This window comes from Pseudomonas sp. GW456-L13 (genome assembly GCF_017350115.1).
In the GTDB taxonomy this organism is placed as follows: domain Bacteria; phylum Pseudomonadota; class Gammaproteobacteria; order Pseudomonadales; family Pseudomonadaceae; genus Aquipseudomonas; species Aquipseudomonas jessenii.
In genome coordinates, this window is record NZ_JACNAS010000001.1 from 227355 (window position 1) to 285025 (window position 57671).

Genomic DNA, 57671 nt, shown 5'->3' on the forward strand with positions numbered 1-57671 from the left:
GCGCTTGAGCGAAGAGGACGAAACCCTGTGGCTACAATTGCAGCCGCTATTCGAACAGGCCGGATTCGACCCGCCCTGGGTGCGCAACCTGGGACATGACGAAGCCAGCGTCCGCGCATTGCTACGCAAGATGGCGCGCCTGGGCTTGTTGCATCAGGTGGTACGCGACCTGTTTTACACCGACAGCATGATTCGCCGATTGGCGGCTATGCTGTTGCAACTGGCGGACGCCAACCCGGTGATTCAGGTGACGGCGTTTCGTGATGCGGTGGGCCTGGGGCGCAAGCGCAGCATTCAGATACTGGAGTATTTTGACCGTGTCGGCCTGACCCGGCGCTTTGGCGATCGTCGGCAGATTTGCCTGGACAGTGCGCTGGCCCAGCGAAATGAGCTTTGATTCAGAGGCAATCATTCAAGGAAGGCAATCGCGCCCGGTGGCGCGGCCGGGCTTCAAACCCGGTTGGGGACGGCATCCGTTCCCGGGCAGGTTCGACTCCGGCTGCCTTCCGCCACTTTCCGCTCAGAACGGCCCGAAGTTCAACGGGTACTGGATGACCACGTACACCCGGTCGATGTCATCGCCGGCCTGGGCCGCGTTCGCCCGGTGCGACACATGGGACAGTTGCAGCGACAAACCCTTGGCCGTCCCGGCCTGCACGACGTAGTGCAGGTCGATGTCGCGCTCCCAGTGTCTGCCCCCGGCACCTTGTTGCGGCACGTAGGCACCGGTCGCCGGGTCGAACGGGTTGTAGGCCCCGCCTTGTGGTGCATGGGTGCCGTCGATCTGGTCGCCGGTGACGTAGCGGGTCATGAACTTCAGGCCGGGTATCCCGAAGGCAGTCAGGTCCAGGTCATAACGAACCTGCCAGGAGCGTTCGTGGGCGCCGTTGAAGTCGGCGTACTTGATCGAGTTGGCCAGGTAGATGGAATCGCCACCGACGAAATCGAATGGCGTATCACCGTCGACTTTCTGATAGGCCAGGGTGAAACCATGGGCGCCCAGCGCGTATTTACCGGACAGGCTGTACGCCGTGTTGTCGATGGCACCGGCCAGCGCCTGACCACTGTCCCTGGTGCGATAGAGGTTGGCGTCGAGGAACATCCCGGACTGTTTGAAGTGCAGGTTGCCGTAGTACTGATGCCAGGTGTCGGTCAGATCCGAGGCATACAGGGCGCCGCCAACCGGGCTTTGGGTAAACAGATCGGCGCCGACAAACGAAATGCCGCCGGCCTCGGTATTGGCGCCATAACCGAAAAAGTTGCCCTTGCCTGAAGCACTGTCCTGATTCTTGAATGCCGTGAAGTGACCGGCTTGCAGGTTCATGCCGTCGATTTCGCGGCTGTTGAGCAGAAAACCTGTGGCGTACTCCGGTTGCAGGCGTTTGTCCGCGGTATCGAACACCGGGGATTCGACCTCCATTTCGCCAAACGCCAGGGTGGTGTTCGATGCCTTGAGCTTGATCGCGCCGCCACCGCTGGAGTAATTGCTTTCGCTACGACCGTCACTGCCCACGGGCAGCAGACCGGTTCCGGAATGGCCTTTGCCACCGTCGAGTTTCAATCCAGCAAAGGCATGGGCATCGAGACCGAAACCAACTGTCCCCGGCGTGAAACCGGATTCAAAAGCGCTGATAAAACCTTGAGCCCATTCGGCTTTGTAGTTTTTTCCGGTCGGTGAGGGGGATCGATAGTCGCTGTTCAGATAAAAGTTTCGACTGAGCACGCCAAGGGTCGAGCCCTCGAAAAATCCTTCTGCGCCTTGCACCGATTCCTCGGCCGGTGCGTGGTTGGCCAGCAGGCAGAAAAACAGGGCAACAGGCGCCCTGAAGTCTTGCAGGGAAAGGATCATCAATGGGTCACCAAAGCGGCAGGGTTATGCCAGGTTCTGCCTTTGCAATGGCCATGACACTGTCCTTACGGAGGGGAGTGAGGTGGTCATGATTACGTAGATCGGGTCGGGAATATTGAATCGGTGTGCTGTCTTTGATGCCTGGTGCGCAAAGTGCGCTAGAACCCCAATTGGGCTGTCCATCGGCACGGCCCTGCAAGCGGCCGGCTATCGATTATTCTGGTAAGAGGCAAGCGCTGCCGGCCGAGGAGGGGACGCAATCATGTCTGCACAGGATCGAGAACTGCTGGACCAGGTGCTTGCCGCCCATGGCGGCCTGGTGCGCTGGAACAGTTTCAATAAGGTCTGCGCCACGATCGTCACCGGCGGCTCGCTCTGGGGCATGAAAGGGTTGACCCAGGACAGCGCTCCACGCCAGATGACCGCGTGGCTGCATGAACAAAGAGCCTCGGTGAAACCCTTCGGTGCACCGGAGCAATTCACGGCCTATACGCCGAACCGAATCGCCATCGAGAATACCGCGGGCAAGGTGATTGCCGAGCGCCATGCGCCCCGGGCATCCTTCAAGGGCCATGGGGAACACACGGCGTGGGACCCGTTGCACCGGGCCTACTTCAACGGCTATGCGATGTGGTCCTACCTGACCATGCCCTTCCTGTTCACCTTGCCGGGCGTAACCTGCGAGGAAATCGAGCCCCTGCAAGAGGGGGCCGAACTCTGGCGGCATTTGCGGGTGCACTTTCCCGACAGCATCGCAACCCACAGCACCATCCAGGACTTCTATTTCGGCGATGACTTTCTGCTGCGCCGCCACGACTACAGCGTCGATGTGAGCGGCGGCATGCCCGCTACGCAACTGGTTGGTGACTACGTCGAAGCCGACGGATTGCGCATGCCGGGCAAGCGGCGAGCCTATCGACGCAAGATCGATGGGCAGGTCAACATGGAGGCGTTGCTGGTGTCGATCGACTTGAGTGAGATCCATTACTCGTAGCAAAAGTCGTGTTTTGGCGTATACCGGCGGAGCGCGAAGCCAGCCGTCGTGTCTCCTGTGGGAGCGAGCTTGCTCGCGATGAGACCGGCACATCCAGCATTGATGCCGGCTGACACCCCGCCATCGCGAGCAAGCTCGCTCCCACCTTGTTTTGTGGTGTGACAAGCATTTGTGGGCGTCACTGAAACCTGTGGGAGCGAGCTTGCTCGCGATAAGGCCGGCACATCCAGCATTGATACCGGCTGACACTCCGCCATCGCGAGCAAGCTCGCTCCCACCTTTGTTTTGTGGTGTGACAAGCATTTGTGGGCGCCACTGAAACCTGTGGGAGCGAGCTTGCTCGCGATAAGGTCGGCACATCCAGCATTGATGCCGGCTGATACTCCACCATCGCGAGCAAGCTCGCTCCCACCTTGTTTTGTGGTGTGACAAGCATTCGATAAGGCCGGCACATCCAGCATTGATGCCGGCTGACACTCTGCCATCGCGAGCAGGCTCGCTCCAACAGGGTTTAGGGGGTTTCCATACCGCCAAAATGAAATGAGCGCCACCCGGGCGCTCATTTTTTCAGATCCTGTTCATTTGGTTTTCACCACCGCCGGTGGGGTCCAGTCACCGTCGAGGACATCGGCTTGCGGCCAGTAGGCGCGGATGTACAGCGAGAATTCGGCACCTTTGGGCGAGGGCAGCCAGTTGCTTTCCTTGTCCTTGCCCGGTGATTCACTTTGCACGTAAATGGTCAGCGAGCCGTCAGGATTGGTTTGCAGGGATTTGTTCTTGGTGCCGATGGAGTAACGCTTGAGCTCATTAGGCGAGAAGAAGTGCTGTTCGTTGTACAGCGTCAACGACCAGAACCCCCTGACTGGTGGCAGCTTGCCTTTGGCGAACGTGACGCTGTAGCCGTACCGGCCGTTGAGGCGCAGGCCGTTCTCATCCAGGTCCTGGTAGAAGTATTTGGTCTCTTTCTGCTGGTTCACGAATATGTTCGAACGCGCGACGGCGGTACGGGTGAAATAGTCGGTGCCGAACGCTGCACCGTTGCTCACGGTGCTCCAGTGATTGGGCAATTGCAGACCGTAGTTGCGGAACTGCAACAGCGGGTCGATCACTTCGCTGTCGGCCTTTTTCGCCTCGTCGATCATCGCAGCGCGAAGTTGCGGGTCGGCCTTGGCGATGGCCGCAAGGGTGGCCATTTGCGCGTAGCGGGCTTCTTCCCCCGGCAATGGCTTGGCGTCCTTGAGCAGGACCGGCAGTTCATCGAAGAACTTCTCCGGCACCACCCACCTGGTTTCGGCATTGCCTTCAGAAGCCTGGGCCGGGAATTTCGGCAGCCTGGCCCAGTTGCGCTTTTTCATCTTGCCGTCGTATTGCGACAGCGGGTACATGTCGATGCCCGACAATGCCGGTTGCACAGCCTGGCGGTCGGCGGCGGTGTCGTCCTGGAATACCCGAGGGATCACGAACCCGGTGTTCGTACGCGCCCGGTACACCCGCTTGATGCCGGGCGGCACCTTGCCGTTCCAGTCCGGGCCGACCAACAGGTAGAAACCCGGTTGGGTGTTATACATTTTGCCCATCTCGGCGAAGCTGTCCGAACGCAGGTCCACCACCTGATACACCCAGAAACGGCCGTCGAAGTCCGGCACTTGCAGCACCACCGGCTCGATGTCCAGGGCGATGCTGCCGGCGCCGTACACCACGTCCTGGTTCGGACAGGCCACCAGCCGCTCGGCCGGGTCGATGTAGTCGCTGAGCATAGACAGCCGATTGATCGGGGCCACGGGTACGATGCCGCCCATCAAGCCGGGTTCCGGCAAGTTCTTGAAGGCCTGGCGACGATTGAAGATGTTGGCCATCGGCCAGGCCCAGAAATACGCCTCGCGCGCCATCATGCGCACATACGGTTCGGTTACTTTGGTGCCAGCGACAGGGCCTGAGACAGGGCTGGCGACCGGAGCGGTAACAGTGGCTTGCGCTGCGTAACCCGGCGTACTTAACAGGGCTGCGGCTGTGACCGTACTGGCGAAAGTCAAGGCGAGGAGGGCATGGCACCGGGGCAAACGATTCATGAAGCGTCCTTACTTGTCGGCAGTCACCGAATGCAGGTGATTCGCTCTCAAGATAGCTCATCCTTTACCCCGGTGCTGTTCAGCGCAGGCGCGAGGGCCTCAGATCGACCTCAAAGATGATCGGCATCAATCACCGCCTTGGCGAACGCCTGCGGATCTTCCTGCGGCAGATTGTGGCCGATGCCACCATTGATCAACCGGAACTCGTATTTGCCGGTGAAACGCTTGGCATAGTCTTCAGCCGCCGGGTGCGGTGCGCCGTTGGCATCGCCTTCAAGGGTGATGGTCGGCACGCTGATGGACGGCGCCGTGGCCAGTTTCTGCTCCAACGCTTCGTATCGACTCTCGCCCTGGACCAGGCCCAGGCGCCAGCGGTAGTTGAACACGGTGATGTCGACATGGTCGGGGTTGTCCAGCGCCTTGGCACTGCGATCGAAGGTAGCGTCATCGAACGCCCATTTCGGCGAGGCCAGTTGCCAGATCAGCTTGGCGAAGTCATGGGTGTTCTTCTCGTAACCGGCGCGACCACGATCAGTGGCGAAGTAGAACTGATACCACCACTGCAATTCCGCCTTGGGTGGCAGCGGGTTCTTGCCGGCCGCCTGGTTGCCGATCAGATAACCGCTGACCGAAACCAGCGCCTTGACCCGTTCCGGCCACAGTGCCGAGACAATGCCGGCCGAACGCGCACCCCAGTCGTAGCCACCGAGCACCGCTTGCTTGATCTTCAGGGCATCCATGAAGTCGATGACATCACTGGCCAGTGCAGCCGGTTGGCCATTGCGCAGGGTTTTGTCGGACAGGAAATGCGTATCACCATAACCCCGGGCATAGGGCATCAGCACCCGATAACCCTTGGCGGCCAGCAACGGCGCAACCTCATCATAGCTATGAATGTCGTACGGCCAGCCGTGCAGCAGGATCACCACCGGCCCGTTGGCCGGGCCTGTTTCTGCGTACGCCACGTCCAGCAGCCCGGCGTTGACATGCTTGAGCGGGCCGAAGGGCGAGGGCGCCGCCTGGGTGGTACCGGCAGGGGCCACGGCTGGCTGCGCGGTGGCGGCCGTTTGCGCGTGGGCCGCACCGAGCACGCCGAACAGCGTCAGCGCGAGGATCGAAGGGCCGACCAGGTGGCGGCGAGTCTTGCCGGATTTGCTGTTGCGCAGTGCCATCTTCATGGGATGTCTCCATTACCAGCCGTGGGTCAGGGGTTCCGTCCGAACCCCTTCAAACCTTACAAGCATTCAAGCGCGACAACGTATCTGGCCTGTGTCCAATTGCAGGCCGGATGAAAGTCTGTGTATCAAGGTGTCACGCCGATACACTGTGATACACAACAGGTCAGACACTGGAGGGGGGCAGGATCAGTATGAAGACTAACTCGACTAAAGCACTATTTAGTCGAGTTATGTTGGCAAATGCTTCGATTATGCCAATAAAGTTGCGATTTAAAGGCAGGGAGACAAAATGAATCAAAGCACCACGAAAATTGCAAAGCTGATCAAAACCCTGGCCCTTGAGCCCCATATCGAAGGTGGTTTCTTTCGCAGAACCTACCAGTCGGACGACCAGAACATGATTCTGACGTCCACTGGCCAACGGCATTGCATGACGTCGATTTTCTATCTGCTGACCCGGGACGCTCCAATAGGTCATTTCCATCTGAACCGGTCAGACATCGTTCATTACTATCATCTGGGCGATCCGATTCAGTACACGCTGATTTTTCCGGACGGCACATTGAAAACCATTGTGATGGGTCACGACGTTCTCGCCGGACAATGCTTGCAACTGCATGTGCCCGGTGGCATCTGGAAAGCTTCGCAGGTGATGCACGGCGCAGCTGGATTCGGCTTGATCAGTGAAGCGGTTACGCCAGGCTTTGATTTCGCAGATATGGAAATGGGTGACCGGCAAAAGCTCGGTCAGCAGTTTCCTGAGCATTGGGCGTTGATCGAAAGGCTGACGCGAGGATGAGGTGGTTCCTTGCTTCAAGATCTGTGTGAGTCTGGGCCAATCTGGCCATATCGTATTACGTGTAATGTATATTATGTTAAGTGAGTGCCGTTTCAAGGGTGTTGCAGATTAGGACGTCGGCAACGGTATGCATTCCCTCAGATCCTTAATTTAAGGCTTGCCAGCGCTAGGTCTACGTCTCTAGCATCGCTGTCCTATGACATGCATCAAGCTTCGTAATCCGTCTATTCCCAAGTCGACCAAGGGTTGGCTTCTGGTTGACGATCTGGGCCTCCCCAGGTTTTGGGCGACTGTGTGGGCAGACGTCCTCAAAAACAACATGGGACTCACAACGCGGGGTCACCATCTTTATGCTGTTGAGAGGTTCTACCAGGTGACGGACCGACAATTTGGGCCGGGAGCTCTAGATCGAATGCTCTCCGAGCTGAATATGGCATCCCTGGAATCCGCCCTGGGTAGTTTCCTAGCTAACCTCAGGAATGATGGCAGCCTGCGTGGCATCAATAACAACCAGGCATGGGGATCAGCGAAATCATTCGTCGCAGACACTGTCAGTCACCTTAGCGCTTCATCTGCCAATGATTACGGCAAGATCCATAGTCGGCTTATGAGGCTTGATCGCCTGTACTCCCAAGTTTCACCAGCAAGGCCAAAACCTCCAGCCGCTATACGAGCATTACCTGCAACAGTTGTCGAAGACATCTACGAAATTCTCTCGCCAACATCGCCACGAAATCCCTTTCGGACTAAAGCACTGCAGTGGCGGAATTACCTGATCTTTCTCCTGATGCTTCACCTCGGGCTGAGGCGTGGGGAGGTCGCTATTCTGCCGGCGGACGCAATCAAGTCTGACTTTGACATAACGACTGGAGGCGAAAAATTCTGGCTAAACGTAGTCGAAAGCCCTTACGAAGATGAGGATAGCCGTTTCAATGCTCCAAGCCTGAAGACCGCTCACTCCCGACGGCAGCTGCCACTAACAGAGGAAATCGTTTCAGTTTCGGACATATTGCTGGGTAATTATCGTCACGGGGCGCTTCATAGCTATTTGTTCGGGTCCCAGCACGGTAAAGCTCTCTCTCTCCGGTCAATTCATCGTGTCTTTGAAGTGGTCAATGAAAATTTGTCATCTTCAGCAAAGAAAGCATTGGCCGCACGTAACAAATCAGGCATCACGGCACATGACCTTCGGCATACATGTGCTGTATATCGACTTGGGAGATACGTTTCGCTGGGCGATGAACTTGATATTGCAACCGAGAAGCTTCGCATCTTCTTTGGATGGTCACCCTCCTCACCCATGCCACGGCATTACGCAAGAGCATACTTTGAGTCGAACTCCGCAGATATGTGGGACGAAACCTATGATCGCGTACTCACAACACTCAGATCGCTTTCCGGAAAAGAACAATGATTCACGCGGAATCAGAGTTATCCAGCAAGATTACAGTCATCGCTGCTGAGCTGACACAGCTTCCAAGCGTCATCCGCTATTACGATGATTTTGATGAAAAGCGCCATTCGATTCGTGAACCGGAGAGCTCGGATCTCTGGAAAATATGTTTTGATGGAGAAAGTACTAGCATTGATTTTTCAACCCTTAAGCATGATATAAAATCTATCTTCAAGCACGTCGCCGCAGACCTTTTTTCTAGGTTGGACCCTTCAGGGGCGACAAGTATTTGCAAGGGTATTTTAGGTAGGACCGAGCATTTTATTCAGGCTCTGATTTTACGGCCCGAAGAATTTCGCGATCTTTGGGTGGCTGAGGTTCAAGCATTCCAGACGTGGGCTTACGCGCTTAACCTTCGAACAGTGATCCACTCACTCTGCAATCTGTCCATCGGATTGTGGCGGCCCGAAATGCGTCCATATGTAAGCCAGTTAGAATCGCCAATCCGGGATATCTATAAAACCGTTCGAACTGGAGAGTGCTTTTTGCCTCTGGATCACCAGTCATTGCTTATCGACTACTTGGATGAGCTTTCCGATTCTGTCAGCAGGCGCCCCGAGGCCCAACCAACTACCCAGCTTCGAGATGCATGTATTTTGGTCCTATCTCATCAATATGGATGCAGGCCAGGTCAAATCGCCCGTATCAAAACAATTGATGTCCGCTGTTACGAAAATGGCGCGGTACATTTGGCAATTCCCTTACTCAAACAGCGAGACAACGAAGCACAGCGCAGGGTCACCCGGCGAATGAAACACGAATGGTGCTCGATCTTCATCGAATACACTGCTAGACGACTTCAGGCGACTGTTGACAACGGCACCCCGCCAGACAAATATTTCAATCTGTCTCCCCAGAGGCTGTCGATTGCTGTCAGAGATCTCATTGAGGAAATCACTGGTACGCGCTGGTCCCCCACGGACCTCCGGCATACCGCAGCCCAACGCTTGGCAGATGCCGGTACATCCCACATAGCGCTGTCCGAGTTTATGGGACATGCAACCACCCTGACGGCCAACGTCTATTTCGATGCATCTCCAACTCAGGCGCAGCGGATCAACCAAGCGCTCGCGATTTCCACTGTATATTCCAGTGTGGCCGAAGTAGCCAGGACACGGACTATCGACAAGAATGCCCTCCTTCGCCTTCCCCCTGATCAGCAGATTGGTGGGGTCCCACACGGTATACCGATTTCTGGCATTGGCGGTTGTTCGGCAGGGCAGTCACTATGCTCGAAAAATCCGGTTCTGAGTTGCTACACCTGCCGAAAATTCTTGCCATTGTCAGATGCCACTGTTCATGAAGCCGTAGTCGAGAGCCTGCGGCCGGTCGTTACTGAATTTGCCAACGCATCTCGTTTCAATGAGGAAAGCCCTGCTTACACTCAGCTTCGCCGAATGTTTCGGGCGGCATTACAGGTCGCGGAAGAAGTCCGCTTGAAGCCCGCCAAGGAAGGAAGCGAGTCGGCATGAACCATTTTTATAGCAAATTCATCGAGAACGGTAAGTTACTGGCAAAGTCTCGAGGGCTCCAATGGGATGTACCCATCGACACCAATGGCAACGTCCTGAAGGCAGCGCGGTGGGATCTTGCTTCTCTTTGTGGCCTGGTTACTCCACCCTATTTTTGGCATTCCTCACTTGGTTACGACGCTAATGTTCTTGAAGCACTCAATAGTTTCCGTGAAACGCAGAGTATCCAGCGCATATCTATCCAGCCCTTATCACGTCACTGGCGCGATTATTATCAAGCCGCCCTGCTTAACGAATTGTTGGTCAAGCGAAACAAACCGGGGCATGCGCTACTGAATATAGGGCGCACATTGAGAATCATCGCTACCTGCGCTGAGGCGGAGGAACCGTGGGAGCTAACTCCTAATTCTATACAGCGTGCTTATAATCTGGCCCTTAAAATTGGTTCCTCGGGTAAGTTAGCTGCGAATATTTCCATGGTGGTTCGCACATTATTCGATGTCCTACATATTGCGGATCGATCTCCTCTCGCCAAGTTCTGTACTGCTTATCCAGGCCAGCAATTAAGCGACGAAAAAGTCTCAAGTCTCAAGCGCGGTAACAATACATATCGCCAAACGAACAAAGTCAGGGCCGAGCTCTCCGACCGAAAAGGAGCTGCGAAGCTACCGAATGAAAAAGCGTTCTGGGAACTAATTCGCATTGTATTTACAGAGCAACCCAAGACCTTTGTCGATGCCATCCGATTCAGCCAAATCAAGATCGCCATAGTCACCGGGTTTCGCATTGGCGAAAACATACTGCTTCCAGCAGATTGGGCACAGTGGCATGAATACTTGGCAGCTGATGGAAGTTCTGCAGAGTCTAAAGGTGGAATATCTCGCTCTTTGTCCATCCGACATTTCGCGGAAAAACAAGCTACGGATAAAAGCACTGAAGGCATAGTGCTATTCGAGAATACTCAGCACGTTCCTGCTATTTTTGAGGACCTTGTGTTAGAAGCTCTCGGGGATGCAGAGCGGCTGACGAGACCACTGCGCGAAAGACTGCGGCTCCAGATCAGCACAGGCCGCTTGTTACCAGAGCTTCCAGAGGACGCCTTAGCTCCAGCATGGGATATTTACAGCAGAATATCTGGTTCTCTTTGGTTCGCCTCTCCTCCACTGCCTGAAGAGCTCGTCAGTAAATATCGGGAGGCATTCGACCCAATTTATTTGGATAAAATGCGTCAGTTACAAATTCGCCAAGTGCCAATTCATGGAGTATCCGCCAACTGCATGAAGTACCTTAAAAATCTGCCAATCACCATTCGGAGGCATGACAGTACTCCATTTATAGGGAAAGTTGACTGGAAGAATGCATATATCCGTGTGAGCGAAGCAGAGGCGTTAATCAGAGGGGGAATGACCTCAAAACTGCCGGACACAAAGCCCTTTCTGATGCGTGATGGAGGCTGCCTGAGCCCTGCCGAATTAATGTTTTTAATGCCTATACGAGCACTTATCGAAGAGCGAAACGGTGGGGTTTTGGATGCAAATCGATACTTCGCCGTCGGTCGTGCATCTGCCTTGGACTTACAGCTTCATCTTGGCGGCGGAACCAACAATATCTTTTCCCGCTACGGCCAGACCGATGAAGATCGCGCTCATAGCTTGAATACGCACTCTTTCCGGCATCTTCAAAACGCTGAGTTATTCCGCCTAGGCGTAGCCGACACGATCATCACCAAGCGCTTCAACCGTCGCAGCGTTGCTCAAAGCTACGTTTATGACCATCGCAGTCTGGCGGAAGATCTTGCGCATATTGATCTTCCTAAGGGGGCCGAAGCGATGGCTCCAAGAGCACAGGAAACTCTGCAGATGATAATGGCCAAGAAGATTCGCGGCCCCATCGTTGACGAGTTTCTCAAGATTCAGGAAGACATGGGCGACGACGAAGCTTTCCACTATCTTTCTGCCGAGGCAGATGGCCTGCATGCCACTCCGTTTGGCTTTTGTGTAAATAGCTTCACAGTCGACCCCTGCCCCAAACACCTTGAATGCTACGACTGCCGACACCTGACACGCTCGGGTGTTCCCGAGGAACAGCAAAGGCTAGAAAAATTGAAGCATCGGATGATTGATGTAGTGAATGTCATCGAGGCCAGTCCACCTGAGGCTCGAAATATTGGATGGCAGAATCAGCTAAATCACGCCCAATCTCGACTAGAAAGTCTGGAGAAGATCCTTGTCACAGCCCCACTGGCGCATCCCTTCCCTGATGGCAAAGATCTCTATAGTGCCGTAGAGGTTAAGCACGGCACGAGCATACTGGATGAGCCAAAAACTTGGAGGCCTGCATGAAGGCTCGGGATCTTGAAGCTGTCCTCCAGCGCATGCTTAACGACAATGTTGTCATCACGGCTCGCTCTGTGATCCGGGAGCAAGATTGCTCCTTCAAGCACGCCAGCGATATAACACGCCAGCCCGAACGCAAGGCATTGCTCAACCAGTACCAAGCACGTCAATCTGAACTGCGTGCTCTCGTGGAAAAGACAGATAAACAGTCTCGTACCAACCTGCAGGCGCGTGTGGCCCGGCTGACTAGGGAAAACGAGAACCTACAAGCCGAGCGCGATCTACTAATTGCATCTCACAAGGCTATGCTTCTAGCAGTCGGTGAGATGGGAGGGATGGCCGCATGGCGTAAATTCTTTCCAGCTTGGGAAGAAACCCGGCAACAGCTAACAGCGTTGCAGGCATTACCTAGTGCAAAGATTTTACCTGCGCTAACACCGGAAAAGCTAAATTAGGCCTGGCGGACTGACGACAGAGAGGAGGCGGTTTTCCTCGATTCACTAGTGTCTAAGATGGGTATTAACCATGGTGTCTATTACCGCGGGATAAGAACCAATGCCAATGAATAACCCTCTCCATCCAGGTGAGGCTCTTCGCCAGGATGTATTGCTTGCTCTGGCTATGACAGTGAGATCGCGAAGCGACTAGATTGTTCGATTGATCAGCTTTCGAACGTGATGAACTACCGAGCACCAATTACTCTGACCTAGTAATCCGTTTGCAGGCAGCAGGCCTAGGAGCTTGCAAGCGTGATCCTGGTCACGCAATCCACCTTCGACCTCTGGCAAGCCCGAAGCGTTGACTTGCCTTGGTAGTTATTGAAGATCTTCACGGCGATCTTACTGGCAATACCTAGCTCGCCTGCTAGTCGTATGGCATTTACGACCTTCTAGAGAGCCTTGCCCTCGACGATGCTTATCAAGCACTGATATAGTTCACGCGTCTACTACCCTCCTTCGAGCCTCTGTAATGAACCGTTGTGTTGCTGGGATCTGCCGTCCAGGCGAGCCCATTCGTGAGCTCAGAGGAACTGACGAGCCTACCGTCTGGTTCACCTCAATGGCTTCGCTCGCAGCGGTGCTGTCTGATGACAATCGCGCGCTTTTACGCACCATCCACGACCAGCACCCAAGGTCGCTTACCGAACTAGCCGAGCTCTCTGGGCGCAAGGTACCGAACCTTTCACGCACGCTGAAGATGATGGCGGGCTATGGGCTGGTGAAGCTCAACCGAAATATGCGTGAGATTGAACCCATTGCATTGGTGACTGAGTTCCTCGTGGTGCTGGAGTGATGGCATATCTCCCAAGCGCAGCCCATTGTAAAGCCGTAAATCACGGACGATGAAGTATGACTCCAGAAGCCAAAGCGCGGCAGGAAATCGACAAACACCTCGAGCAAGCCGGCTGGCTAGTTCAAGATATGAAGCAACTCAACCTGGGAGCTTCCTTGGGGGTGGCTGTACGCGAGTTCCCAACGGATACTGGTCCAGCGGATTACGTGTTGTTTGTAAATCGAGTTGCTGTCGGCGTTATTGAAGCCAAGCGAAACGAATCTGGCGTGAATATGACCACTCACGAAGCACAGACGGAACGCTACGCTTCGGCCAACCTGAAATGGCGCAAGGACAACACTCCGCTTCCTTTCCTGTTTGAAGCCACTGGAGAGATCATCCGATTTACTGACGGTCGCGACCCAGCACCACGCTCGCGGGAAATTTTTAACTTCTTTAAGCCAGAAACCCTGGCGGATTGGCTGACCCAAGCTGACACACTACGCAGCCGCTTCGCGGGCAATATACCTGCGCTGCCCACCCGGCACTTACGTGACTGCCAGATTAGCGCGGTTACTGGGCTTGAGAAATCGCTTGCAAACAATCGGCCGCGCTCCCTTGTGCATATGGCGACTGGCGCGGGTAAGACTTTTACTGCCATCACCTCGGTATATCGCCTGCTGAAATTCGGTAGCGCGAAACGAATTTTATTCCTAGTGGATACTCGCAACCTCGGCAAGCAGGCCCATCAGGAGTTTATGGCTTACACACCTCCGGATGACGCTCGTAAATTCACCGAGCTTTACAACGTACAGCGCTTGGCCTCCCCCACCATCGACCCACATGCACAGGTATGCATCAGTACTATCCAACGCATGTATTCAATTTTGAGTGGCGAGCCAATTGATGAATCGGCAGAAGATGTTTCTCTTAACGAAGTACAGCAGATCGTCAAGCAGGAGAAGCTGGTTCGCTACAATCCGACCATTCCAATTGAAACCTTCGACCTCATTATTATCGACGAGTGTCACCGCAGCATCTACAACCTGTGGAAGCAGGTGCTCGATTACTTCGATGCATTTCTGATTGGCCTAACTGCCACGCCGGATAAGCGCACCTTTGGTTTTTTTAATGAGAATATCGTCGCCGAGTATACCTACGAGCAATCGGTAGCAGACGGAGTCAATGTTGGGTATGACGTATTTGAAATCGAGACCGAGATAACCCAAAAAGGTGCTGAGGTTAAAGCTAAGGAGTGGGTCGATCACCGCGACCGAACTACCCGAAAGAAGCGCTGGGCTGAAACCGAAGAAGACAGTGCCTACACTGGCAAAGAGCTCGACCGCTCAGTGGTTAACGTGAGCCAGATCCGGCAAGTCATTCAGGCTATGAAAACTGCAGTTGAAACACAGATTTTCCCAACCCGTAAAGAAACACCGAAAACCCTAATTTTCGCTAAAACCGACAGCCACGCCGACGACATCATCAACATCTTGCGTGAGGTCTATGGTCAGGGTAACGCCTTCTGCAAAAAGGTGACCTACAAGGCAGAAGAAGACGCTGACAGCGTGCTGGCCAGTTTCCGAAACGACTACAACCCGCGTATCGCCGTCACAGTGGATATGATCGCTACCGGCACAGATGTAAAACCGCTGGAAGTACTATTGTTTATGCGCGATGTACGCAGCAGGGGCTACTACGAGCAGATGAAAGGCCGTGGTGTGCGCTCTCTCGATGGCGATAGCCTTCAACGGGTATCAGCTAGTGCTGACGGTGCGAAAACCCGCTTTGTGCTGATAGATGCCGTTGGCGTAGAGAAGTCGCTGAAAACCGAGAGCCGTCCGCTGGAAAAAAAGCCAGGCGTTGCATTGAAATCCCTACTGCAAGGTATAGCGGTTGGCCTCCGTGATGATGACACTGTGCTTTCGCTAGCTAACCGACTAGTCAGGCTGGCGAAGCAACTTGATGAGAAAGCAAAGGCCCGCATCGAAAAAGTCTCCGGAGGTATTCCCGTCGGTGAGCTTGGAAAGAACCTTGTTGTTGCGCTCGATCCTGACAAGATCGTTCAAACAGCACTAGAAACAGCCAAAGACCAAGGGATAACTCGCTCGGAAGACACCCTTACTGAGCGAGAGCTGCAAAGCGCACGCGACGCTCGCGTGGCCGAGGCTTGCGCTCCTTTCGACAAACCCGAACTACGCGATGAGATAGAGGCCTCCCGCCGCGAGCGTGAGCAACTGATCGACCACATCAATCTAGATCAGATCACCTTTGCTGGCTTCAGCGAACAAGCCGAAAAACAGGCACAAACAACTATCCAGACCTTTGTCGATTACATAGCCCAACACAAAGACGAAGTTTCCGCCTTGGGTTTTTTCTATCAGCAGCCCTATCAGCGCCGTGCGCTGACCTTCGACATGATCGAAGAGCTACACTCGGCCCTAAGCAAGCCGCCATTGATGCTGACCACGGAGCGCCTCTGGAATGCTTATGCTCGGGTGAAAACCTCGCAGGTGAACGGTGCTACTAGCCGCCGCCAACTCACCGACCTAGTAGCACTGGTGCGTTTCGCCATCGGTTTGGACGCCGAACTAAAACCCTTCGCTGAGCAAGTGGATAGGCGCTTTCAAACCTGGATCTTCCGTCACAATGCACAACGTACCGTAGCCTTCACCCCTGAACAAACTGACTGGCTGCGCCTGATGAAAGACCATATCGCCAACAGTTGCAGCATCAGCCGCGACGATTTTGATTACGCTGAACTCGCCAACAAGGGTGGGTTGCAGAAAGTCTGGAGTGTGCTGGGCAAGGAATTGGATATATTTATTGATGAAATGAATGAGGAGTTAGTCGCGTAATGGCTTTTACAATGAAGGTTTCAGAGCTAATTGCCAACGATAAAACCGGCCTACTCGCAAAACACTCTTCGTGGGAACGTGTTCCTCTTGCGGATGTAGCTTTTCTCCTAAATGGAGCCCCGTTCAACTCAGCAATGTTTAGTATGACTGATGGTTTTCCGCTAATACGAATTCGTGATGTTTTATCCGGTGAAACATCAACTTTCTATACGGGTGAGTACGACCAAGTATTCGTTGTAAAGCCCGGCGAGCTTCTTGTTGGTATGGACGGCGATTTTAATTCTGCTTTCTGGGGCAAAAAACCAGCGATCTTAAATCAGCGTGTTTGCAAAATCACACCAATTGAAGAGCTCTACTCTAAGAGTTTCCTAGCATTTTTACTTCCAGGCTACTTGTCTGCCATCAATGCCAATACATCCTCAGTAACGGTTAAGCATCTTTCTTCAAGAACCATTGGCGAAATTGAGCTCCCCTTACCACCACGCGAGGAGCAAACACGTATCGTCGCCAAACTCGAAGAGCTGCTCACAGACCTCGATGTTGGCGTAGCTGAACTTAAGACCGCGCAAAAAAAACTTGTTCAATACCGTAAAGCACTCCTAAAAGCTGCTATCAACGGTTCGCTCACTGCAGAATGGCGCCAAAAAAACCCAGTGCATGAGTCCGGCGAGCAATTATTGCAACGGATCCTTATCGAGCGCCGCGCCCGCTGGGAAGCGAAGCAACTCGCAAGATTCGCAGAACAAGACAAGTCCCCATCTAAAGATTGGCAGGACAAATACTCCGAGCCGGCTCAACCCGATACGACAGATTTGTCAGTATTGCCGAATGGGTGGGTGTGGGCGAAAGTTGCTCAGGCTGGCAATGTCCAGCTTGGACGGCAGCGTGCACCACAGTTCCACACAGGTTCCAATATGGTGCCTTACTTGCGAGTTGCCAATGTATTTGAAGATCGTATCGATATTTCAGACGTTATGGAAATGCACTTTTCTGAAACGGAGGAGCAAGTTTTTAAGCTTGAATTTAACGATATATTGCTGAATGAAGGCCAAAGTCTCGAGCTAATTGGTCGGCCTGCTATCTACCGAGGTGAGCTCCCTAGAGCATGCTTCACTAACACTCTTGTTCGTTTTAGAGCTGAAGACGGAGTCATACCCGAATTTGCTCTTGCGTTATTCTTGCATTACATGCACTCAGGTCGTTTTCGTAAAATTGCAACAATCACCACAAATATTGCCCACCTAGGTGCAGGTCGATTTTCAGAAGTTGAATTTCCATTGCCGAGCACTTCTGAGCAAGTCGAGATCGTAAAGCAACTTTCGGATCAGCTAGCAAACCTTCGAGAGCAGCAGTCCGCTGTGTCACACGCCCTCAAGCAATCCGCTGCCCAACGCCACAACATCCTCAAGTCCGCATTCTCTGGTCAACTTGTTCCGCAAGACCGCAGTGATGAGCCGGCCACAGTGTTGCTAGAGCGAATCCGTGCAGAGTGTGAAGCGCGGACAATGCAGCCTAAGACTCGTAAAACCAAAGCCAAGAAGGGGGTCGCCGTAGTGGCAAAAAAAATAATCGAAGTGCTTGCTGACGCATCCGATTGGTTACCGGCACAGGAAGTATTTCGCCGTTGCGGTGTGACCGATGGCATAGAAACTGATCAAATTGAAGCCTTATATGCTGAACTGCGTGATTTAGATCAGTCACATCTTTTGTTGGTGGAGCCTACTACCGATGAGCAAGGTCGCAAGCTATACGATCGCTTGAAACTTGTGACAGTGGTCTAACGATGAGATTAGAAAAACTCACCATCGGTAGCGAAAAAGACAGCCCTACTCACCAATTTAAGAACCTAAAAAACGTCACCATCGACTTTGATGAAGATCATTGGGTGACTGTTGTGATTGGCTGGAACGGTACTGGTAAATCCAATGTTCTGGAGGCGCTGGCAATCATTTTTCGCGATCTGATCAGCAAAAAGCGCACGCCAGCATTCGCCTTTAAGCTGGCTTATCACATGGGCGCAGGCGCTGACATTCGACATATATATATTGATGCCGACCCGGACCGAAAGAAAGAACCGATCATCATTCGTATCGCCAGTAGAGAACAAGCCAAGCAGTCAGGGGTTACCGCTAGCCTGTTAGAGGCAGACACCTCGGACGAGACACCTAAAGGTGAGTTGATCAAACTTAAAGCGTTTCTGGATGGTGAGACCACCTATCTCCCGCGCTATGTGTTCAGTTACTACTCGGGTGAAAGCACTCGCATGCATGATGTGTTTCGACCTTATCTGGAGGGCTACGACAGCAAACTGCGCAATGGCGAAGACCCAGGCTTGAAGCGTCTGTTTTATGCGATGCCTGTGCATAGTCAGTTCGTCCTGCTGGCTTTTTTGATTCAGCAGTCAGACGTAGTGCGATCTTTCCTTGATGAGCATCTAGGCCTTGATCCAGATGAAGGGATTGAGTCTGTTCTGTTTGTCCTGCGCCAACCCCCCTGGAGGTCGAAAGCACCAGATGGCGATCCGCGGTTTTGGAACGCAAGGGGCGTGGTACGTGATTTCCTAGCTCGTCTTTATGATGTTGCGATGGCACCTATTGAGGTAAGCCGACGCGTATCGACGTCAATATGGAACAAGGAAACGCTTCAGTTCAAATATCTGTATGTGAAAGACATCACTGCATTGCGCAAGTTGGTCGGCAATCAATCTCCAGCCAGTTTTTTTCGCGACCTTGAAAGCACCTACGTCTCCGAGTTAATCGAAGAAGTACGCATCCGTGTTCGCCTCAAGAAAAATGATGGCTGTGTAACTTTCCGAGAACTGAGTGAAGGAGAACAACAGCTCCTCACTGTGCTGGGGTTATTGCGATTTACAGCCGAAGATGAAAGTTTGTTTTTACTCGACGAACCCGATACGCATTTGAATCCGCGCTGGAGTGTTGACTACATTTCGTATCTAAAAAAATTCGTTACTGCAGGCGAAAAAAGGGAAGAAACCAGTCACATTTTGTTAACTACCCACAATCCACTTGCAGTGGCAGATCTGGAGAGGAAACAAGTACAAATTTTACGATTAGATAAAGATGAAGTTCGTCGAAAAATTGTAGCTTGTTACCCAGAAATGGACCCTCGCGGCATGGGGTATGCCGCGATTGTGACTAGTGATATGTTTGGGATCGCATCCACCTTGGATCAGCCAACCCAACTGCTTTTAGAAAAGCAAAGAGCACTGGCCGCAAAACAAACGCTGACCAGTGATGAACAGCTGAGCCTTGACGATCTAAATGGGAAGCTTGATCGTCTTGGATTTCGCTTCTTCCATCCTGACGACGAATACTCAAGGTATCTGCGTCTGCGCAATGAACTGCTCATAGAAAAATTTCAGACAGAAAGTGTGAGTGAGCTTGCTAGTTATGTCGTGGCTATGGGACGAAAAGAGCGCGAGGCTCTTTCCAAGAAATTAATTGGTGAGCTATTAGCAGAGGACTCAACTCCAAAAATGGAGCAGCCACATTGAGGTACGTAGACCTTTCAAAACTGGCCCAACCTGTTGGGTGGCTTGCTAGAGCCCAAGCAGCGATCACTGCTGTTACTAACGGTGGCAATCCTAATGATCACGGCGCTGTTTGGCGTGAACTAAAAGATGGCTTGGCCAATCTTTTACATGATAAGTGTTGGTACTGCGAAACCCATGTTGACCGTTCTGATAACGCCGTGGATCATTTTCGTCCAAAGAATCGAGTGAGTGATGCTGCTAATCCTCATAACGGTTATCGCTGGCTCGCTTTTGTACCGACAAATTACCGATATGCCTGCACCTACTGTAATAGTCGGCGCAAAGATGTTGAAGGTGTTACAGCTGGAGGCAAAGCTGATCGATTTCCTCTGATTGATGAGACTCAACGCCTTTATGGACCTGGTCCACTAAACCAAGAACAACCGGTGCTATTAGACCCGTGCGAGATGGGTGACTGGCGTTTGCTGGGTTGTCATCAAGAGAACGGACAGCCATGTGCGGCCAGCAGTGACCCTGTTGGTAAGCGGCGCGCCGAAGACTCTATCGAGGTTTATCACCTTCACTACGAGCCCACGTGCAAGCGCCGCCATGGCGCAGCAGTGCAACTGATGGCAGATGTTGCGGAAGGTAAGCGCTTATTCGAGTTAGCAACTCAAGACGTGAGTCGATCTCCAGAATTCAAGATCGTAGCCGGCCGTTTGCGTCGCTCTATTGATCGTGATGCTCCGTTTAGCGGCGACATGCATTTTCTCCTGAGGGGGCAACGCAGCGACAGCCACCCTTGGATACAAGAACTTTTAGAGGTTTGAAATGAACGCTTCCACCCTCATCCAGAAAGTCTGGAATTTCTGCCACACCCTGCGCGACGACGGCGTAGGTTATGGTGATTATCTGGAGCAGTTGACCTACCTGCTGTTTCTGAAAATGGCACATGAGTATTCACAAGAGCCTTACCTGCGCGATACACAGATTCCCAAAGCTTATGATTGGGCGAACCTGCGCAGCAAAACGGGTGAGCCGTTGGAAGCCCACTACCTAGCCACCCTGCACAAGCTTGGGGAGCAGCCGGGCATGTTGGGCGCGATTTTCTTCAAGGCACAAAACAAAATCCAGGATCCGGCCAAACTCTCGCGCCTGGTGCAGTTAATCGATGCCGAAAGCTGGGTTGGCATGGACACCGATGCCAAAGGTGACTTGTACGAAGGGTTACTGCAAAAGAACGCTGAAGATACCAAGAGTGGCGCGGGCCAGTACTTCACTCCGCGTGCCTTGATTCAGGCCATGGTTGCTTGTATTCGCCCGCAACCGCTTAAATCAATTGCAGATCCAGCCTGCGGTACCGGTGGGTTCTTTCTCGTGGCCAATGAGTGGCTAAGTGGCACGGGTGACTGGATGAAACAAAGTGCGGAGTGGCTAGATTACGAGGCACCTAAACTAAACGCTAAACAAAAAGCGTTTCTGCGAGACGAGACCTTTCACGGCAACGAGATCGTTCCAAATACGCGTCGTTTATGTCTGATGAACCTGTTTTTGCACAACATTGGTGAGCTGGTTGGCGAACCTTCGGTGGATCGCTCCGACGCCTTAATCAGCGAGCCTAAAGTTCGTGTTGACTACGTACTAGCAAACCCGCCCTTTGGCAAAAAAAGCAGCATGACTATCACCAACGAAGAAGGCGAAGAAGACAAAAACGCGCTCACCTACCAACGCCAAGACTTCTGGGAAACGACCTCTAACAAACAGCTCAATTTCTTACAGCACATCGTCAACATGCTCAAGGTTGATGGTAAAGCTGCTGTGGTACTGCCTGACAACGTCCTGTATGAAGGTGGTGCTGGGGAAAAGATTCGTAAGAAACTAATTGAAACCTGCGATGTGCACACAATTTTGCGCCTCCCTACAGGCATCTTCTATGCGCATGGAGTAAAGGCAAACGTAGTGTTCTTCGATGCCAAGCCCAAAGATGGAAAAATACACACCAAAGGCGCATGGTTTTATGATTTGCGCACCAACCAGCACTTCACGCTAAAAACACGCCCGTTGAAGCTAGAGGATCTGCGCGACTTCGTGACTTGCTACAACCCGGAAAACCGGTATGAGCGCGCAGAGACCGAACGCTTTAAATACTACAGCTACGAAGATCTCGTTGCTCGCGACAAGGCAAGCCTAGACCTCTTCTGGCTCAAGGATGACAGCCTGGACAACCTTGATGATCTGCCCCCGCCCGATGTGCTACAGCTAGAAATAATCGATCACCTTGAGGCCGCTTTGATGGCGTTTCGTGATGTAGCTGCAGGCTTGCCCACCTCGGTGACGTTGAGCGAATAGCAGCGCTTCAGAGCAGAGCTCGGTCCGCGTGTTTTGTAAATCGCGGGCTTGGTTTTGCTTAAACCCAAAGTTCAATAAGCTGTCTTCGTAGCGGGAGTTGTAAAGTGATAGAGCACATGGACCTTATGCTCAGCAGCTGGAACAACGCGAGTAGTAGAAACTGCGTCAACTGCCAAGCCTACCTCAACCAGCGTTCCACCTCTCCGAGTCTGCCTTCGTCCGAACTGGCCCGTAAAGGCATGCTTATCGCCCTCCCCGTCGAAGAGCGCGCCAAATGACCAGTGAAGATAAATTGTACGTGTTATGGGATGAGTTCCTGAGTCTCTGGCCGTTGGATCGACTTGCCAGAATGACACTGGACGAGTATAGCCAGGCGGGCTCGAAGGACAGCTTTACTTATTGGATCGAATCACGACTTGATGAGCTTGGCAGTATCTGGGGTGGTTCGGCATTTAAGTTCGGCGTGTTTTCACGCAAGGACACTGAAGGCAAGAATAGTGATGCCAAGCTGAGCTATTCGGACACCCATGGTTGGTATACATCACTGGGAACGACAGCCGAGGATGCCTTCACCCAAGTGCGTGGGTTCGTTGTTCAGGTCGCAGAGCTGGCGGCCAAGGGCAACCTGGATGGTATTGAGGAATTCAAGCAACTAGGTGAAGCCTATAAGTGGAAAATTGCCTTCCACTACCAAGATCGCCAGACTCCCCGAATCGTAGATATATTCAAAACTGCGCCGCTTAGTGCCTTCGCAGGCGACGGCACTGGCAGCAGCATGGCTACTTTGCAGAAAAACGCTTTGGCCAAGCAGCCTGCTAATTCGGGGATTCTGGAGTTCGGTCGGCAGATTTGGGCGGAATGGAGTGAGAAAAACCTCACTATCTGGAAGCTTTCGCACGGTAACCCACCCAGTTTTACCGATGAGGAACGGAAGAAGTACTTAGCAAGCAATTTGGCGGTGATACACAGTGAAACTGGTAAGGGGCAAGGAAAAAAATTTGCCGAAGCACCAGTCGGTACGCTGTTCTTCCTGTGCCACGGTAACAGCCTCCAAAGAGTCGGACAGTTCACCTCGAATGCCACCCCGTGTGACAAAGGCGATGGTTGGTTGCAACGTAACTACCGCATCTTGAAGTCGGCTGTACGGTCGGATCGCTATACCGAAAACTCTAAATACTGGTCGCCGCAAGGCAACACCACCTTCTGGCAGGTGGGTACAGATGATCTGCCAGAGTTTGATCGGACGCTGCTGGTCCCATATTTCGGAACCAGCTTGGCCGAATTGGCAGGCCTGGCCGGCGAACCTATTGAAGCAGATAGCCTTAGTCCGTCGCTGGTGAGGGAATCAGTAAAAATGCCTCGCCCCATTACTGCGCCAATCAACCGGATTTATTACGGCCCGCCAGGCACTGGCAAGACCTATGAGCTCACCAGTCTGCTGAAGCGAGACTATCAGCAAGCTGAAGCCTCGCTATCCAATGAGGAATGGCGCAGTCAGGCCATCGCGGAAAAAGTTTCTGCGCTCAAATGGTGGGAAGGTGCAGCAGCGGCTATTTACGACCTCGAAGGTAAAGCCAATGTACGCGAGCTGGCTGAACACCCCTTCATCCAGGCCATCGCGTCAGCCAAAGGTCGTTCAACAGGCATAAAGCAAACCCTATGGGGAACACTGCAACATCACACAATCGAAGACTCGAAAACTGTTAATACCAAACTGCGCATGGCTCCGGCGATATTTGATAAAACCGCTGACTCCGTTTGGCAGTTAGCTGGCGATTGGCAGGACGCTTGCGAGGAGTTGATAGAGCTGGTGGATCAACTTAAGGCAGGCACCCAGGTAGCCGTAGCAGTACAACGGTATAGCTTCGTGACCTTTCATCAATCCTATGGTTACGAGGAGTTCGTCGAGGGGCTGCGCCCGTTGCTGAGTGAGGATATTGAGTCGGGTGAGATCCAGTATGAGATTCGTCCAGGCGTGTTCAAGGAGCTCTGCCGCAAGGCAAGGCTTGCCCCCGATCAGCGTTTTGCGATGGTTATCGACGAGATCAATCGCGGCAACATCAGCAAAATATTTGGAGAACTGATCACACTCATCGAAAGCGACAAGCGTGAAGGTGCCGAGCACGCCATTTCGCTCACGCTGCCATATTCGGGCGAGCCGTTCTCGGTGCCAGCTAACGTGGATATTATTGGTACGATGAACACCGCAGATCGGTCGCTGGCTCTGTTGGATACTGCTCTGCGACGGCGTTTCGATTTCGTGCCTGTAATGCCTGATGTGCGTGATGAGCTCGATGCCCCGCTTCATGGCTTGCGCGTAACGTTAGGTGATAAAACAATCGATATCCCACGCATGCTCGCAGCAATCAATCAAAGAGTGGAGGCTCTGTACGATCGGGACCACAGCATTGGACACGCCTACCTCACCTCTTTGAAGAAGGTTGTTGATGGCGAGGCGCGGTTTAACGCCTTGGCACAGATATTTCGTAACCGCATTGTGCCTTTACTGGAAGAGTACTTTTTTGAGGACTGGCAGAAAATTCGCCTTGTGCTCGCGGATAATCAGAAAATTAGGCCGGCGTGTTTCGTTATTGAAAGCCAAGATCACGAAGTCGACCTTACTCGTTTGTTTGGCAGTGATCACGAGCTTAATGAGTACTCAACCAAACGACGCTACACAGTGCAGGAAGCAGCATTTTTGAGCCCGGATGCCTACATCGGCATTTACCAGACGCTGGCCAGTTGATCCGTGGGCCAGCAGATGAGCGGTGTCACAATCTATGAGTTCGGCACCGTGGTTGCCCAGGGGGCCGGTGGCGGCGATACAGAGGTGCCCAGCAGCGTGTTTGACTGGCTCGAATGGCTATGCCTGTGGAGCACTGAGCAAGGGGGCGCAGTTTGGCTACGTTTGACCCAGAGGCGCGGGCGTAGAGCTATCCAGGTAACCAGTTTCGTTGGTGTCATTCGCGCTCCTGATGGTTTCCAGATTGAGGTACTGCCCAAGGTAGGACAGGTTATTGGAGGTGGCGCTGTAGAGGCGCGACAACTGTTGATTGATATGCTTTGCTGTCTTAGGCGATTTCGCCATATCCAAACTGACAGCGCCAAGCTTGCTGCTACGAAGATGCCATTATTGGAGGTATTTATTGGTGAGTACCTACAGGCTGTTGAGCAAGTCGTTAAACGAGGATTAAGAAGCCAATACACCGCCCGGCAAGACAATCTGTTTGCCCTGCGTGGCAAACTGTTGTTTGGGCAGCACCTACGCCAAAATGTATATAGAGCTGACCGCTTTTTTACGGAACACGACGAGTTCTCGACGAACCGACCGGAGAACCGCTTACTTCATAAAGCCTTACGTCGTGTGCTGGCGTTGTCGGCATCACAAGCGAATCAAAAACTGGCACGCGAGCTGTGTTTTGTATTTGCTGACGTTCCCGAGTCCATTCAACCGGCGCGGGATTTTCAGCTGGTTCTCCTAGAACGGGGGATGGGGAGCTACGCTAACGCGCTGGCTTGGGCCCAGCTAATTCTAGAAGAGGAATCGCCTCTCACAGGTGTAGGCAAGAACCACGCGCCATCCCTGTTATTTCCAATGGAAGCTCTATTCGAGGCTTTCGTATCTAAGCATTTACCGAAACAACTGATAGGGTCGCTAACCCTTAAAACTCAGGCTCATAGCCATCATCTCGTTAGCCATAATAAGCAAAAATGGTTCCGCCTCAAGCCTGACCTGCTGGTTCGAGAGGGAGCTAGCGACTTGATCGTATTAGACACCAAATGGAAATTGCTGGATGGTTCGAAGGCTAATGGCACAGACAAATACGGCTTGGCGCAGGCTGACTTTTACCAATTGCATGCCTACGGACAAGGTTACCTTGGTGGTAAGGGTGACGTAGTCCTGATCTACCCAAAAACCGAAAATTTTAAGCACCCACTCCCAGTTTTTGATTTCCACCAGAAGCGTGGTCTGTCTCTCTGGGTGCTTCCGTTCTGCCTAAAAACCAAAACCTTGGCTGTACCGGTGGATGCCCCCTTTGCTAGAGCTTTTACTAGGCCGGCATCCTAAACTCGGGGTGCTTCTCGCGATGTGTGTAGAGAGCATCAGGGGTAGGTGTCACTACAGCCGAAACTCAACAATAAAAGTCGGCGAGGGCTTAATCGTACCCCCTGTTACTTCGGAAACTATTTTTCTAGGTGGACACAATTGAGTTTCAGGCATCAAGCGGGCAACTAGGCGTCAAAATTGTCTTCTCCGTCCAGCCAGCGCTGTGCTCCAATGATAAGTTTTTCCATTTCTTCGACTGCATGCTCATCTTCATCGCCTTCGTCAAAGCCGAAGTAAGCCCCCCAACTGTCATCGCCTGCCCTCAAGTCCTTAATATCTTCACTATATGTATCTTCGCCGAGCATTCTTCCCATGTAATCCATCTTGAACGGCTTCATGCCACCAAATTTAAGATGGGACAACAAACTCTGCATAAAGATACTGGACTGGCTCTCGAGGGAGGTCGCGCTGTTCTTGGAGCATAGCACTGGAACCAACCTACCATTTTCATTTCGAGTGTATCGCGTATATGCAAAAGCCTTGTTTATAACACAGGCACAGGTCAAATGCTGGAATGGTCTCATAATCATCTCGCCAGCCCCGCCCTGTGCCTGGACATTCCAATCAGTATAAAAGTCTGCGATTTTCTCGTACAAAATATGACTCTTCAAAGGGCTCTCGAATGCGAATATACCTTTAAAGAAGGGCGGCTGGTTATCGTCGAAGTACGAGGCTAAATCCAGTAACTCTAATGCCGATTCGAGGTTTTCAGTTGTGAGACTGGTTTTGACCTCAATGACGGCACGTACTGATTCCGGAGGAACGATCACAAGGTCCCCCTCTCGGAACACGGGCGCGTAGTCAATCCGATCATAGATCAAAATGTCTATCTGTTTTTTCAGACCGTAGATAAATCCTGTTGCAACGTGGTAACGTTCAGGAATATGCTTTCTAAGTGAATTTTGCAGCAAATTTTCCCGGTAAGTTCCAACGGTAGGACCGTGATCGATTATAAGCCTGACACGCTCGCTCAATGAGGCCAGTTCGGAGGCAATTGTAGCAGAGAACTTTCGCTGTTTTTCACGGGCCCTCTGGGCAAGAGATAGGGAAAGTAACACGGTATTTCCCTTTTGCTTTGCTACAATTTTTTTGACCGCAACGAGGCAGCGTAGGATCCAAGGTGCGTGTTCGTCGCTGAACTTGTACTTATCCTTACGTTTAATCATCAGGCTGATTAGTTCTTCAAGCGGCATATCTTTATGCTTACCCAACAAAGCAAACACTAAATCTCCGATGGTGTGCATTGACTCCGCCAGCGCTTTATGTCTTTCATATGAAAATAGCGAGAATGGATAAATCCACAATGCGTCGCGCTCGCTAACTGGCACGGTTCGCAGGTTTTTACCACTAAATGGATCAGAGGCAGGCTCCAATACATACGCATCTTTTTTAATTTCCCGAATGCGATAAGTAACAATATTATCCCAAGCGTCATTAGCATGAATACAAACATCAGAAGTTTTCAATTCCATAAGATTATTCCTGGTAAAAAGGTCAGGGGAGCTCGGGACGCACTTGGTTTAATAGTTCCTTCAGGCTAAATCTTTTTGACCCGCAGGCTGTCAACATTCCGATTTCACTCCAGCTCCGCGCGGACTTGGTCAAATAGCTCATTCAGCTCTGAGGTGGTGTCTTTTTGGAGGTAGCAGGCCACTATGAGTGTCACTGGATGCACCCCTATTGTTGAGGCTAGCTCATCAATTTTCTCGAGCGTGACCCCTTTCACCCCTCTCTCTAGAGAGCTAAGAAAGGTGCGGCTGCTGACAATTGAGAAGTCCTCTTGAGTAAGACCCTTGCTGACGCGAAACCTTCTCAGTGCAATACCAAAAGCTTTCTTTAGTTCCATTTTTCATCGCTCGCAAATGGAACGATGAAGCCTTTTTGAACACTATAGGGCTACAATCTATAGTGTTCATTTGGAGGAATATCATGTTTAGAACCTATCTGCACACCGCCATTCCCCTCAGCTCAAGGCTCGAGCCTGATCTCCAACTATGGCCTTATGTGGAGCAAATTCTCACTCTTCCCTGGTTTTATGCGACCGTGACGCGCAGCCAGGGTGATGTGGTGTCAAAAGAAATGCTTCTTATTTCTGATGTCCTCACTCTGGAACACTTTCAGCTAGGTTTGAGCTCTGGACAGGTGGAGGACATTTTGCTCGTTTCGCCAGCCTCAATGAATGGCCAGGGCAGATGGTTAATGGAGCCGGTACAAGAAATTAGCTACGTGCCAAGCTCACAGCTTTGGCGTTCTCACTACCTTTATGTCGTAGCTGGTGGTAGAAACTATACAAATAATTGTGATCCGGGCCTTGAGGCAGAGCAGTCGAATAGAAGCAGGATCGTATTCTCAATCGATAGGTGAAGTGGCCCTGTCGCGCACGTACTAGCAGAGTCCGGCCTGGTTTGAAGCGGGGTAGCCCTCAACGCTGCCCTTGTTCAATTGAACACATGATCAAATTTTTAACAAAATTAAGGTCCTTTTCGCTCCTTATGGTGCAACAAGGCGGGCCAAATGGCTTCGCAACAAAGCCTAGCCTATGCGGACTAATTAGAAATGCTCAAGTAATTGATTTTAAAGACTAATAGAGCAATATTTTCTGTGCAACACCTGCCTAAACGACCTACTCTGTTAAACCAGATGCCATGTTAGAAGTGTTCATGAGCTTCGTAAGGCACTGATTCGACAAAGCCGCTTCTGACGTCCACTCTCACAACGGGCCATGTCCTTCGTGTTCATGGCGAGTCATTGAATGAGGTGGCTGCCGATGAAGCTGATTCAGTGCCGTTACTCTTCCGGTCAGCGTGTACCGCTGCTCGTGCAGACCGGAGATGCGGCGCCATTGCCCATGCTTGTCCCGTTCATCTACGTTCAACTCAAGCTCAGATACCGCGCTTACAACACTGCGGCGGCACATCTGCGATCGAGGCTGTATTTGCAGACGTTGCCGAATAGCGGCTGCATTCGCGAGCACCTTCATCACTTATCAGCTATTTGAGGTTCCTTGGTCCTGCCTGCGTGGCCTTATCGGCGTTGAAACCGTGGAAGTATTCCAAGCCGTCCATAAGCCAGAAAAGGCCGACTCTCGCGACCAGTCGCGCTGGAGCCTTTCCAAAAACCTGGCTCTTGAACAATCAATTGCAAGGCCGTACCCGTCAGTTGATTTCTCGATTGCATCAAGGTGTCGCGACATTGGAAGTCGCCTGGCCCTGAATCGAATCAAGCCCGAACTCGAATCGTACCGCCTTGGCGATTCCACTGATCACATCATCCACCAGCCACCGTCCTTTGTCCGCGCTTGAGTCCAGCGCAGACGACAGTACCCCACTGGCTGGCACCCATTCAGTCCGCGCGGGGTACATGTCGTAAACCGGGAACTGCGCCGGTCCGTGATCAGGAATTTGGTCAAGGAATACCAACTGCGGGTAGTAATGCAGCATCATCGATGTTTCGATGACCGCTGCATGTTCCAGCGCAATCCCCGGAAAACCGTCCGGAAAGATTCTGTCGAGCGTCTGTGATTTCACGAACTCCCAGTGTTCGAGGCGCATGACCTCCAGTCCGGCATTCGGACCGATATCGCGCATGGCCAGTTCAATACCCTCAGTGACAAACCACTGGTTTTCGTAATGACCGATCACCAGCACCAGGCGCGTCACGCCATGACGATGAAACTCGCGTACGGCATCCCTTACCATGGCGATCAGCGTGGCCCCATCCACGCTGGTTGTTCCGCAGAAGTGCTGCCCTCCTCCACATTTCGGCTGAGATTTATAGCCGTAGGAAAGCGCTGGGGCGACGATGCCGTCGATTTCCCTGGCGACATCTTCACTGATCGCACTGGCCAGCAAAGCATCGGTGCCCAAAGGCAAATGAGGCCCGTGCTGTTCGGTCGCACCGATAGGCAGGAAGACCACCGAGCCCGATTGCACGCGGTGCTCATAGTCGACCCAACTGATGTTATCCATCCTTACGTTGTTCATGGCTGCACTCCCATTTCGATTGGTCATAGCGAACGCCCCGGCACCAGATCGGCGCCAAGACGTTTGCGCGTTGTCTTACGCTTGCGCCGGGTACCACGCTTCGGGCTCCGGGTAGTCCCAGTCCGAAGGAAATGCATAGGTTTCAAATACGGTGGTGGTATCGGCCTCGGTGCCGAAGAACGCGAAATGATTCACTCCCATCCATGACCCGGACTGCACGCATTTGAAGCCGCGTCGCGTCAGCTCCGTAATGCGATCCTCAAACGGAATGTTGTTGCAGTCGTAGGCAACGTGCTGGATGCCTTCGCCATGTTTCTCCAGGAAGTCGGCAAAGATGGTCGGACCGGAGACCGGCTCCATCAACTCCCAGACCATGTTGCCGGACTGTGCGAAGCAGACTTTAAGAACAAACTCGGCCGGTTCGCCATGGTAAGTCTGGTTTTCAGTGTTTTCCGGGCTGAAGGTATACACCCGCCACGGGCCGATCCCCAGCTTGAGCAAGCCATCCATTGTGCGCTTGTGATCACGCGTAACGATCGCAATCTCCACAACATTACCCAGGAATGCATCGACCTCGGTTCCAGCATTCAATGCTTTCAGCACATTAGTTTGTTCAAGATGGGACATACGCAGTTTCCTTTTTAATCGTTTAATGATTGAACACTCTGAGTTTACTTAGCCAGCACCGAAGAGCTGACAACTTCCGTACGCCGTGAACGATGCAATAAATAGTAGATCCCCCCTCCCACACCAAACCCTGCCAGCCAGGACAAATCAATTCCGCCCAATGCCATTGCGAGCGGGCCTTGCAGTGATTTAATTGTCCCGACCTGAAATAACCAGGCTGCAAGTATTCCCACTGCAAGTGCAAATATGCCTCTCCAGTTCACATCAGCGCATGCACTTTGGGAGTGGTGGCAATACAGCGATTTCAAATCGACCTGACCACGGCGAATCAGGAAAAAATCAACCAGCGTGATACCAGCCCAAGGACTGATCCACACCACGAAGAACACCATCAGGTTTTCAAAGGCATGTACAAACTCGCCCGATTGCAGAAACAGGTAGAGCATGAACAGCGCAACCACGCCCGAGACCATCGAAACCGCCCAGCGTGGAACACGCAGATCCAGAGACAACGTCGCCAGCGCTGCGGAATAAATGACCACGATGTTGGTGGCTACCGGGCCATGCAACAGCACAAGCAGAACCGGCAGCGCCATTGTGCCGAACACCGCGATGATCAATTGTGCAGGATCCGAACCTCCGCCCGCGGAAGCAATGGTAGCGCCCAGAAAGGCCAGCCATACAGTGGGCAGGAACATGCCCAGGAACGTCGACCGAAACACCTGGCCGTCAGACAGTTTGCTCTGGGTGAAGCGGGTGTAATCAGAGGCGTATACCAGCCATGAAATGCCCCAACCGATCCCGATCGCCGTCATCAGGCTGCTCATGGCCGACAGCTTGCCGAAGCCCTCGGTGGTGGATGCCTGCCACTGGATATCCACATGGGTGAAGGCCAGTACGGTCATTACTACCATGATCAACAGAATCACCGGCATGGTGTAGCGCTCGAAGCACTTGATGGCGTTAAAGCCCCATGCCGCAATGCCGACCTGAAGAATCATGACCGCCAAAGCGATCCCGTACTTGAGTTCCATGCCACCGCTGATACCGATTTTTTCCAGGGCTGCCACTGCAAGATCAAGAACGATCCAGGTGTTGGTGGCCACCCAGCCCATAGGCATCAGCACTTGCATGATGGTGGGGAGATAGGCACCGCGCCGGCCAAACGCCAACCGGGAAAGCACCATTTGCGGTACGCCCGTGCGGTGTCCCATGATGCAGATGCCGCCGAACAGAGCCGCGCCCAACAGGTTGCCGACGACAATCACCAGCAGGGTTTCCCACAGGCTCAAACCCAGCTGGATACCGATTGCACCGAGCACCCAGTTGATGGGCGCGACATTAGCCCCGGCCCAGATCCAGAACTGGTCCAGCGGCGTTGAAGTGCGATGGCTATCGGGCACGGGCTCAATGCCCAGCGCATCATAATTGGCCTCGTTGATTACGCTTTTTTCAGAATTGCGACGGGTTGACATTATTATTTTCCTCGCTGACCGGCGACCACGTGAATCGCCCCGAGCCATTAAAGCGAGGTCTGTTCTTTTACGTAATTGATAATAACTAAAAGACCCTTTAGCAAAATTACCGCATTAAGTTTTACTCAATTGCCCCCGCGAACAGTCAGTCCATCCTCCTTTTAAAAATCGAAGTTGACATCCACGCCCACAAATAAAACTCGCTTATTGAGTTTTATTTAACGCACCTAAAATTAATGTCAATAGCCTCACCCTCGATGGTCGTGGCCAACTTGTTGCAGCCATTGAGGTAATTCCGCCTCAGGTTCAAAGGAAGTTTCACATGACCACCCTTCTTCATATCGATGCTAGCGCACGATCCGATCGTTCCCTGAGCCGCAAACTGTCCCAGGCATTTGTCGAGGCTTGGGTTGATCGCGATGACAAGACGCAAGTCATTGTCCGTGACGTTGGGCACAACCCTCCACCGTTCGTGACGGAGGCATGGATTGCCGCAGTTTTTACTCCCGAAGAGCACATGACGCCGGAAAAACGCGAAGAGATCCGCCTCTCGGATGAGTTGATCGATGAGATCGATCGCGCCGACGTCATCATCATGGGTACGCCGATGTACAACTACGGAATGCCGGCAGCCCTCAAGTCCTGGTTCGACAAAGTCATTCGCATTGGCAAGACCTTCACCTTTGATCTTGACCGCGGCGACTACCCACTGGAGCCGATCATGAACGGCAAGAAGCTGGTCATTTTATCTTCCCGGGGTGAATTCGGATTTGGCCCGGGAGGTGTGCGCGAAGCGATGAACCACCTCGACACTCACATCCAGACCTGTGCTCACTACCTGGGCGTGAACGAAACCCACGTCATCTCCATCGACTATCAGGAATTTGGCGACGCCCGCCACGAAGCCTCCATCGCCGATGCGTTCGATGCAATTCCGGTGCTGGTCAGGCAGTTGGTTGAAGATCGCCAACGTCAGCTTTTGCCGGCCTGATTGCCAGGTACCGCCGTCAAAATGGGAGAAACCATGATCACGATGATGCAAACCGCTGAACGATTGAGACAAGGCCTGACGACACCCGATAAGTTGATCGAGTCGGCCTTGGCGGCGATCAAAAACTCGGCGTACGTGTTCATTGATGTGCTTGAACAGCGCGCTTTCAATGATGCGGAAGCGTCGACCAGGCGTTGGCGTCAAGGGGCTCCCTTGAGCCCTTTTGACGGGATTCCCTATGCGGTCAAGGATCTGCTGGATGTCGTCGGTAGTCGAACAACCGCCGGCTCCATCACCCGGATCGACGCTCCGATGGCGGTCGAGGATGCGGAGGTGATCGCAGCCCTCGCCGCACTCGGTATGATCCCGCTGGGTAAAACCAACCTCACGGAATTTGCTTACTCCGGGCTTGGCCTGAATCCGCATTTCGGAACACCGACCTGCGATGTCGCGGTCAGCGAGAGCCGCGTTCCTGGCGGGTCTTCTTCGGGCTCGGCCATCGCTGTTCAACGAGGTATCGTCACCTGCGCCATCGGAACCGACACTGCCGGTTCGATCCGCATTCCAGCGGCGTTCAATGGATTGGTCGGGTACAAGGCTTCTACGAGTCGTTACAGCATGAAAGGCCTTCACCCACTCGCCATTACGCTGGATAGCCTAGGCCCTTTCGCCCATACCGTGGCGGATTGCGTTGCACTGGATGCGGCGATGCGAGGTTTCAAAAACGTGGCCATCGAGGCTGTCAACCTTTCAAGCCTTCGCTTTGTGGTCGACGACGGTGTGATGTCTGACCCGGCGTTACAGCCAGTGGTCCAGCACAACCTTGTTTCGATGATGGAGCGGCTTCGTGCAGCCGGTGCACAGGTTGAGCGTCGGCCGGTTCTCGCGGTTGCCCGCACCAGAGAACTCATTGTCCGCGAGGGCTGGCTGGGTGCGATAGAAGCCTGGCGCCTGCTGGGAGCGATAGTCGAAGGTCCGCAGGGGCATCAGATGGACAGGCGCGTGCGCCATCGTCTGCGCGCGGCCAAGGAGGTCGATCCAGCGAGCGAAGCCAGGATCCGCCATCTGCGCACGGAGCTGATGGCGGCCATGGAGCGTGAGCTCGATGGCGCTATTCTGGTCATGCCGACGGTCAAGCACGTCGCCCCGCCGATGGCGCCACTTTCGAATGACGACGAACTGTTTGCGAGCGTCAATCTCGAGACCTTGTCACTCACCATGATTGGCAGCCTGCTGGATATGCCGGGTGTGGCAATCCCGTCCGGCAAGGACAGCATTGGCCTTGCAACGTCGACTTTATTCTCGACGACCCAAGGCCGCGACGATCAACTGCTCAGTGCGTGCCTGGCTATAGAAACGCGCCTTTGTGACTAATGCCTATCAGTCACGCCATGGCGCTAACTCAGGAAGTGACAGCCAACGGTTGTCCTGCCAGATCATTCAGGGCATTTTCCCTGAATGATTTGGCTTCGCTCAGGAGCCAGTCTCTGAACAACGAAAGGCTGCGGCGCGCACTGCAGTGGTGGTCTTCTATAAGGTGGTAGGTGAAACCAGGCAAACTCGGACCTTGCACTCGATGCATCTGTCCAGAACGAAGCTCATGGTCGATCAATACATTGCTGCACAACAGCGGCCCAATCCCGCGCTCAACCGCATGTAGCGCCAGGGTTTCCTCGCTGTACCAGGAGATACGAAAATCCCACGATGAATCGTGCTCCACCTGAGCCAGCCAAGCTGACCACGAGGGCGCTTCGAGCGTTTGATTCTTCCATTTGAACGCCAGCAGCGAGCGATTATGAAAGTCGTTGATCGTTGCAGTACGGTTGGCCGGACAGATGCTTTTGTCCGCGACCGCGATGTATCGATCCTCGAACAGCACCGGCCCCTTCGCATGGGCATCGAATGGGCCATAACGAATCGCCAGATCGACAGTCTCGGAACGCAGGTCCACGACTTTCTCCGAGGCATGGATGGACACTACTATGTTTGGATAGATCGAGTTGAACTTCGTCAGTCGCGGCATCAACCATCGCTCCGCGAACGCGCGCGTGGTGGACAACTGAATGGCATCCCCCTCCTTTGGCGAACCGATCAAGGCAAACGCTTGGGCAATTTGGTCAAAACCGTCTCGTAACAGCGGGTAGATCGCTTTTCCGGCGGACGTGAGGGTGACCGTACGGCCCCTTTCCAGAAGCTTTTGCCCCAGCCCCTCTTCCAGTTGTCGGACCTGATGGCTTACCGCCGCGACCGTGACAGAAAGCTCATTGGCAGCCGCGGAAAAACTCTGGTGACGTGCTACCGCCTCAAACACTCGCACAGAATTGAGTGGGGGGATTTTGCGCATGGTTTTCTCCGGACACCTGACTGTGTGCTGGCAACGGGTTCAGTGTCCCGCCGGCAGACATCGCCCGCCAGCATGTTTTTTTGAGATCAGTTGACGCTGTAGTGAACATCCTGAGGCTGCATGCCATTAACCGCCGTAATGTCCTGAGGACAGGCAGAGAGGACCACAATAGCGTCCATTTCAGCTTTAAGGCAGACGTACTGCCCAGGTTCACTAACTGGCGCGGCGAATTCGATGCATCCGTCCTGATGAACCGGAACGTTCATAAAGAGATTCAAGGGGCTAGGTGTTTCGTGGACCTTGAGGCCGAGGTTTTCCAAGGCTAGAAAAAGGTTTTCATTGCAACTGTCGTGATGGCCGACAACCCCCAGTTGCACGTAACGGGTCGGGTCACACGCGGCGACCAGCGTGTCGTGCACACCGGGAGTGGTGTCCTCGGTGAGCGTGAGGATTTTCTGTCGTTTGTTGGTGAGGAAGCTGTCACCCTCGCTTGGGTTAAGCTTCAACCAGAACGCACGGCTGTGCTCCATCGACATAGCTTCGGCGAGGTCTGCCGGGTTAAAGGCCCAAGTGTCCACAACCTGCTTGCCATGGGTGTTTATGAGTTTGATGGATTGCCCCTGTTTCAACCGGATCGCTACGCCCCGTCGTGCAGGCAGACGGGTCAGTTTACCGGGTTGGATCGACATCACTGCGTTCATGCCTTTGTTCTCCTCTTTTCAGGCTGATGGCCGGCGTACCGGGTATCTGAATTCAAGGAAAACACAGCACAACTCTTCAAACCAATAATATAAAGTGGCCTCGGTATAAGCTAAATCTATAGGTATCCCATGCGAATCCGGCAGCTCGAGTGCTTCAGAACTTTGATGATCCACGGCACGATGACCCGAGCGGCAGAGCTGTTGAGTATTTCCCAGCCCGCCATTAGCAGCACCATCGCCAATCTGGAGCATGAGACGGGCTTGAAGCTGTTCGTGCGCAAAGGTGGTCGGCTGCAACCTACGCCGGAAGCACGGCTGTTTTTCGTTGAAGCTGAACGGGCGCTGGAGGCGGTGGAAAAAACCAATCGGGTCGCCAAGGAAATCCGAACGGGAAAACGAGGCCATCTGGCGATCGCCGCCTACGCCAGTATCTCGATCAACCTGTTGCCACGGGTGATGGCCGGGTTCGCGAAAGAGCGTCCGGGGCTTGAGCTGAAAATCATTACCCGAAACTCTCAGTCTGTCCGTGAGCTAATGAACACGCAGCAATTCGACCTGGCCATTGCCGAGTTGCCCCTCGACTACCCCACCTCCAGCATGGAAGTGATCTCGTATGAATGTCAGTGCATGGTGCCGCTCGGCCATCCCCTCGCTCAACTGGAGGTGATCACCCCGTCGGATCTGGATGGCGTACCCTTCGTTTCACTGTTCAAGGGCGACCCTATCTACCAACAGTTGGCCATGGCTTTTTCGGCGCACGGGTCAGCCTGGAACGTGGTGGCCGAGACTGAATTCTTCTCGACGGCATGCGAATTGGTTTACGCTGGCATGGGTGTCGGGATCGTCGACCCGGTGGTCAGCCGGCCCTTCACCAAAAATTTGGTTCTCAAGCCCTTCTCGCCGGCGATCAAATACGAAATTGCACTGTTGCTTCCCACACAGGAAGAGCCCTCGCAACTGGCACGAGAATTTGCCCAATTCCTCAAGCAACACCTTTAACGATGCTGCCGATGGTTGAAAATTGGCCATAACCGAGCCGGGCGAGTGGCCGGATTCTGGAGAGGTCGATACGTCCGTCAGTGAGGCAGGCATCATTGATATGAACGCCGACCACCCGTCCGATGATCAGCAGGTTTTCCTCCAGCTCCGATGGAAGCTCGACGGCTTTCAACAACACGCACTCAATGTGTATTGGCGATGCTTTGACCCGTGGAGGCTTCACCAATGAGGACGCTTCGAACTCCAGTCCCGCCCGTTCAAACTCATTGATTTCGGGCCGCTCCACATCACTGGTCGTCCGGACCTGAACACGCAGATCAAAGCTGGCCATGTTGCAGACGAATTCTCCGGTTTCAAGGACGTTTCTGGCTGTGTCTTTAGCACCGTGTGCATGACGGCCATTGGAGCCGAACACCACAATCGGCGGGTTCTGCGACAGCGCATTGAAGAAGCTGTAAGGCGCGAGATTCGGTACCCCGTTTTTACCGAGTGTGGAAATCCATCCGACAGGTCTGGGGACCACACAACTCATCCAATGCTGGTTGATCTCTTCATCATTACGGCCAACTACAAGAAACATGAAATACCCTCCCGAGTTCAGTGATAGCGGGAGTGGAACACCATTGCCGGTCAATAAATAATATTGAATCTTGCACTGACTATAAGTGAATCTTATACAACCATAGATGGATGGGCGTTGCCTATTAATCTGGCGCTGGAAACGCTCGGTACCAATCGATACTCCTCCGCTGTAAGCATCCGGTGACACATCACCTCATTTCCCAAGGCCGGAAGGTTTGCTTACCATCATCTTACATCCATGGCACAGACCTCGAAGCGAATGGGCCGACGGTAACTTCCTGTTCCGGGTGCTGCCGAAAGCAGACCTTGACGAACGTCCGCTTTGGGTTGTGGATTCAACCGGTCACGACAGGCAGCAATCGGCCAAAAGCTGTCTGTCGATTCCGCCGAATAAAACACAGGCGATCTGCTTCTTATTGCCGCTCAATGCGGTCCACAGAAACGTGGGTGATACAGATATCCAGTTCGAAGCCTGTATCGAGCGCTTTTTTGGAGCACTTTGATAAGTCAAAGCGCCTCTTTACTCTGGTCTTTCAGCTTCTGCGTAGCCTCCTCTTTCTCCTTCTTAGCTTCCATGATCAATTGGTAGGCAATGTAGTACTTGTAGATATTGCTAACGTAGGTAACCGTCTCCGCACCGATCTTCTCGGCGGCAACATACTCAACGTTGTGAAACCAGACGTTCGGATCGAGTCCACGCAGGGCGGCTTCTTTACGAAGTTTGGAAATCCTGCCCGCACCTGCATTGTAGGAAGCGAAGGCGAACAGGGCCTTGTCCAAGTTGGTCATGGGCTCCTTGCCATAGTACTGGTCGATCATCCAACGCATATACTTGATCCCGGCATTAATGTTTGGTTCGACTTCAGCAATGTTGCCGACGCCAAGTTCCTTGCCGGTGGCGGGCATGACCTGCATGACACCAATGGCGCCCACCTTGCTCTTGGCTGCCTGATTCAGTTGAGACTCCTGGTATCCCTGGGCTGCCATCAGTAACCAGTCCACAGAGTATTTGTCCCCGTACCGCTGGAAGTACTGAATCAATGCGATAAATTTCTTGCGTTCGGACTCGGCGGTGGAGGCCTTCACATATTTTTCGTTGATCAAATAACGGGTCAGAAGCATGTTCCCGGTGGTAGTCCCTTGGCCGTGGCGAGCAATGAAACCATTGACAGCAGCCTGGAGCTGCGGACTGCCCTTGCGGATCGCCCAGGCGATTTCGCCGCCGGTGCGTAAGGTGATCTCATCATGCACCGTGATATTCGGGAAGACCTTCTTCCAGAAAACCGCCTTGTGCTTATCCACGACGATCAAAGGAATCATGCCGGCGCTCAGCATCTCTATCAGGTCCTCATCCTCCAAAGCTTCCGGTGCCTCCTTGAGGATTACCGCAGGTTTGTTCTCGCTGACGAAGCGCTGATTGAGGGCTATCAGGCTCTCGTAATAACTGGAGGACTTGCGAACGAAGACTACCTGTCCCGCTAACTCGTCCACGTTGGCCACTGCGGGCGAGTCGGGACCGGATACCACTACCTCGCTGACGTTGCGATAAACAGGCGAGGAAAAATCGACTAGGTTCTTGCGCGCCTCGATCACAGTTAGGTTAGACGCCGCAATATCGCCCTTGCCGGCAATCAACGCCGGCAGCAGTTCATCCCGGGCGACAGGAATGAACACCACACGCACTTTCAGAGCCTTGTGTTTCAGTTTTTTATCCTTGGCCAGTTCCTTGTTCAGATCCTCCTCGAATACGCGAAAAGCGTCGTAAGTCAGACCGCGCTGGACACCCCTATCGACAAAATAGAAAGTTTTGCTGTAGACCGACAAGACGCGAATGACCCGTCGTTCGATCATCCCGTCGAGATCACCGGTCCACGGCTTCGCGATCTCGATCGAGATGGTGAGTTGCTCGCGTTGCGGTGTCTGAGGGGACGACTTTGTCTCGACTGCGGCATAGATCTGGCCAGCGAAAAACGTGAGCGCCGCAACGGTGTAGATGATCGGAGCTAAGCGTGCAAAAAGACGACCTGAACGGTGTATTACCAGATCGCGCGCGCCCAACATGGTCAGTGCTCCACAAGTTGTTTTCGCCTAACTTGTTCCAACTGCTCCGTCCCTAAGTTCAGCCGTGCCAAGATGGCCAAGACCATTCATCCAGAAGAACACAGCAAAGCTTAGTTCAGTGATGACAGCCGTTCCATGCCTGGTTGCCGGATGCTTGATCTGGAGGTCGCGCCATAGCAGAACGATTCAGAGATGCTATCGTTCCAACAATCGCAAGCGATCAGAATGCATAGAGAGTGACTGATCGACGTCAAAAAACCAGTCGCTTCGAAGCAGCCGACACCTGTAGACGATCGTTGAATCGACGCCACGGGCAATCGGATCGAACACTTTTCGAGTGATGCATGACTATGAAAATCACCAGTCTGGTTGTCGCGCTGCTTGTACTGATACAAGGCTTACAAGGCTGCACCATGACGCCGCCTCGCCTACCCGCGGTGCCGTCCGAATTGACGGCGAGAGCGCAGATTCCGGGAATGACCGGGGTGCGTTATGTCGGTGGCGGAGACATGACAGAGCTGAACCGAGTTGCGCTAGAAGCGCTGCAGCGGGAACAGGCTTACCTCGTGAAGCTGGGGCACAAGGGCCCCATGCCGCCAGTGACATATCTGGCAATTTCGGGCGGTGGAGACAATGGCGCGTTCACCGCGGGGTTGTTGAATGGCTGGACGGTTACAGGAAAGCGCCCTGAATTCAAACTCGTTACTGGAATCAGCACGGGCGCACTGATTGCGCCTTTCGCCTTTCTCGGGCCGAAGTATGATGCAACGCTGAAGCGGGTCTATACCACTCTATCGCCCAAAGACGTCATTGCACCGCGCAGCTTTATCTCAGGCGTTTTGAGCGACGCAATGTCGGACAATGCGCCGCTGTTGAAGCTGACGCGCCAATCGGTGACCGAGGACATGCTCAAGGAGGTCGCCGCCGAGTACGCGAAGGGCCGCTTTCTGTTGGTCGCTACCGCAGACCTCGATGCGCGTCGCCCCATTATCTGGGACATGGGAAAAATCGCGACCTATGGTGGTCCTGAGGCATTGGACCTTTTCGTGAAAATCATGATCGCTTCCGCCTCTATTCCAGGAGGATTTCCGCCGATGATGATCGATGTGGAAGTCGACGGTAAACCCTATCAGGAAATGCACGTCGACGGCGGCATCATGGCGCAGGTATTCGCTTACCCGGCCGGGATCCGTATCAACGAGGAAGCTGCAAAAGCGGGAGTCACCCGCGAGCGTAAACTCTACGTGATACGCAACGCGCGACTCGATCCGGACTGGGCGCAGGTCGAGCGCAGCACGATGAGCATCGCTGGGCGCTCGATCGCCTCGTTGATCCACAGCCAGGGCATCGGCGACCTCTACCGGATCTACGCCACCACCCAGCGCGACGGTGTGGACTTCAATCTTGGGTTCATACCGGCGAGTTTCAACTTCCCCCACAAGGAAGAGTTCGACAACGAGTACATGCGCAAGCTCTACGCCACCGGTTATGACATGGCGCTGCAGAGTTTCCCGTGGCTCAAAGTGCCGCCCGGATTCGCTTCTCCGGGTACAACAACGGGAAAATAAGCTCGATTTCGTTGAGCAGAGGAGTGGAAATGTCTCCTAGCAAAAAAACCAAAGGTACAACAAAAACAGCGGAAGTCACGGAGGACGCGCCGGTCTTTCATTGCTGATCTCTTTCACGGAGGAATGACGTTTTCGAACGCTGACCTACTCCCTTCTCTGCTCTTCAAGATCAATCATAACTTACTAGCCCTCGAAGCCGCGATCATGGAGCTTACCCTTTGGATCGAGCAGCGCGGCTCGGGTGAGATTGGAGGCAATGTGCATAATGCGTTGGCAACAATCAGCAAGAACGAAGAGTTAATCAACATGACGCTAGCGATGGCCATGACGCCTGAATGACTTTTTCCTGACAGACAGCAATCAGCCAAAAGCAGTCCCTTTTTTTGGGGGAACCTCAGCTCTAATTTGTCGATCGATTCTAATGTGGGTGAAAAGAGATTAGATGGTGATTTATGACGGCGACCGAGGATCTGATTGTTTGGAATGGTCGATGGCAAATTGCTAATGGCATCGTGTCTTGCCGAACTTGCCACGCCCAGCAAAAAGAGATTGATCGTGTTGACGCGTTTCAACACTCCCCAGATTGCGGGTACGCAGGACAACGGTGTAACCCGTGGAATGACCTGGATTTGATCTGTAAAAAATTCGGGAGTACTCCTAGATCCACGCAAGCACGCAATGGTTTTTGATTGATACTGCAATGTCCGATATGGGGCGACTGCTGCCCGTCACGACAGACAGAAGTCGGCTGTGGATTCAGGTCCACAGCGCAGATGCGTTCAAACTCGTCCTCATCGTAGGTGCGTAGGGTCGCCGGCGCGCCGCGCCAGGAAATACCGGCGTTGGCAAATGCCACGTCGAGACGCCCGAACTGCTTGACGGCCTTACGCACCACTGATTTCGTCGCATCGGCATCGGCATCGGCATCGGCATCGGTGACGTCGTGCTGGAGGTTGCTGGCTAGTACTCCCCTATGAACATAAATCGATGAACAATATCCCCACGATTCTGCCTGTACTCCCCCAGAGCAAGGAGACGGTCCTCTCATGAACACATGACATCGCCCACAAGTTAAATTCTGTATTGAAGCAGATCCCCGCCTCAGTTCTGAGGTCCCCAGCTCTAGCTCTCCGAACCAACTCTTTGAATTCTCGCGAACTGATTTGTAGATTTGCCATCGATGCTTCAGACATTAAGTTTTCGTGCTCACCCTGCGATGTGTCTGAAGCAATATCGACGCTGGATCAGTGGGAATCCACGAGCAATAAGAAACCGCTTGCTACCCGGTTTTCAGGGCGTCTTTGAACTATGATTTTCTCTGGGATACCGGAGGCGACAGCCACTCTTTCTCCCCGTGGTCGCTTGGCCCAGGCGATCTTCGGGTCGATAAATCCAAAGGCGTCGAGGGTCGCACCCAGTTGCCGAAGATGGTCCAGGATGCGATGAGGTGAACGGCCCAAGGCACTTTCGTCTGACACCCTGAAACGGAGAAGCCAACGTGAACACCTTGAAACTTCACCCTGCACTGGACAATGGTCTCCAGCCTGCCGCTGCGAATTTCACAGGAGGCACCCTGCAATGCTTGTGTGCGACCGACAAGGTCGAGGTCAAGATCGACGCACAAACCCTGCATAACCACGCGTGCGGCTGCAGCAAATGCTGGAAACCGCAAAACGCGACATTCGCCGTCATTGCCGTAGTACCTCGGGATAAGGTCAGCGTCACTGCTCACGGTGAAAAACTGGCAATTGTCGACGAAACCGCCACCATTCAGCGGCACGCCTGCAAGCAGTGCCACGCCCATCTCTTCGGGCGCATCGAGAACAAAGACCATGCATTTTATGGTCTGGACTTCGTCCACACCGAGCTCTCCCCCCAAAGTGGATGGGCTGCGCCGAGCTTCGCCGCGTTCGTGTCCTCCATCATCGAAACCGGCACACCGCCAGCGCAAATGAAGGCCATCCGTGAGCGCCTGCGCTCGATCGGCCTGGAGCCCTATGACTGCCTGTCCCCGGACTTGATGGACGCACTGGCGACTCATGTCGCCAAACAGAAAGGCCTGCTCCCCGCCGCCTGATTGATCGGCCGCCGCGGTTTCTTCGTCGGACCGCGGCCCCGACATCCCAAAAAAACCGCTTCCCGCACAGTGAAATGACGCTGACTACTGCCATTCGCACCGCTGCCACTTCTGCACTTGCCGCCCGCTACCTCGCCCGACCGGACAGTCGCCGAATGGCACTTATCGGCAACGGTTCGCAGAGCGAATTCCAAGCCCTGGCACTCGATGTAAGGCTTCGGGCCTGACTCCACTCGACTCTCCAAAGCGTTCACCTGGCGGCCCCTTCGGCTGCCAGGCGGAACCCTGAACAAGGTCACGGTCTTTTGAGCTTTTTTTCAGCGCCATCCGCTGCGCGAGCCACCCGGTCCATTGCGGACTCGCCACCTGAATGATCGTCAACAAACCGTTATTTCTCCAAAACATCTCATAACCGCTAATCAGCTTTATCTGTTTTTTGACGCTTCCCCGATATGCGGTCACAACTTTTGCGCTCCGGTGGGTCATAACACGGTAGCTGCCGATGGAGTATTGGCATCTGCCGAGGTTTTCGCCTGATACGGAGATAAACTCATGATTTTCAATGTCCAAAATTTTGGCGCCAAAGGAGATGGCATCACTGACGATACGGCTGCGATACAAAATGCAATTGATGCGGCGGCCGCTGCAGGCGGGGGGCAGGTGTACATGCCGACCGGAACTTATATCGTTTCGGGAGGTGAGGAACCCTCCGACGGCTGCCTGATGCTCAAGAGTAACGTCTACCTTTACGGCGACGGCATGGGCGCAACCACCGTCAAGGTGGCTGACGGTTCCGACACCAAGATCACCGGAGTCATCCGCTCCGCCTATGGCGAGCAAACCCACGACTTCGGTGTCAGCAACCTCACCATCGACGGCAACCGTGACAACACCACGGGCAAGATCGACGGTTGGTTCAACGGCTACATTCCCGGCGAAGCGGGCTACGACTCCAACGTCACCCTCGACAGCGTCGAGATCAAGGATTGCTCCGGGTACGGTTTCGACCCTCACGAGCAGACCGTGAACATGGTCATCAGGAACAGCGTGTCCCACGGCAACGGCCTGGACGGTTTCGTTGCCGACTTCCTCAGCGACAGCACCTTCGAAAACAACGTCGCCTACGACAACGACCGGCACGGTTTCAACATCGTCACCAGCACCCACGACTTCACACTCACCAATAACGTTGCCTACAACAACGGCGGCACTGGCATCGTCGTGCAGCGCGGCAGCGAGGACATCCCCTCCCCCAGCAACATAACCATCACCGGTGGCGAGGTGTACGGCAACGGTGCCGAAGGGGTGCTGATCAAACTGTCCAGCGAGGTGACCGTCAGTGGCGTCGACATTCACGACAACGCCAGTGCCGGGATCCGCATCTACGGCAGCAACCACGTCGAGATCATCGACAACACGCTCAACAACAATTCCCTGGGCAGCCCCGTACCGGAGATCATCATCCAGTCCTACGACGACACCCTGGGCGTGTCCGGCAAGTACTTCAACGGCAGCGATAACACCATCCAGGGCAACCTCATCACCGGCAGCAACCTGTCGACCTATGGCGTTGCAGAGCGCAATGAAGACGGCACTGATCGCAACGCCATCATCGGCAACACCATCAGCCACACCAGCAACGGTGCCACGCTGGTCTATGGCGACGGCAGCTACGTCAGCGCCACGGTGCCGATGACCACCGTGCAAGGTACGGCTGGCAATGACACCCTGCTGGGCAGCGCCGCCAGCGAGATTTTCTACGGCGTTGCCGGCAACGACACCCTCAATGGCGGGGCCGGTGGCGACATTCTGGTGGGTGGTGCAGGCATCGACAAACTCACCGGCGGTACCGGCGCCGATACGTTCCGTTTCGCCGCTCAGTCCGACAGTTACCGCAACGCGACCACAAGCTTTGATGACACCATCACCGACTTCGACGTCACCCAGGACAAGATCGACCTCGCCGGCCTCGGCTTCACAGGCATAGGCAATGGCCGTGGCGGCACCCTGCAGGTCAGCTACAGCGCCAGCAGCGACCGCACCTACATCAAGGACTACGACGCCGACGCCAGTGGCAATCGTTTCGAGCTGATCCTCTCGGGCAACCTGACCAGCACCCTGACGGCCAATAACTTCATCTTTAATCGGGTGATCACCGGCACCAGCGGCAGCGACTCGTTGTTGGGCAGCGATTCGGCCGACACCCTGTTCGGCCTGGCGGGCAACGACAGCCTCAGTGGCGGCGCGGGCGACGACAAACTCGACGGCGGCGCCGGCATGGACACCCTCACCGGCGGTGCCGGGTCGGACACGTTCGTGTTTTCCAATCGCCTGGACAGTTACCGCAACTACAACACCGGCGGTGCCAACCTTGGCGACCTGATCACCGATTTCGATGTCACCGCCGACAAGATCGACCTCTCGGCCATGGGTTTCACCGGCCTGGGGGATGGCAAGAACAACACCGTATACCTGGTGCTCAACAGTGCCGGCACCAAGACTTACATCAAGTCCCTGACCGCCGACGCCAATGGCAACCGCTTCGAAGTGGCACTGGACGGCAACCACCTCGACAAACTGACCAGCGCCAATTTCATCTTCGCCACCTCGTCACCGACCAACCAGGCGCCGGTGCTGACCACGCCGCTGCTGGATCAGAACGCCACCGAAAACACCGTGTTCAGCTACGTGGTGCCGGCCACCAGCTTCACCGATCCGGACAATGACAGCCTCAGCTACACCGCCACCCTGGCCGATGGCAGCGCCCTGCCCGCGTGGCTGAGCTTCAATGCCAGCAACCTGACCTTCACCGGCACGCCGATCAGCACCGCGTCCGGTAATTACAATGTGCTGGTCAGAGCCACGGACCCGGCCGGTGCATCGGTCAGCGATAGCTTCGCCCTGGCGGTGGCCGATGCGCCCGCCAACACCGTCACCGGCACCAACAATGCCGAAACCCTCAACGGCACGGCGGGTGCCGACCTGATCCTTGGCCTCGGTGGCAACGACACGATCAAGGCCGGCACTGGCGCCGACACCGTCGACGGCGGCGCCGGACGCGACTCACTGTACGGCGGCGACGGTGTCGACACCTTCCGCTACAGCAACGTGCTCGACAGCTACCGCGACTACGACACCGGCGGTGTCACGGCCACCGACACGATTTATGACTTCACCGCCGGCGTCGACAAGATCGATGTTTCGGGTCTGGGCTTTCTAGGCCTCGGCGATGGCAGCAATGGCACGTTGTACATCACCCTCAACGCGGCCGGCGACAAGACCTACATCAAGTCCGCCGAAACGGATGCCGATGGCAATCGTTTTGAAATCGCGCTCATCGGCAACTACCTCAACACCCTGACCGCCAGCGACTTCGTGTTCGGCGAGAGCACCCAGCAGGACATCCTCTATCTGCCCACCCTCGGCCAATCCAATGCGCGCCTGCTGCGCATGACGGAGGACGACGGTCAGTCCGGCACCTCGATGCTGGTCAACGACCTGGACCGCTACACCCCCTATGACGTGCGCAGCCAGTTCACCGATGCCGATGGCAACGGCATCGACATTGCGGTGGGCGGCAGCACGGTCACCGGCCTGTCGACGCTCAGCGCCGGGGAACTCGAGTTGTGCTGGTGGCTGACCGACACCAACCAGCCCGGGGCCGCGTTGTTGCGCGCCGTGACGCTGCTGCGGGGTCAGCTCAGCGAACTCCAATCGATCAGTAACGTCACCATGGGCATCATTTGGGGCCAGGGCGAGGAAGCTGCCCAGGAGATCGCCCGAGCCACGGACAAAGCAGCGGCAGCAGCGGCGTACAAGGCCGCGACCCTGAAGGTGTTTGATTACCTGCATGCCCAGTTCGGCAACTTCAGCGTGTACATGATGGAGACCGGTCACTACGAACAGGACGCAGCGCGTGCCCGTGGTTATTCGGAGGAGAAAATTGCCTCCATCGTCGAGGGGGGTGGCTATGTCCGCGCGGCCCAGGAAGCCATCGCCGCCGAGCGCGCCGACGTCAAGCTGGCGGTGGACTACACCGACCTCCCCTTGCGCCACGAAGTCGATCCGCTGGCGTATCCCGACGACGTCTGGCACCTGCACGAGGAGTCGGCGGAGATCGTCGGCCAGCGCCTGGCCGACTACATTGCCAATGACCTTGGCTTCCAGGGCAACCCCAACGACAACAACAGCGTGCAGGACATTTTCGACAACGCCCGGAACATGATTTCCGGTACCGACCAGGCGGATACCCTGGCGGGCAGCTCGGGCAACGACACGCTGGATGGCAAACTGGGCGCCGACACCATGACCGGTGGCAATGGCAACGACGTCTATGTGGTCGATAACGCGTTCGACCGCGTGGTGGAAACCAACACCTCGACCTCGCAGATCGATACGGTGCAGGCCTCGGTCAGCTGGACCCTGGGCGCCAATCTCGAGAACCTGGTGCTCACCGGCGTGTCGGACATCAACGGCACCGGCAATGAGCGGCACAACTTTATCACCGGCAATGCCGCCAATAACGTGCTCAATGGTGCCGCAGGGGCCGACAGCATGAGCGGCGGCGATGGCAACGATACCTACTATGTCGACAACGCCCACGACGCAGTGATCGAGACCAACAGCAATGCGGCGCCTGGAGGAGTCGACAGTGTGCACAGCAGCCTGGCGGCCTTTACCCTCAGCAATAACGTTGAACATCTGTATGTCGATAGCACTGGCGCCGCCAATGGCACGGGCAACGCGTTGGACAACACGCTGTTCGCCGGAACCGGCAACAACGTGCTGGACGGACGCGATGGCATTGACACGGTGTCCTTTGAGCGCGCCCCGTCCGGCGTTACCGTAAACCTCTCGACGTCAGCGCAACAAAACACCACGGGTTCCGGGCTCGACACCTTGAAATTCTGTGAAAATCTGACGGGAAGCGCCTACGCCGACAGTCTGTCGGGCAACAGCGCCGCGAACGTACTGAACGGTGGTGCGGGCAACGATTCGCTGGTGGGCGGTTCGGGCGATGACCGGCTGATCGGCGGTTCAGGCACCGACAACCTCATCGGTGGCACTGGCGCGGATACCTTCGCGTTCAGTGCGCTGTCGGACATGGGCGTCGGGGCTTTGCGCGATGTGATCAACGGTTACAAGAGCACTGAGGGCGATCATCTGAGTTTCACCGGCCTGGACGCTAACCCGCTGACCGCAACCGTCGACGCCTTCACCTTCATCGGCAGCAATGCCTTCGACCCTGCCAACGCCACCGGTCAACTGCGCTTTGCCAATGGCATTCTCCAGGGCAGTGTCAACGCCGACGCCACCCCCGAGTTCGAAATCCAACTGGTGGGCGTCCAGGAGCTGCACGCCAGCGATTTCACAGCCTTGGGTTAAGCCCACACCCTGCGGGAGCGGGTTCGCCCTGATGCCGGTCAGACGAGGGTGATACTGAACCTGCAGGCGTAAACGATCAGATGCGCTAGTGCGCACTCATGTAGTCAATGAACACGCGCAACTTGGGCGAGGCATAACGGCTGGCTGGCCACAGCATCCAGAAGACGACCTGGCGGTCAATGTAATCGTCCGGCACGGTGACCAACTGGCCGCTTTCCAGAGTCGACATGGTATTTAGAGAGTCTTTAAATCTGTTGGCTATGTCGGCAAGGAACAACTGTTCTTTTGCGACAAGCGAAAACAACTAGCCTGATTCGATGGAGGAGTATTTTCAACTTTCATCAGGGCGTACCTATGAACACATCCACCATGGCAACGGATTATCTGGTCATCGGCGCGGGGGCAACAGCCATGGCCTTCGTCGATACATTGCTCGATCAGTCGGATGCGAGTGTGCTGATGGTGGATCGACACGCTCAACCTGGTGGACACTGGAACGATGCCTACTCGTTCGTCCGCTTGCACCAGCCGTCTGCCTTCTATGGCGTTAACTCCTGCGAGTTGGGCTCCGGCCAGAAGGACGAATCCGAATGGGGCGGTGGCTTGTATGAATTGGCCTCAGGCGCCGAGATTGTCAGTTACTTCGATCAGCTTATGCATCATCGTTTCTTGCCGTCAGGTCGGGTGCGATATTTTCCGATGCACAACTACGAAGGTGATCGCACCGATAGTCATTGCATCACTTCCCTGCTCACCGGCGAACGTAATACTGTCCAGGTACGAAGGAAGCTGGTGGATGCGACTATTGCACAGGCAGCCGTTCCTTCGACCCATCCTCCGCATTACCGGATAGAGCCCGGTATACGGTGCGTACCGCTCAACGACTTGCCAAAGATCGGACAGCCTTACTTGCGTTACGTGGTGGTGGGGGGAGGAAAGACCGGCATCGATGCCTGTCTGTGGCTGCTGCAGAATGGCGTGGCACCAGGCAGGATTCAATGGATCGTTCCAAATGCCCCCTGGCTGTTGGATCGCGCCAACTTTCAACCCGGCCAGGAAAATGTTGTACGAACGATCGGTAGCCTCGCGAACCAGTTCGAAGCAATAGGTGCGGCAGATTCGATCCCGGACCTGTTCCTCAGGCTCGAAAGTGCCGGCGAACTGCTGCGCATCGATCAAGCCGTCGAACCCACCGCCTTCCGTGCTGCGACCATTTCACAGGCTGAGTTGCGTGCGCTACGGCGCATAACCAATGTAGTGCGCCTGGGGCGGGTGTGCGCGATTGAAGCCAGCCGAATCTCCCTCGAAAGGGGCAGCATCGCTGGAGATCCCGACGCCCTTTACATCGACTGCAGCGCAAGCGCTGTCCCGATTATTCCTGAGGGAAGCGTGAAAGCGTTTGATGGCAATCGCATCAACCTGGTGACAGTCAGCAGTTATCAGATTCTGTTCAGCGCCGCAGTCATCGCATACGTGGAAAGCCACCTCGACGATCAGATGCAGATGAATCAACTATGTGGGTTTGTCCCGCTGCCACGCTCACCGGTGGACTGGGTCAGGATGTGGGCCGCTTATCTGGGCAATCAGCGGCAATGGAAGAACCACGCGGGGTTGTCCAACTGGCTTGCGCAGTGCCATCTGCACCTTTTGCCGACAGTGCTGAGAAGCCTGCAGGAGGGGGATCCTGAAAAGCTTGCCGTGTTGAACCGATTTACTGAAGCCAGGAAAAAAGCCCTGGAAAACATGCCCAGGCTCCTGCAGGCCGTAGCAGGTTTGGCGCAAGAGTCCTGAGCGACTGAAGTCAACCAGAACACCTGCCGCCTTTTGCGTGAGCATGGGCGGATCAGTGGCCATCCTGGTCGTGCGCTGGCGCTGGCGCGCTTTCTCGACCTCAAACTCCTTGCACAGCCAGACAAGCGCATGAACCGGACTTTTTCGTCTAACGTCATTGGATGCGTTTGCATGATCCACTTCCTCTGAAAATGGAGTTCGACGATGAAAACAATCGCTTCCTGGTTGACGATTTCGCTTTTTGGTCTGGTGCTTGGCGGCTGTGCCGCGGTGGGTGCCGGGAGCGGAGGCGCTGGCGAGATGGAGATTCGCTCGGGGAAAATCGAGCAGATCACACAGACCCAGATGCAGACCAATCACGATAGCGGCGTCGGTGCCATCTTGGGCGGTATTGGCGGTCTCGGCCTGGGTAGCCTGATCGGCCAGGGTACCGGCCGGGATGTGGCGATGGTCGCCGGTGCCCTCGCGGGGGCGGCAGGCGGCAACTACGTCGAAAAGAAAAAATATGATCAGCCTGTGGACGCACAGCAGATCATCGTTCGCACCCAGAGCGGCGTACTGGTTTCGGTAACGCAGCCGATCAACCCGACGCTGAGAAAAGGCATGAACGTGTACGTCGAGGGTGCCGGAAACGAAGCGCGAGTGGTACCACAAAGCTAGGACGGCTACCGGGCGTTGCGCAGCGGACAAATGAGCCGTCGTCACTTGCTGCGCAACATCCTCATGGCGAGCGAGTTCGGTTGACACTCAATGACTCATGCACAACCTCAGGCCAATTGCTGGCAACCCATGGATCTGTACCTCTTGCGCACTTAAACTTTGAGACTCTCGCCCTCCTCGCCGATTGTTGAACGGGTTTCATGACTGAGCAAGCCAAGTACCATCACGTGTCCGAAGTACCAGGCCTGGTGCTGGGGTCCGCACGTTTTGCGGATGTCGGCTTCGATCGCCATTACCACCTCGATTTCCACATTGGTTTTGTCACCGAAGGCATCCAGCGTCATCGAGCGAAAGGCGAGTCGTTTCTTTTGGGGCCGGGAAGTGTTGCCCTGATGCCGCCGGGTGAAATCCACGACGGTGTATCCGAAGACGGCGGCGCTTATACGCTCAAGACATTCCGTCTATCCCAGGCGCTGGTCGCGAGCCTGGCCGAGGAGATCAGCGGTCAACCGAAAGAGCTTGAATTGGCCGGTGTGTTGCTCGAAGACACGGGGCTTGCCGGCAACCTGCGCGGTTTGCACGAAGCGATGCAGCAGGCCGTTGGCCCCGGCAGCCTCGCGGTGCAGACGCAATGGTTCACCCTCCTTGAACACCTGTTGAGCCAGTCACGGGCAATCAAGCCCGAAACGATTACCGGCTCGCTATCACCCCTGCAATGGTCTCGCGTCAGGGACTATTGTTTCAGCCACATCGATGAGCGAATCACCCTCGATGATCTCGCCGGACTATGTGGGCTGGGGCGTTTCCCGTTTCTCAAGCAGTTCAAGCGGACCATCGGCATGACGCCCCACGCGTGGCTGCTTCGCCTGCGTCTCGAACGGGCGTGTGGCCTGCTGTCTGGCAGCGAGCAACCGATCATCGATGTCGCCCACGCCGTCGGCTTCTACGATCAAAGCCATTTCAACCGCGCCTTTCGACAGGCATTCGGCGTCGCGCCATCGCGCTACAGGACTTAGGCCGTCGACCATCGGCGAGCGTCAATTTTTTACAAGCGCAACAACCGTCCCCCTCCATAGGATGCGCAATCCGGGCGAAACACCTTCGCCTGCGCAGCCGAGAACTGGATGATGAACGGTGAAACAAGCAGACCGCCCGCGCTGGGTTTTTCAAGTGACAACATCGCCGGTGCATCGCCGGAGGTGGCACAAGCCCTCGTCAAACACAGTTCGGGCCAGGCGGGTCCCTATGGCACCGACGAGTTGACGGCACAGGTCAAGCGCAAGTTCTGCGAAATCTTCGAGCGCGACGTGGAGGTCTTTCTCGTGCCCACCGGCACCGCCGCCAACGCCCTGTGCCTGAGCGCGATGACACCACCCTGGGGCAACATCTACTGCCACCCGGCCAGCCATATCAACAACGATGAATGCGGCGCGCCCGAGTTCTTTTCCAACGGCGCGAAGCTGATGACCGTCGACGGCCCGGCGGCCAAGCTGGATATCGTCCGATTGCGCGAGCGCACTCGCGAAAAAGTCGGCGACGTACACACGACCCAGCCCGCCTGCGTCAGCATCACTCAGGCCACTGAGGTCGGCAGCATCTACACCCTGGATGAAATCGCAGCCATTGGTGACGTCTGCAAGTCCTCTTCCCTGGGATTGCATATGGATGGATCGCGCTTTGCCAACGCCCTGGTGTCGCTTGGCTGCTCCCCGGCCGAGATGACGTGGAAGGCCGGCGTGGATGCCCTGTCGTTCGGTGCCACCAAGAACGGCGTGCTGGCGGCGGAAGCGATCGTCCTGTTCAACACCTCCCTCGCCACCGAGATGAGTTACCGCCGCAAGCGTGCAGGCCATCTCTCTTCCAAGATGCGTTTTCTGTCGGCGCAGATCGATGCGTACCTGACCGACGACCTCTGGCTGCGCAATGCACGCAAGGCCAACGCTGCCGCCCAGCGCCTGGCGCAAGGGCTTGAGGGCCTGGGTGGCGTCGAGGTGCTCGGCGGCACCGAGGCGAACATCCTGTTCTGCCGGCTGGACTCGGCAATGATCGATGCGCTGCTGAAGGCCGGCTTCGGGTTCTACCATGGTCGCTGGGGACCGAATGTCGTTCGCTTTGTCACCTCGTTCGCCACCACCGCCGAGGATGTCGATCACCTGTTGAACCAGGTAAGGCTAGCTGCTGACCGCACACAAGAACGATAGTCGATGGCGGGTGGCGGCTGTGCTCGCTCTGGTTTCAATGAGCAGCCGCCACTACAGCGTTCGGCTTCTACATCTGGCGAAAAAGAATCATGCCGGCGTGATAGAGAACCCCGTCACGAAACTCCCCATCAGCCGTGAAGTCGATGTCATCGACGTACTCGATGTGGTCGCCTTCCAGCCAATATCGGCCCTGATAGGCACTCGCCTGCCGGCCCCGGGCCTCATCGTATCGACCACCTGGCAGAAGCTCATGGCGAATGAGCCCGTCAGCCGTGACCCACATACCGACGTACTTGTCCTGATCTGCGGATTTTTTAGCTGTCATGTTCAAGTCCTCGATTCAGAACGGGCTGGCCGTTGGACGGACAATCAGTTCACTGACATCCACATCAGCAGGCTGCTCGATGGCGTAAGCGATAGCACGAGCAACGGCCATTGCAGGGATGGTGATCTTGCGGAACTCGCGCATCTCGGCCCGCCCGCCTTCATCGGAAATGCTCTCGGCCAATTCAGACTCGGTCACGCCGGGTGAAATCACCGTGACACGAATGTCCCCACCGACTTCCTGACGCAATCCTTCCGAGATGGCGCGCACCGCAAACTTGGTCGCGCAATAGACCGATGCCGTGGGGCTCACGGTGTAGGCGCCAATCGATGCGATATTGATGAACTGGCCTGATTGCTGTTTTTGCATCAGCGGTAAACCGGCCGCGATACCATGCAAGACGCCGCGAATATTGACGTCAATCATCTGATCCCATTCGCGGACTTTCAGTGCCTCGAGTTTCGACAGTGGCATCACCCCGGCGTTATTGACCATCACATCGACCCGGCCATGCAGGTCCAGGGCAAAATCGACAAACCCTTGAACATCGGCTCGCCGGGTGACATCCAATGCCTGGAAATGGGCGCTTCCCCCCCTGGCGTTGATCTCGGCGCAAAGTATTTCGAGACGCTCCGTACGACGTGCGCCGAGCACGACATGCGCGCCCTTGCTGGCTAGCAGACGCGCCGTCGCTTCGCCTATACCGCTGCTCGCGCCGGTGATCAGAACGACTTTTTTCGAGATGTTCGACATGACCCTGTTTCCTCACTTGAGTGCCTGGTGACGCGAGAGCGGTGTCTCGCTGCCAGTCCAGAGTAGGGATAACGCCGGGCGGCCAGTTAGTCAGATCCTTCTGACAACTTGCCTGATCCTGTCGGGGATGACTGGCGACAACTTACTTCGCTGTATCGAGGACAAGCCTGCCCCGTAAGTGGCGGCCCATGCTTTTCTCGATCGCGACTTTCGCCTCGCTCAACGGGTAGGTTTCTACATCGACGGTAAGGTGTCCCTTGTCGAACAGTTCGGCGATGAGCGAGAGCTGCCGGCCATCCGAACGGGTGGCAAAGTTCGCGGGGGTCACGCCATAGTCGTTGGCCAGCGACATGTTTGGGGCGCTCACCGGCGATACCAGCACGCCGTGTTTTTTCAATACCGCAAACGAACGGGTTTGCGTTTCGCCGCCCACCAGATCCAGTATCACATCGAGGCCGGATACCAACTCTTCGAAAGCCTGGGTCCTGTAGTCAATGGTGTAGTCCGCACCGATTTCCTTCAGGTAGGCATGATGGTGTGCCGAGGCCGTTGCGTAGACTTCAGCGCCCAGGTACTTGGCAATCTGCACGGCCATGCTGCCCACGCCTCCGGCCGCGGCATGGATCAACACTTTCTGGCGACGTTGCACGCCAGCGTGTTCGGTCAGCGCCTGCCAGGCCGTCAGGGCCGTTGCCGGGACAGCGCCAGCCTGCAAGGCACTGAGGGATTTTGGTTTGATCGCCAGCTTGGAAACCTGGGCAACCGCTTTGGTCGCATAACCACCGACGATATTGATGAAGCCGAACACCTCATCACCGATGTTGAATTCAGTGACGCCCTCCCCCAGCGCGGCGACGGTGCCGGCCACCTCAACGCCCGGGGTAAAAGGCAGCGGCAACGGGATGAACGCTTTCATGGCGCCGGACAGGATCTTCCAGTCAATCGGGTTGACCCCGGCGCCAGCGACATCGATCAACACCTCACCAACACCGGCGACAGGGTCTGCAATCTCTTCCAGGCGTAAAACTTCAGGACTGCCGTATTCGTACACGCGCAGGGCTTTCATGGAGGCCTCGATAATCGAATAGAAGCGACAAAACATTTGCGCTGCGAGGGCGCGGGCCCTGCGCAGCATGGGGGATCAACGACGGCGAGCGTCGAGGCTGAAGCGACCGGCACCGAAGGCCACGATCTGCAACAGGCCACCGGCCATCGCGATGTTCTTGAAGAAGTGGATGAACTGGTTCTGATCGCCCAGTGCGTTATGGAACGCCAGTGCAGTGAACACGCTGAACACGGCCAGTACAGCGGCGACGGTGCGGGTACGGTAACCGGCGATCAATGCCAGGCCGCCGCCGATCTCTACAATGATCGCCACCGCCAGTGCCAATTGTGGAAAGGGAAGCCCGACCGAACCGATGTAGCCGACCATCATGGCCGGAGCGGCGAGTTTCGAAAAACCGGAAAGGATGAAGATTGCGCTGAGCAGTACGCGGCCGATCAACGAGGCCGAGGCTTGGGTCACATCGGAACGGCTCTGTTCAGAGGTGCTTGTTTGAGCGATGTTTGCAGAGGTCGTCATGGGGTATTTCCTTCAGTTGGCTTCGATTCGACAGGAACCGCCTTGGTGAGGAAATGTTGCCCTGCATCAGCTAATCTGAATAGCCGACTAATTTAGATTATTAGATTCGATTTTTTAGAAATGTATACCCACCCAACCGGTAAAGGAGAGATCAATCGTGCAATTATTCCGAGTGACGTCTGGATCAAGGAAACAGGCATGATCTCTGACCCGGGAACACCGACTCTGGACCAACTGCGGGTGTTCCTGACGGTTGTGGAAGTCGGCAGCTTCGCGGCGGCCGCCAGAAAACTTCATCGCGCCACTTCGGTTGTCAGTTACTCGATCGCCAACCTTGAAATGCAGCTCGGCGTGTCGCTGTTCGATCGCCAGACGACCCGCAAACCCCAGCTCACCGATGCCGGCCGCACGGTGTTGGCCGAAGCCAGGACCATCGCCAACGGTGTTCATGGATTACGCGCCAAAGTGAAGGGCCTGCTCCAGGGGCTTGAAGCCGAAGTTCATGTGGTACTCGATGTCATGCTACCCCCCGAGCGCGTAGTCGATGCACTAAAGTCCTTTCGCGAAGAGTTCCCGACCGTTGCCCTGCACTTGCACATGGAAGCCCTCGGCGCCGTCACTGAACTGGTGATCAACCGTGGCGCGATCATCGGCGTCAGTGGCCCCATGAACGAGGGCATCGACGGTATCGAAAGGATGGGGGTCGGCAGCGTCGAGTTGATACCAGTGGCGGCCCCGAATCATCCGCTGGCTTCAAGCGACGCGAATGTTCCGGGTGCCGGACGAGAGCACACGCAACTGGTGCTGTCCGACCGTTCGGTGCTGACCAAGGACAAGGACTTCGCCGTGCTCAGTAACCGCACCTGGCGCCTGGCGGACCTGGGCGCCAAGCACATGCTGCTGCGTGAAGGCATCGGTTGGGGGAACATGCCAGCCCCGATGGTCCGGGAAGACCTGGAGAGCGGCCGACTGGTGCAACTGAACATACCGGAATATAAAAGTGGGATTTATACCTTCGACGTCATTTACCGCACGGATTTGCCGCCGGGGCCGGCTGCGAGGTGGTTGATTGACCGCTTCGTTCAACAATGCTCAGCACAGGAGACATCCGCTTGAACCTGGAACCAGAATGCATCTCGAGCCGCCCGCGATGAAAGTCGGCGTCATCTCCGACACCCACGGCTTGCTCCGCCCCGAAGCCATTGCCGCCCTGCAAGGCTGTGATCGCATCCTTCACGCGGGTGACATCGGTAGCGAGGCGATCCTCGACCAATTGGCCGCAATCGCGCCGGTGGATGCGGTGCGGGGCAACAATGACCTGGACGCATCCTGGGCG

General features: G+C 54.8%; 48 protein-coding genes, 1 tRNA gene and 4 pseudogenes (2 of these 53 cut by a window edge). 33 read left to right on the forward strand and 20 right to left on the reverse strand.

The window, feature by feature from the left end; translation table 11 throughout:
* Positions 1-397, forward strand: partial view of a selenocysteine-specific translation elongation factor gene (gene selB, locus J4D25_RS00995; RefSeq protein ID WP_057714815.1) — the final stretch only. 1511 nt of this gene lie to the left of the window's left edge; only the last 397 of its 1908 coding nucleotides appear in the window; its start codon lies beyond the left edge, outside the window; its stop codon occupies positions 395-397.
* A gap of 19 nt (positions 398-416) precedes the next feature.
* A tRNA-Sec gene (locus J4D25_RS01000) sits at positions 417-512 on the forward strand.
* A gap of 8 nt (positions 513-520) precedes the next feature.
* On the opposite strand, the gene J4D25_RS01005 is transcribed toward J4D25_RS01000, so the two are convergent.
* On the reverse strand, positions 521-1849 hold the full coding sequence (locus tag J4D25_RS01005; RefSeq protein WP_057714816.1) for an OprD family porin: 1329 nt from the start codon (positions 1847-1849) through the stop codon (positions 521-523).
* A gap of 262 nt (positions 1850-2111) precedes the next feature.
* Between J4D25_RS01005 and J4D25_RS01010 the strand changes: the two genes are divergently transcribed.
* A complete protein-coding gene (locus J4D25_RS01010) occupies positions 2112-2843 on the forward strand; it encodes a hypothetical protein (protein WP_057714817.1) in 732 nt (243 codons plus the stop codon).
* Positions 2844-3421: 578 nt separating this feature from the next.
* Here the strand turns inward: J4D25_RS01010 and J4D25_RS01015 are convergent.
* Entirely contained in the window at positions 3422-4912 is a 1491-nt protein-coding gene (locus J4D25_RS01015; RefSeq protein WP_057714818.1) for a DUF1254 domain-containing protein, read from the reverse strand.
* A 110-nt stretch (positions 4913-5022) separates the two neighbouring features.
* Entirely contained in the window at positions 5023-6090 is a 1068-nt protein-coding gene (locus tag J4D25_RS01020; RefSeq protein ID WP_057714819.1) for an alpha/beta fold hydrolase, read from the reverse strand.
* Positions 6091-6379: 289 nt separating this feature from the next.
* On the opposite strand from J4D25_RS01020, the gene J4D25_RS01025 reads away from it, so the two are divergent.
* From J4D25_RS01025 to J4D25_RS01075, 11 genes are all read left to right on the forward strand, one after another.
* The gene (locus tag J4D25_RS01025; RefSeq protein ID WP_057714820.1) at positions 6380-6889 is read left to right on the forward strand and encodes a cupin domain-containing protein; all 510 of its coding nucleotides are present in this window, start codon (positions 6380-6382) and stop codon (positions 6887-6889) included.
* A gap of 412 nt (positions 6890-7301) precedes the next feature.
* Positions 7302-8303 (forward strand): site-specific integrase, encoded by a 1002-nt coding sequence (locus J4D25_RS01030; RefSeq protein WP_157858925.1) that lies wholly within the window; start codon positions 7302-7304, stop codon positions 8301-8303.
* Positions 8300-9814: a site-specific integrase gene (locus tag J4D25_RS01035; RefSeq protein ID WP_057714821.1), complete on the forward strand. Its 1515-nt coding sequence runs from the start codon at positions 8300-8302 to the stop codon at positions 9812-9814. The genes J4D25_RS01030 and J4D25_RS01035 overlap by 4 nt, the downstream gene beginning before the upstream one ends.
* Positions 9811-12156: a hypothetical protein gene (locus tag J4D25_RS01040; RefSeq protein ID WP_057714822.1), complete on the forward strand. Its 2346-nt coding sequence runs from the start codon at positions 9811-9813 to the stop codon at positions 12154-12156. Before J4D25_RS01035 ends, J4D25_RS01040 begins: the two co-directional genes overlap by 4 nt.
* Positions 12153-12605, forward strand: a complete 453-nt coding sequence (locus J4D25_RS01045; protein WP_057714823.1) for a hypothetical protein — start codon at positions 12153-12155, stop codon at positions 12603-12605. The genes J4D25_RS01040 and J4D25_RS01045 overlap by 4 nt, the downstream gene beginning before the upstream one ends.
* A 604-nt stretch (positions 12606-13209) precedes the next feature.
* Positions 13210-13443 carry a MarR family transcriptional regulator gene (locus tag J4D25_RS01050; RefSeq protein ID WP_219733036.1) on the forward strand — a complete coding sequence of 78 codons (234 nt, stop codon included), beginning with the start codon at positions 13210-13212 and terminating at the stop codon, positions 13441-13443.
* Positions 13444-13499: 56 nt separating this feature from the next.
* Positions 13500-16280: a type I restriction-modification enzyme R subunit C-terminal domain-containing protein gene (locus tag J4D25_RS01055; protein ID WP_057714825.1), complete on the forward strand. Its 2781-nt coding sequence runs from the start codon at positions 13500-13502 to the stop codon at positions 16278-16280.
* On the forward strand, positions 16280-18061 hold the full coding sequence (locus tag J4D25_RS01060) for a restriction endonuclease subunit S (RefSeq protein WP_057714826.1): 1782 nt from the start codon (positions 16280-16282) through the stop codon (positions 18059-18061). The genes J4D25_RS01055 and J4D25_RS01060 overlap by 1 nt, the downstream gene beginning before the upstream one ends.
* Positions 18062-18063: 2 nt before the next feature.
* Positions 18064-19794, forward strand: a complete 1731-nt coding sequence (locus J4D25_RS01065) for an AAA family ATPase (protein ID WP_057714827.1) — start codon at positions 18064-18066, stop codon at positions 19792-19794.
* Entirely contained in the window at positions 19791-20603 is an 813-nt protein-coding gene (locus tag J4D25_RS01070; protein WP_131726866.1) for a hypothetical protein, read from the forward strand. The genes J4D25_RS01065 and J4D25_RS01070 overlap by 4 nt, the downstream gene beginning before the upstream one ends.
* A 1-nt stretch (position 20604) precedes the next feature.
* Positions 20605-22122, forward strand: a complete 1518-nt coding sequence (locus tag J4D25_RS01075) for a class I SAM-dependent DNA methyltransferase (RefSeq protein WP_057714828.1) — start codon at positions 20605-20607, stop codon at positions 22120-22122.
* Between the two features lie 1117 nt (positions 22123-23239).
* On the opposite strand, the pseudogene J4D25_RS27210 reads toward J4D25_RS01075, so the two are convergent.
* Positions 23240-23332, reverse strand: a pseudogene (locus tag J4D25_RS27210) (hypothetical protein); the annotation flags it as partial.
* A 156-nt stretch (positions 23333-23488) separates the two neighbouring features.
* On the opposite strand from J4D25_RS27210, the pseudogene J4D25_RS27215 reads away from it, so the two are divergent.
* Positions 23489-24868: pseudogene (locus J4D25_RS27215) on the forward strand (McrB family protein); the annotation flags it as partial.
* A 15-nt stretch (positions 24869-24883) separates the two neighbouring features.
* Positions 24884-26191 carry an McrC family protein gene (locus tag J4D25_RS01085; protein WP_057714830.1) on the forward strand — a complete coding sequence of 436 codons (1308 nt, stop codon included), beginning with the start codon at positions 24884-24886 and terminating at the stop codon, positions 26189-26191.
* Between the two features lie 164 nt (positions 26192-26355).
* On the opposite strand, the gene J4D25_RS01090 is transcribed toward J4D25_RS01085, so the two are convergent.
* Together J4D25_RS01090 and J4D25_RS01095 are read right to left on the reverse strand one after the other, a co-directional pair.
* Positions 26356-27702: a DUF6602 domain-containing protein gene (locus J4D25_RS01090; protein ID WP_057714831.1), complete on the reverse strand. Its 1347-nt coding sequence runs from the start codon at positions 27700-27702 to the stop codon at positions 26356-26358.
* A 104-nt stretch (positions 27703-27806) separates the two neighbouring features.
* The gene (locus tag J4D25_RS01095) at positions 27807-28076 is read right to left on the reverse strand and encodes a helix-turn-helix domain-containing protein (RefSeq protein WP_057714832.1); all 270 of its coding nucleotides are present in this window, start codon (positions 28074-28076) and stop codon (positions 27807-27809) included.
* An 83-nt stretch (positions 28077-28159) separates the two neighbouring features.
* Here J4D25_RS01095 and J4D25_RS01100 point away from each other — a divergent pair, with 83 nt between their 5' ends.
* Together J4D25_RS01100 and J4D25_RS01105 are read left to right on the forward strand one after the other, a co-directional pair.
* A complete protein-coding gene (locus J4D25_RS01100; protein WP_057714833.1) occupies positions 28160-28594 on the forward strand; it encodes a hypothetical protein in 435 nt (144 codons plus the stop codon).
* Between the two features lie 403 nt (positions 28595-28997).
* A pseudogene (locus J4D25_RS01105) lies at positions 28998-29156 on the forward strand (site-specific integrase); the annotation flags it as partial.
* A gap of 250 nt (positions 29157-29406) precedes the next feature.
* Here the strand turns inward: J4D25_RS01105 and J4D25_RS01110 are convergent.
* From J4D25_RS01110 to J4D25_RS01120, 3 genes are all read right to left on the reverse strand, one after another.
* On the reverse strand, positions 29407-30213 hold the full coding sequence (locus tag J4D25_RS01110; RefSeq protein WP_057714835.1) for a creatininase: 807 nt from the start codon (positions 30211-30213) through the stop codon (positions 29407-29409).
* Positions 30214-30288: 75 nt separating this feature from the next.
* The gene (locus tag J4D25_RS01115; protein WP_057714836.1) at positions 30289-30840 is read right to left on the reverse strand and encodes a VOC family protein; all 552 of its coding nucleotides are present in this window, start codon (positions 30838-30840) and stop codon (positions 30289-30291) included.
* Positions 30841-30884: 44 nt separating this feature from the next.
* On the reverse strand, positions 30885-32315 hold the full coding sequence (locus J4D25_RS01120) for a cytosine permease (RefSeq protein WP_057714837.1): 1431 nt from the start codon (positions 32313-32315) through the stop codon (positions 30885-30887).
* Between the two features lie 322 nt (positions 32316-32637).
* Here J4D25_RS01120 and J4D25_RS01125 point away from each other — a divergent pair, with 322 nt between their 5' ends.
* Together J4D25_RS01125 and J4D25_RS01130 are read left to right on the forward strand one after the other, a co-directional pair.
* Entirely contained in the window at positions 32638-33306 is a 669-nt protein-coding gene (locus J4D25_RS01125; RefSeq protein ID WP_057714838.1) for an FMN-dependent NADH-azoreductase, read from the forward strand.
* A 33-nt stretch (positions 33307-33339) separates the two neighbouring features.
* Positions 33340-34680, forward strand: coding sequence for an amidase family protein (locus J4D25_RS01130; RefSeq protein ID WP_057716602.1), 1341 nt, complete (start codon positions 33340-33342; stop codon positions 34678-34680).
* A gap of 28 nt (positions 34681-34708) precedes the next feature.
* On the opposite strand, the gene J4D25_RS01135 is transcribed toward J4D25_RS01130, so the two are convergent.
* Both J4D25_RS01135 and J4D25_RS01140 read right to left on the reverse strand, forming a co-directional pair.
* Positions 34709-35650, reverse strand: coding sequence for a LysR family transcriptional regulator (locus tag J4D25_RS01135; RefSeq protein WP_057714839.1), 942 nt, complete (start codon positions 35648-35650; stop codon positions 34709-34711).
* Positions 35651-35736: 86 nt separating this feature from the next.
* Positions 35737-36351 (reverse strand): DUF1989 domain-containing protein, encoded by a 615-nt coding sequence (locus tag J4D25_RS01140; protein ID WP_079246752.1) that lies wholly within the window; start codon positions 36349-36351, stop codon positions 35737-35739.
* Positions 36352-36480: 129 nt separating this feature from the next.
* Here J4D25_RS01140 and J4D25_RS01145 point away from each other — a divergent pair, with 129 nt between their 5' ends.
* Positions 36481-37350: a LysR substrate-binding domain-containing protein gene (locus J4D25_RS01145; protein WP_057714840.1), complete on the forward strand. Its 870-nt coding sequence runs from the start codon at positions 36481-36483 to the stop codon at positions 37348-37350.
* On the opposite strand, the gene J4D25_RS01150 is transcribed toward J4D25_RS01145, so the two are convergent.
* Positions 37334-37930, reverse strand: coding sequence for a flavin reductase family protein (locus J4D25_RS01150; protein ID WP_057714841.1), 597 nt, complete (start codon positions 37928-37930; stop codon positions 37334-37336). The genes J4D25_RS01145 and J4D25_RS01150 overlap by 17 nt on opposite strands.
* Before the next feature lie 217 nt (positions 37931-38147).
* On the opposite strand from J4D25_RS01150, the gene J4D25_RS01155 reads away from it, so the two are divergent.
* Positions 38148-38435, forward strand: coding sequence for a hypothetical protein (locus J4D25_RS01155; RefSeq protein ID WP_131726867.1), 288 nt, complete (start codon positions 38148-38150; stop codon positions 38433-38435).
* A gap of 4 nt (positions 38436-38439) precedes the next feature.
* Here J4D25_RS01155 and J4D25_RS01160 read toward each other — a convergent pair whose 3' ends face one another.
* Positions 38440-39993, reverse strand: coding sequence for a lytic transglycosylase F (locus J4D25_RS01160; protein ID WP_057714842.1), 1554 nt, complete (start codon positions 39991-39993; stop codon positions 38440-38442).
* Between the two features lie 344 nt (positions 39994-40337).
* Here J4D25_RS01160 and J4D25_RS01165 point away from each other — a divergent pair, with 344 nt between their 5' ends.
* On the forward strand, positions 40338-41561 hold the full coding sequence (locus J4D25_RS01165) for a patatin-like phospholipase family protein (protein ID WP_224795386.1): 1224 nt from the start codon (positions 40338-40340) through the stop codon (positions 41559-41561).
* 123 nt (positions 41562-41684) lie between these two features.
* On the forward strand, positions 41685-41900 hold the full coding sequence (locus J4D25_RS01170; RefSeq protein WP_057714843.1) for a hypothetical protein: 216 nt from the start codon (positions 41685-41687) through the stop codon (positions 41898-41900).
* Between the two features lie 229 nt (positions 41901-42129).
* On the opposite strand, the gene J4D25_RS01175 is transcribed toward J4D25_RS01170, so the two are convergent.
* Positions 42130-42609, reverse strand: a complete 480-nt coding sequence (locus J4D25_RS01175) for an SDR family oxidoreductase (RefSeq protein WP_109790573.1) — start codon at positions 42607-42609, stop codon at positions 42130-42132.
* A 450-nt stretch (positions 42610-43059) separates the two neighbouring features.
* Here J4D25_RS01175 and gfa point away from each other — a divergent pair, with 450 nt between their 5' ends.
* Together gfa and J4D25_RS01185 are read left to right on the forward strand one after the other, a co-directional pair.
* Positions 43060-43638 carry an S-(hydroxymethyl)glutathione synthase gene (gene gfa / locus J4D25_RS01180; protein ID WP_057714844.1) on the forward strand — a complete coding sequence of 193 codons (579 nt, stop codon included), beginning with the start codon at positions 43060-43062 and terminating at the stop codon, positions 43636-43638.
* Positions 43639-43706: 68 nt separating this feature from the next.
* Positions 43707-43841, forward strand: a pseudogene (locus tag J4D25_RS01185) (ornithine cyclodeaminase); the annotation flags it as partial.
* Here J4D25_RS01185 and J4D25_RS01190 read toward each other — a convergent pair.
* A complete protein-coding gene (locus J4D25_RS01190; RefSeq protein ID WP_198530272.1) occupies positions 43801-44259 on the reverse strand; it encodes a hypothetical protein in 459 nt (152 codons plus the stop codon). The pseudogene J4D25_RS01185 and the gene J4D25_RS01190 overlap by 41 nt on opposite strands.
* Here J4D25_RS01190 and J4D25_RS01195 point away from each other — a divergent pair.
* Complete coding sequence (locus tag J4D25_RS01195; RefSeq protein WP_057714845.1) at positions 44191-49023, forward strand: M10 family metallopeptidase C-terminal domain-containing protein; 4833 nt, start codon at positions 44191-44193, stop codon at positions 49021-49023. The two genes, J4D25_RS01190 and J4D25_RS01195, sit on opposite strands and share 69 nt — an antisense overlap.
* 85 nt (positions 49024-49108) lie before the next feature.
* Here the strand turns inward: J4D25_RS01195 and J4D25_RS01200 are convergent, their stop codons facing one another.
* On the reverse strand, positions 49109-49252 hold the full coding sequence (locus J4D25_RS01200) for a hypothetical protein (protein WP_373423028.1): 144 nt from the start codon (positions 49250-49252) through the stop codon (positions 49109-49111).
* Between the two features lie 125 nt (positions 49253-49377).
* On the opposite strand from J4D25_RS01200, the gene J4D25_RS01205 reads away from it, so the two are divergent.
* The 4 genes from J4D25_RS01205 to J4D25_RS01220 all read left to right on the forward strand — a co-directional run bounded on the left by J4D25_RS01205 (position 49378) and on the right by J4D25_RS01220 (position 53675).
* Complete coding sequence (locus tag J4D25_RS01205; protein WP_057714846.1) at positions 49378-50814, forward strand: FAD/NAD(P)-binding protein; 1437 nt, start codon at positions 49378-49380, stop codon at positions 50812-50814.
* A gap of 204 nt (positions 50815-51018) precedes the next feature.
* A complete protein-coding gene (locus tag J4D25_RS01210; protein ID WP_057714847.1) occupies positions 51019-51474 on the forward strand; it encodes a glycine zipper 2TM domain-containing protein in 456 nt (151 codons plus the stop codon).
* A gap of 200 nt (positions 51475-51674) precedes the next feature.
* On the forward strand, positions 51675-52490 hold the full coding sequence (locus J4D25_RS01215) for an AraC family transcriptional regulator (RefSeq protein ID WP_057714848.1): 816 nt from the start codon (positions 51675-51677) through the stop codon (positions 52488-52490).
* Between the two features lie 108 nt (positions 52491-52598).
* Positions 52599-53675, forward strand: coding sequence for a low specificity L-threonine aldolase (locus tag J4D25_RS01220; protein WP_241781138.1), 1077 nt, complete (start codon positions 52599-52601; stop codon positions 53673-53675).
* A 67-nt stretch (positions 53676-53742) separates the two neighbouring features.
* Here the strand turns inward: J4D25_RS01220 and J4D25_RS01225 are convergent, their stop codons facing one another.
* The 4 genes from J4D25_RS01225 to J4D25_RS01240 form a co-directional block, all read right to left on the reverse strand.
* Positions 53743-54000: an Atu4866 domain-containing protein gene (locus J4D25_RS01225; protein ID WP_057714850.1), complete on the reverse strand. Its 258-nt coding sequence runs from the start codon at positions 53998-54000 to the stop codon at positions 53743-53745.
* A 15-nt stretch (positions 54001-54015) separates the two neighbouring features.
* Complete coding sequence (locus J4D25_RS01230; RefSeq protein ID WP_057714851.1) at positions 54016-54753, reverse strand: SDR family oxidoreductase; 738 nt, start codon at positions 54751-54753, stop codon at positions 54016-54018.
* Positions 54754-54895: 142 nt separating this feature from the next.
* Positions 54896-55819 carry an NADP-dependent oxidoreductase gene (locus J4D25_RS01235; protein WP_057716605.1) on the reverse strand — a complete coding sequence of 308 codons (924 nt, stop codon included), beginning with the start codon at positions 55817-55819 and terminating at the stop codon, positions 54896-54898.
* 75 nt (positions 55820-55894) lie between these two features.
* Entirely contained in the window at positions 55895-56335 is a 441-nt protein-coding gene (locus J4D25_RS01240) for a DoxX family protein (RefSeq protein ID WP_057714852.1), read from the reverse strand.
* A gap of 198 nt (positions 56336-56533) precedes the next feature.
* Between J4D25_RS01240 and J4D25_RS01245 the strand changes: the two genes are divergently transcribed.
* Together J4D25_RS01245 and J4D25_RS01250 are read left to right on the forward strand one after the other, a co-directional pair.
* A complete protein-coding gene (locus J4D25_RS01245) occupies positions 56534-57451 on the forward strand; it encodes a LysR family transcriptional regulator (protein WP_057714853.1) in 918 nt (305 codons plus the stop codon).
* A gap of 34 nt (positions 57452-57485) precedes the next feature.
* Positions 57486-57671, forward strand: partial view of a metallophosphoesterase family protein gene (locus J4D25_RS01250; protein WP_057716606.1) — the 5' end (the start) only. 273 nt of this gene lie beyond the right edge of the window; only the first 186 of its 459 coding nucleotides appear in the window; the start codon lies at positions 57486-57488; its stop codon lies off the right edge, out of view.

Bases quoted from the DNA above. Each gene is read 5' to 3' on its own strand.
- J4D25_RS01095 (WP_057714832.1), bottom strand. From the start codon at position 28,076: ATGGAACTAAAGAAAGCTTTTGGTATTGCACTGAGAAGGTTTCGCGTC.
- J4D25_RS01005 (WP_057714816.1), bottom strand. From the start codon at position 1,849: ATGATCCTTTCCCTGCAAGACTTCAGGGCGCCTGTTGCCCTGTTTTTC.
- J4D25_RS01175 (WP_109790573.1), bottom strand. From the start codon at position 42,609: ATGAGAGGACCGTCTCCTTGCTCTGGGGGAGTACAGGCAGAATCGTGG.
- J4D25_RS01140 (WP_079246752.1), bottom strand. From the start codon at position 36,351: ATGAACGCAGTGATGTCGATCCAACCCGGTAAACTGACCCGTCTGCCT.
- J4D25_RS01020 (WP_057714819.1), bottom strand. From the start codon at position 6,090: ATGAAGATGGCACTGCGCAACAGCAAATCCGGCAAGACTCGCCGCCAC.
- J4D25_RS01065 (WP_057714827.1), top strand. From the start codon at position 18,064: ATGAGATTAGAAAAACTCACCATCGGTAGCGAAAAAGACAGCCCTACT.
- J4D25_RS01225 (WP_057714850.1), bottom strand. From the start codon at position 54,000: ATGACAGCTAAAAAATCCGCAGATCAGGACAAGTACGTCGGTATGTGG.
- J4D25_RS01075 (WP_057714828.1), top strand. From the start codon at position 20,605: ATGAACGCTTCCACCCTCATCCAGAAAGTCTGGAATTTCTGCCACACC.
- J4D25_RS01135 (WP_057714839.1), bottom strand. From the start codon at position 35,650: ATGCGCAAAATCCCCCCACTCAATTCTGTGCGAGTGTTTGAGGCGGTA.
- J4D25_RS01150 (WP_057714841.1), bottom strand. From the start codon at position 37,930: ATGTTTCTTGTAGTTGGCCGTAATGATGAAGAGATCAACCAGCATTGG.
- J4D25_RS01100 (WP_057714833.1), top strand. From the start codon at position 28,160: ATGTTTAGAACCTATCTGCACACCGCCATTCCCCTCAGCTCAAGGCTC.
- J4D25_RS01035 (WP_057714821.1), top strand. From the start codon at position 8,300: ATGATTCACGCGGAATCAGAGTTATCCAGCAAGATTACAGTCATCGCT.
- J4D25_RS01040 (WP_057714822.1), top strand. From the start codon at position 9,811: ATGAACCATTTTTATAGCAAATTCATCGAGAACGGTAAGTTACTGGCA.
- J4D25_RS01245 (WP_057714853.1), top strand. From the start codon at position 56,534: ATGATCTCTGACCCGGGAACACCGACTCTGGACCAACTGCGGGTGTTC.
- J4D25_RS01125 (WP_057714838.1), top strand. From the start codon at position 32,638: ATGACCACCCTTCTTCATATCGATGCTAGCGCACGATCCGATCGTTCC.
- J4D25_RS01085 (WP_057714830.1), top strand. From the start codon at position 24,884: ATGAGCGGTGTCACAATCTATGAGTTCGGCACCGTGGTTGCCCAGGGG.
- J4D25_RS01235 (WP_057716605.1), bottom strand. From the start codon at position 55,819: ATGAAAGCCCTGCGCGTGTACGAATACGGCAGTCCTGAAGTTTTACGC.
- J4D25_RS01205 (WP_057714846.1), top strand. From the start codon at position 49,378: ATGAACACATCCACCATGGCAACGGATTATCTGGTCATCGGCGCGGGG.
- J4D25_RS01055 (WP_057714825.1), top strand. From the start codon at position 13,500: ATGACTCCAGAAGCCAAAGCGCGGCAGGAAATCGACAAACACCTCGAG.
- J4D25_RS01170 (WP_057714843.1), top strand. From the start codon at position 41,685: ATGACGTTTTCGAACGCTGACCTACTCCCTTCTCTGCTCTTCAAGATC.
- J4D25_RS01060 (WP_057714826.1), top strand. From the start codon at position 16,280: ATGGCTTTTACAATGAAGGTTTCAGAGCTAATTGCCAACGATAAAACC.
- J4D25_RS01010 (WP_057714817.1), top strand. From the start codon at position 2,112: ATGTCTGCACAGGATCGAGAACTGCTGGACCAGGTGCTTGCCGCCCAT.
- J4D25_RS01215 (WP_057714848.1), top strand. From the start codon at position 51,675: ATGACTGAGCAAGCCAAGTACCATCACGTGTCCGAAGTACCAGGCCTG.
- J4D25_RS01120 (WP_057714837.1), bottom strand. From the start codon at position 32,315: ATGTCAACCCGTCGCAATTCTGAAAAAAGCGTAATCAACGAGGCCAAT.
- J4D25_RS01115 (WP_057714836.1), bottom strand. From the start codon at position 30,840: ATGTCCCATCTTGAACAAACTAATGTGCTGAAAGCATTGAATGCTGGA.
- J4D25_RS01025 (WP_057714820.1), top strand. From the start codon at position 6,380: ATGAATCAAAGCACCACGAAAATTGCAAAGCTGATCAAAACCCTGGCC.
- J4D25_RS01220 (WP_241781138.1), top strand. From the start codon at position 52,599: ATGATGAACGGTGAAACAAGCAGACCGCCCGCGCTGGGTTTTTCAAGT.
- J4D25_RS01050 (WP_219733036.1), top strand. From the start codon at position 13,210: ATGGCTTCGCTCGCAGCGGTGCTGTCTGATGACAATCGCGCGCTTTTA.
- J4D25_RS01090 (WP_057714831.1), bottom strand. From the start codon at position 27,702: ATGGAATTGAAAACTTCTGATGTTTGTATTCATGCTAATGACGCTTGG.
- J4D25_RS01130 (WP_057716602.1), top strand. From the start codon at position 33,340: ATGATCACGATGATGCAAACCGCTGAACGATTGAGACAAGGCCTGACG.
- J4D25_RS01210 (WP_057714847.1), top strand. From the start codon at position 51,019: ATGAAAACAATCGCTTCCTGGTTGACGATTTCGCTTTTTGGTCTGGTG.
- J4D25_RS01110 (WP_057714835.1), bottom strand. From the start codon at position 30,213: ATGAACAACGTAAGGATGGATAACATCAGTTGGGTCGACTATGAGCAC.
- J4D25_RS01145 (WP_057714840.1), top strand. From the start codon at position 36,481: ATGCGAATCCGGCAGCTCGAGTGCTTCAGAACTTTGATGATCCACGGC.
- J4D25_RS01045 (WP_057714823.1), top strand. From the start codon at position 12,153: ATGAAGGCTCGGGATCTTGAAGCTGTCCTCCAGCGCATGCTTAACGAC.
- J4D25_RS01230 (WP_057714851.1), bottom strand. From the start codon at position 54,753: ATGTCGAACATCTCGAAAAAAGTCGTTCTGATCACCGGCGCGAGCAGC.
- J4D25_RS01030 (WP_157858925.1), top strand. From the start codon at position 7,302: ATGCTCTCCGAGCTGAATATGGCATCCCTGGAATCCGCCCTGGGTAGT.
- J4D25_RS01165 (WP_224795386.1), top strand. From the start codon at position 40,338: ATGACTATGAAAATCACCAGTCTGGTTGTCGCGCTGCTTGTACTGATA.
- J4D25_RS01240 (WP_057714852.1), bottom strand. From the start codon at position 56,335: ATGACGACCTCTGCAAACATCGCTCAAACAAGCACCTCTGAACAGAGC.
- J4D25_RS01160 (WP_057714842.1), bottom strand. From the start codon at position 39,993: ATGTTGGGCGCGCGCGATCTGGTAATACACCGTTCAGGTCGTCTTTTT.
- J4D25_RS01200 (WP_373423028.1), bottom strand. From the start codon at position 49,252: ATGTCGACTCTGGAAAGCGGCCAGTTGGTCACCGTGCCGGACGATTAC.
- J4D25_RS01195 (WP_057714845.1), top strand. From the start codon at position 44,191: ATGATTTTCAATGTCCAAAATTTTGGCGCCAAAGGAGATGGCATCACT.
- J4D25_RS01015 (WP_057714818.1), bottom strand. From the start codon at position 4,912: ATGAATCGTTTGCCCCGGTGCCATGCCCTCCTCGCCTTGACTTTCGCC.